We start from the raw sequence: 57,352 nt of genomic DNA on the forward strand, positions 1-57,352 counted from the left end.
GGATTCCCGCTTGATTGGCGGCAGCCTGTTGTTCGGTATAGGTTGGGGGCTTGCGGGGATCTGCCCTGGGCCAGCGTTAACAATTCTGCTTACAGGGCACGGCCAAATCATCATATTCGTATTGGCCATGTTGGCCGGAATGTACTTGTTTAACCTATTAGAACGTAGCGCACGACCCGATTAGGCTGAAACCGTGGACACGATACTGGGAGCACAGTCAGACTCTCAAACCTGCTGACCAGATCGATAACACGTATTTCCGGCCAATGAATATTTGATGTCCGAGCTGAGCGATTCACAAGTCTTCATTTTCGCTGAGCGATTCTTGCTGGCCTGGAACCGAATAAAATTTTAGCTGATGGCGTTTAGCTTTTGATTGAACGATCCGGACTATGCTGCAAATTCCAATACCCAACTCGACCCTCGCGCAGAATCTGACTGCCAAAGCTGACCGATTGAAAAACCAAACAAGCACGCCTTCGTGACCGCTTTGCTGCTGATCTGGGCTGTCAGTCCCGCGCGATGTCAACGCCACAACTGGTTGTGACTGACCACAACTGCGGCGTGGTTTATTGCGCCCATAGAGCCCAACTTGACCGAGCTCGTGCAAGACGAATCGTCGGCGACCATGGGCTGATCGCCCTGAAAACCTACCCAGGAAGTATCGGCAAGTAAAAAAAGGAGTGATCGAATCAACATGTTTTGGATGTGCTATCTTTAGTTTTAAACCGTTTAGTTGATCTAACCAAACAAAGCGCTATAAGGAGCTTGCCCCTTAAGTCTCAGTCTATAGTTCGGGTTTTTGTACTATGATTGCTCTAGGCTAAAGGGTTGGTGGTTGTAGTAAGTCTATTATATTGCTCTGTTTTTAAGGTCTAGTCAGATGCTTTGATTAGCTGATGATCAGGTGTCTAGGTATGTTGAATTATGTCACTAATCTGAATAGTTATCTTAATGGCTGTTGGTCAGTAATGGAGGTTCAGATTGTACCAGCATCGTGCTACCAAAACGAAAGCGGGCTTAGCAGCCATCGCGTTTCTATTGATCACGCTCGTGCCTATGTGGGGCACGCTCCATGCTTGGCTTGATCAAGAGAACGTTTTGGTAGAAAAAGCTGCGGGTAGTGATGCTATGAATCTTGCCGTTGCATTCGATGTGCACGTTCAAAGCGTGGTTCGTTTTATAGATACTTTAACTCAAGATTTGCGTGAGCATGCTGTTAAAGATCGAAATGATTTTGGGCGCATAGTTAAAGAGGAACTTGTACTTTATGGGAGCATGGTTGCTCAAGTTGCGCTGATTTCTCCGGAGGGGATGCTAGTTTATTCGTCGCTAGCCCCAGCCTTGGGTGCGGTAGATCTTAGTGGTCGCGATCATTTTCGCGTGCATCGTGATAATCCATCAATAGATAAGTTGTTTATTAGTAAGCCCGTGTTTGGCCGGGTTTCTGGTGTTTGGTCTATACAGTTCACTCGGCCAATAATTGAAGGTGATAGTTTCTCTGGGGTCGTGGTAGTGTCAATTCCTATGTATTTCTTTTCAGATTTCTATAAAAAAATTAATGTCGGGGCTCATGGTTTGATTGCTCTTGTAGGTATGGATCGTGTTCCTCGTGCAGTAGCGTCAAAGGATAGCGGTACTATTAATGTTGACGAGTTATTGCTTTCGGAAAGTGCGCCATATTTTGGTAAGGAAGCGGTGCCTGAAGGGCTGTATAGAGGAGTTAGTGCATTCGATGGGTCTGAGAGCTTGACCGCATACCGTCGCTTAGAAGACGCTGGTTTGGTTGTTCTTGTTCAGCTTTCACCTGAAGATTATTTGATGTCATCTGGTAAGCGTTATAGAGTGCTAATTTTTTGTGCAAGTGCTGTCACGATATTGCTACTGTCTTTTGCTTTGTTGATATATTCCACCGTGTGGCAGCATTTGAAGGATGCAAAAGCCCTCAAGCAGGCTCACAAAACTCTTCGGGAACTTGTAAATGTTGATATTTTAACTGGCGCACTGAGCAGGAGCCATTTTTTAGAAGTCCTTGAGAAGGAGTTCAGGGATTCAGAATCCTGCGGTACGAAGTTAAGCTTGATATTGATTGATATTGATCATTTCAAGCAGGTAAATGATACGTATGGGCATCCGATTGGAGATATTGTTCTGAAACAGGTGGTTGCTGTGTGTTGCGCCGAACTTCGAGCACATGATAGTTTTGGGCGGTTAGGGGGGGAGGAGTTTGGTGTGATCCTCCCATGTACGGATGGGGCAAGCGCCGTCGGTGTTGCAGAGAAGTTACGGCTGGCGATTGAATGTGCAAAGATTTCAACAAGTAAAGATCTAGTTCGGGTGACTGTTAGCATGGGTGTAGCATTCGCGCTGCCCTCGGGAGATACCCCAAGTAAGTTAGTTGTTAGAGCGGATGATGCGCTTTACTGTGCAAAACAAGCTGGTCGTAATAGGGTCTGTTCTGCTTGTGGTAATGATGACGCTTCGCAGGTTACGACGCTGTCGACAAATGACTCGTAGTGTTTGGCGGTAAGGTAAAGTGGCTTGAATAAAGTAAGCGAAGATTTTATTTATCAAGGAAAGTTTTAGCCTATACGGAACGGCTATTTATTGGAGCTGTTTTATACCTTGGTCGTGTTGAAACGATGGGGCACTCATAGAGTTTGGTGGCAGCTTGTTCGTTGTTGCCAATGGGTCGCATTCCGAGCGCAGACGGATTACTAGGTGCAAAATACCCTATGGTAATACTTATTAAGCTTTTCATATTAGCTGCCGATACCCTTTACACAGGGCAAGGGATCTATCTAAATGAGAAACAATCAACCGGTCACGCAGCGCGAGATTGCCTTGGGAGCGCAACAAAAACTTATTTCTACAACTGATGCACGAGGTGTCATTACGTATTGCAATGATGCTTTTGTCGAGATCAGCGGTTTCAATAAGTCAGATCTTATAGGCGCGCCCCAAAATATCGTCCGACATCCCGATGTCCCCTCTGCCATATTTGCTCATATGTGGGGCGCTCTCAAACAGGGCCAACCTTGGATGGGGATCGTAAAGAACCGAACTAGCAGTGGCGACCATTACTGGGTGAATGCTTATGTCACTCCAATTTTCGAGGGCAGCCAGGTAATTGGTTATGAATCAGTCAGGGTTAAGCCTACGACCGATCAAATTCGACGCGCAGAGAACCTTTACAATCGCCTAAACCTAGGCAAGTCGGCTATCCCCAGCAGTGACAAATGGCAACCTGTCCTCATGGACTGGCTACCACTTTTGGCTATGGGGCTAGTGGGCTCCTTAGGGGGAGTATTTTTCAGTACTTCTCTGGCATTAACCTTGGCGGTATTAATATCTGTTCTCTTCGGGGTGATTGTTTCGCGTCAGAAAAATCAAGGGGCGCTGCATCTGTTGAAAATGGCTGACCCCACAACCTCGGATCAGTTAATTGCACAGATGTATAGCGATGAGCGCGGCCCACAGGCGCGGCTTGAAACCGCATTTGTGAGCCAGACATCGAGGCTCAAGACTTGCCTTACTCGTTTGCAAGACACCGCAGAGCAGCTCACTGGTCTGGCTGAAAGGTCGGATAACCTCGCCTCAGATAGCTCGCGCGGACTTGAACGTCAGCGAGTCGAGACTGAGCAAGTGTCAGCTGCAGTTAGTCAGATGGCTGCGACCACGCAAGAGGTCGCAACCCACGTTCAGAGAACCGCTAGCGCTACTCAAGAAGCCAATGAGCTAACAGGACGGGGCCGTGATGTAGCTCGAGATACCCGAGAGGCCATCCAACGCCTCTCGATCGTTGTCGGAGAGACTGGTCAAGCGGTTGCACAGTTAGCTAAAGACAGCAATGAAATCGGAACGGTTGTCGATGTCATCAAAGGTATTGCCGATCAAACCAACTTGCTTGCTTTGAATGCCGCGATCGAAGCTGCACGTGCTGGAGACATGGGCCGGGGCTTCGCTGTTGTTGCTGACGAGGTGCGTCAGTTGGCACAACGCACCACTCAGTCAACCATCCAAATTCATAGCCTGATCTCCAAGCTTCAAACCTCGTCAAATAGTGCTGTTAAAACCATGGAGAATGGACATCGCCAAGCTGAAGAAGGAGTCGCCTGGGTACTAGAAGCTGACAAGGCACTGGTCGGTATTAGTGATGCGGTAGCTCACATTACTGATATGACCACCCAGATCGCCGCAGCGACTGAAGAGCAAACTGCCGTTGCAGAGGAGATTAGTCGCAACATTACGACCATCGCAAATCTTGCAGATCAAACATCTGAACAAGCAAGAAGCTCGGCAGAGCTCAGCAAAGAATTAACTCAAACAGCGACGACCCAGTACTCATTGGTCGAACGATTCAACCGTTAACAAACGAACCTTCTCGACAAAAGCCCGCTCTGCGCGGGCTCTCAATTGCGCTCTTAGCCTGGCTCTGATCTCAAGGTTTTGCGAGAGCAAATCCAAGGTTTAGAGGGGCTTGTTGATAGCGGTGCCAATCAGCTAACCCTCTCCCATGCTGAGCGCAAAGTGTCCCGGTTTCTGTCAGAAGCATTCGCCCAGTTACCGACGTGACTCGTGCTTACGTGTGGTAAATACCGCGAGCTGACTGGCAGGTTACTGCGCAAGGAAGCATGCAAGTGACCGATAACTGTCTTTGGCCAGCGACAGCTCTGGGTCGAGGCTGACTGTCAGTGGGCAACCGCTATACTGATTTGACTACTGAGAGGGCGGGTATTGATGAAGAGGACAATTCTGGGAATGACTGAGGCTGGCGAGCCGTTGATCTTAGAGGCCTTAGAAGCTCTGCGTCTTTATCGTGAGGCTAAAACTTTAGGCCGCCCACAAGAGGAAATTGATCAACTGAAAATATTGGCTGATTCGCTAGTCCAGACAGTAACCGATTATCAGCTTTTAGCGGCTGGTGCTGACTTCATAACGCTTCACTAGAAAGGATTACACTTGAGAAATGCAGCTTGGAGAGTGTCTAGAAAAGCCGGAGCGATTTATTTGCGTACGGGCTTAGAGCGCGGCTAGTAAACGTTCGAGCTGCTCACGTTCCCAAGCACCCAGTAGGTCGACAGGATCAGCTCCTTCCCGCTGCCAGAGCTCAAGTGTCCCGACTCTGCCATCAGGCGATCTGCAGTACTCGCAGTAGTCCAGGGTGTCACAGTCGTTGAAGAGTGTGAGCTGCCAGCCATCAATCTCCACGGGCATGAGGCCGTGATAGATCTCATTCCATGACTGGATAGCGCTTCTCATCATGATGCGTTTGCCGAGCGCTACGTCAGTCAGCACCTGGGAGACCTCGTTGGCGGGGAGAGGAGAGGTTGTGTTCAAATCATTCTGTGTGCGAGTCATCGCTTGCCCATCGCTAGGCTGTGGTATGAAGTCACGTCAACGGGGAGGTCGATCCTTCGGCCCAATGGGCCCGGCTCATCAATTAGCTAAGCATCTCCTTCACGATGGACGCCACATTTCTAGTACCGTCTATCCCTCGGTGATAGGTACCCAGCCAAATCAGGCCCAACGACTCTACCGTTCGCGTCAGTGATTTCGGTCGATAGTCATATAGGCCGGCATGCCATTTCCTGGCATTGAAATGTGGCAAGCCTTCGAGCAGGGAAGGGCACTCAGCTACGCCTGCATCGCGCTCAAAGTCACCCCAAGATGCCCAAGCCGCGTTTGGATAACTCGCAGCAGATGTTCGTAGCTCTTCGCCAACCTTCTGATGGGTTCGGGCACCGTCGACGTCCGCTGGTTGAATGGACGTAAGCTTCGTGCAGAAATCGGTCAGGGTAGGGTTGATCTGAGGTCGGACGAAACGCTGGAATTCGTCGAGGATTTCAAGCGATTCCAAATCGATTACCACTAGGCCAATCTCAATCGTTTCCATCTTATCGGGGATGACCACGAGCGACCTTGGAGATTCGCTTAACCGATATCAAAATCGGTTTAGCACGCGACACTCATGAAATGGAGTATTTAAATTGCAGAGCCATAAGGTCTTCTGCCCAATGGTTTAAGTTTTTTTTGTTGTATTGTAAAGAAAGTATCGCCGAAGGCGATCTCGGCGATACATGATTAACTAGGATTTTACTATATAATGGTCTCGCCCCAGTATTGGGAATTATATAGGCCCTTCATATTTCGCGTTTCAATGTGCCTCTGGTGGATAGTGTGGTCGGGCAATTCGAAGATTTTCGGAGATTCAACAATTTCGCACTCATTTTTTAGTGTTTCGATAAATTGTTGGATTTTTTCTGGTATCTCCGATAGTGAGTTACATTCTGGCAAAACATTTTTGAGGATATTGCAGTTGATAGGTGTGATGTTATTTTGTTTCAAAAGCTGCCAGCCATGTGTGGTACCGAAACCAGAGTTTGTGAGCACTCCACGCAGGTGGGTAACATTTTCGGGGTGTTGAATTTTTGGGAATGCTTTTTTGTAAATTTGGTTTTTGGATTCCAAGGTTAGATTGTCGAAGCGCAGAGTTTGACTAACGGCCTCTTCAATTCTGCCGTCAAGTCTTCTGGCCATTCTGGCAGACTCAGCGTATAGAGTGGCTTTAGCTTGGATTGTAAGAATAGTGTGAGAGTTTTTGCAGTAGACCAACAAGTCAATCTCGCCGCCTTCAAATTTTTTTTCCAAGCATGTACTCAACCCATTACTTTCAAAGTGCCTCGCAGCCCTCTTCAATAGTTCAGGTTCGAAGAGGTTGGAAATCATGCTGTCAAATTTATATTTCTTTTTCTTGGACTGATCATTTTGAATTGCAATTAGGAGGTTTCTTGCGCCAAGTAAAGTGGGGATTGCTGCGGGTAAGAAATATACATCATCCTCGATGCGCCAAAAAGGCGGGAGGAATTTGTTTGATATTTTGGTGTGTTCACCTTCGGAACAGAAAAAGAATTCTGAGAACTTATCAAAGTCTGAATCCGATACGCTGGACAGCTTTTGAATGTGGTGTTTGATTTCAGAGTATTTCATCTTTTCCATTGCCAAGCCTTGCCAAAGCTTTTTGCCAAGCGGCGTATCGTGCAAAGCGTGGGCCGTTAAATATTTGTCGACGACAATAGATACATCTATGTAGGTCTGGCCTATGCACATAAAGGCAGTTCTGATTTTTTTGAACTCTGCTGGGGAGGAAAAGCCAATGTGCGTGTAGAAAGAATCAGGGATTATGTCGGCCTCAACAAAGGCATCCTGGGCGTTGGAATACATTTTTGAGATGTAGTCAAAATAAGCAGTGGGATTTATCGATCTCTTGGAGTCAAGCCTGTAAAAGATTTTGCTAAATAAGGTTTTTGGGCTTCGCTCAAGTTGGGTTACTGTCGGAAGTGAAAGGTTGGTGAGTATGATATCAGTCAGTTCATGGTCTTCCGCGTCCTGGTCGAAGTAATCAACATAAGACTCGTGTTCGTTTTTTCGCGTAAAGCTGTAAATATCATTATGAATAAATGGGAATACAATATTTAGATTTGCGCATGCGAAAAGATTTTTGAAATCTTCTGGTTTGATTTTGTAGCCTGATTCGGTGCAGGATTCCAATGTTTGGTTGTTGAAATCTTTGACTTTTTCAAGGATGAAGGTGTAGGGGATAAGTGTGCTGTAAGGTATTTCCATATTATCTAGCAGATTGCGCGTTGTAATCTGGCAGAAGTGGTTGTATATGTACGGAAAAGGTAGCTTCAAAATTGGGTTTGCATCAAATAGGTTGTCTACTTCTGGCTCTAGATCTTTCATTCTGTCCCTTGAGGTTTATTTGTGTGGCAATGATATGTGGCTTGCAGAAATATTAGACTTCGCTCGTGGTGATTTGAGGTTGTCATGCATCGTGGATGAGAGCAGGCGTTTTGCTCAGCTAAAGTTTGTCGGTATTTTATCAGGTGAGTGTGGTGCGTTCGATAGCTCGATCTTCGCACTAGCCGATTATCTGTCGCCTTTTTTCAGTCATGTACCAATTCACGGTTTCAATGCATAGCGCTGAAGTCATTGTTCGAAGGTGGTGAACACGGTACACGCCAAAGCGGAGTCTAGAGCAGTTTCCCTCGACACAGTCCACACTTTATGTGCAGGCACTATCGGTACTTCGACCAACCAGGTCGGCCATCAAGCTCCTCCAGCATGTCATCGTCATCATGTCTCGCCCGATAGCCGTTCGATACCGGGCGAGGATCGAACTCTTCAAAATTCAGGATCGATTGAGTCTGCCTGGTCGGCGCGTGGTAGGTCGCTTGTTCGTAGCAGGCGAACCGCCGAGCATCATCGCTGTGGCTCCAATCCGCCCCCTCAATGTCGGCCTCATGAAGGCCACTTATACCGGTCTTGTGTGCGTTGGCTGCGGCTGAATTTTGAGGAAGGGGAATTCCTTTGGTGATCCACACCCTCGCTTCGCGCAAGGCCTTCGATCCAATGGAATATTTCACCACGCCGTCCTCCGCGACGACGAATGCCAAGTGACCTTCTGAGGCTTGTGCAAACTTCGAAGCGATACACGAGCGGGATGCCTGAAAGTGATCAGCCAGTTCGGCAAGGTGCTCCAAGGTGAAGTCCTTTTCCTCCGCAAGCGGTTGGATCATTGCCCAGGGAACCAAGCACTCGGCAGCAAAGATGTCGCACGAAATCTCTTCCTGATGACGCCCCGTGAAGCGTTCGAGCTCATCAGCGGGCACCTTCTCACCATGCTTGGACGGGAGCTCAAGGACATGGTGTGCGATCTCATGGAGGATGGTGAAGCGCTGGCGAACCACGCTGTCCTTTTCGTTGACCCAGATGTGTTTCTGTCCGCGCCTTTCAAAAGTATTACCCGCTTCACCATCGGGAAGCTCCACACGCGAAACCTTGAAGCCCAAGTGAAGCGCCAGTGCCTCTACATCAACGGGTGCTGTGTTGATACCTGTGTCCTTCAACAGTTTCCTGGCCCGTGAGATCACAATGTTTTCGTCCATGAAGACCCTCGTCATTACATTTGCTGGATGAGTTCGATCCGTTTGAGCCATGCTTCTTCAGTGTTCGGACGCTCACCTCTGAAGCTCATCGTTGCTACGTCTTCAAAATCCTCCCATGGGATGTCCGTGCGAGAGACCATCAGGTGATAGAGGGAGTCCTCAACAGTGACCGACTTGGCCAGCAGCTTGAAAACATCGCCCTCTCTGTCATCCAGCTCGAGCGCGTGACTCAGACGCGTGACGACATCCTCTGACGGGGCTGCCCGGTCTCCCTTCTCCAATCTCCAGATATACGCATGATCCAGGTCGCCTGCGCGCTTCTCCAAGTCACGAAAGCTCAGCTCTTTTCGTTCACGCATGGTTGCGATGAACTCAGCCAAATCCATTTTTTTCTCCAACCTCTTGCATTGCCCAAACGGGCGGGAGTAGTCTGTTGCCTAGCCAGACAACAGCTCGCGATTCATACCCATGATAAGCGGCTTTTTTTTGAAGTCCACTGTTGTCTGTCCGGACAACGACCCTCGGGTCGTTTTTTAAGATCGATGGTGTTGTCTGTTCAGGCAACAGTTCGCATACGAGGTTTTTCCCATGACACAGTTGAACGAGTTAGAAATTGAAGACGTGGCAGCCGCCGTCTTGGCGGGCCGCGAAGTACGTGAACATGGCCCTTACAAAATTCAGCTCGGTAACGAGGAGCTGAAGTACCGGCCACTGGTAATCGCTGATCCTGTTCCAACCGGCCAGCAGGTGCTGGAGGTTGCGGAACTCCGCCCGGTCGACGAGTACCTCTTGTTCCAGGTTCTCAGCAACGGCCATTTGGAGCTGCTCAGCCCCAGTGAAACGACTGACCTGCGCCAGGCTGGTATCGAGAAATTCCTGGTGTTTAAGAGCGACCGCTCGTTTCGGTTCTTCATCGACGGGCGCGCCCAGGACTGGGGCGGCCAGCTCATCTCTGGTCGCACTCTGAAGCAGTTGGCCGGCGTGGATGTGCAGAAATACGACATCTTCCTGGTCATCCCGGGTGAGGACGATGAGCTGATCGAAGATCGTGACTTGTTCGACTTGGCGCGCCCTGGTGTCGAGCACTTTGCGGCGGTGGAGATCAACATCAAGGTCTTCGTCAACACGCTGCCCGTGTTCGTCCACGCTCGCAACCTGAGCTACTGGGATGTAGCGCGACTCGCATTTCCCGATGCGGAACCAGGCCCTAACTCTCACTTCACCGTGACTTATGCGAAAGGTCACGAAGGCAACTCGCTCATTAACCTGGTCGCTGGCCAGCACGTTCGTATCAAGAAGGGGATGCACTTCAATGTCACAGCCACTGATAAGTCGTAGTCCCCACCTCCTGCGCTTGCGCAACGAAGGATACAACTTGGACACCAGGGAAAGTTACCTCCTGGTTCGGGACGTGCCCTACGTAAACGCTCAGCGTCAGGTGTGCAAAGGCGTGTTGGTTATGGCGCTCAATCTAACTGCTGATGTTGCGGTCAGTCCGGGCGACCATACGGCACATTTCATCGGTGACTGCCCTTGCGATTCGCAAGGGCGTCCCCTCGAGCAGATCATCAACAGCAGCGGTACGAATCAGTTGATGTCGGATTTGGTCGTGAACCACTTTTTCTCGGCCAAGCCCAAGAGTGGCAACTATGCCGATTACTACGAGAAGGTCTCGATCTACGTTTCGATTTTGAGCGGCCAGGCCGAAGCGGTGGAGAAGGGTGTCACTGCCAAGACCTTCGCGCCGTTCCGGTCTGATGTTGAGGAGACAGTCTTCACTTATACCGACACGGCGTCGACGCGCGCCGGCATCGGAATGTCCACCGAGAAGTTCAAGGGATTGAAGGTGGCAGTGGTGGGCCTTGGCGGTACTGGCGCCTACATCTTGGATCAGGTCGCTAAGACCCCGGTGTCGGAGATCCACCTGTTCGACGGCGACATGCTCCAGCAGCACAATGCTTTTCGCTACCCAGGTGCTGTCTCCTTCACCGACTTGCAGCGGGGAATGAAGAAAGTTGAGTACCTCAAGGAAAAGTACGGCGAGATGCACCGCAACATCACTGCGCATCCTTGCATGATCACTACGGAGAATGTCGCTGATCTGAGTGCCTACGACTACGTGTTCCTCAGTGTCGATAACACTACGGTACGGGACTTGGTGGTCAAAGCGCTTCGGGGTACCCGCACCTCGCTGCTCGATGTCGGCATGGGGGTGCATCTGGTCGGCGATACACAGCAGATCTGGGGAACATGCCGAGTCACGACGCTCACGCCGGAGCATCACGACCACTCTGATCGCACTATGCCGCTGACTGAAAACCCTGCAGAGGACGCCTACCGTTCGAACATTCAGATCGCTGATCTGAATGCGCTCAACGCGGTACTGGCGGTCGGCACCTGGAAGCGGCTCTGTGGTTTCTACGTCGACAACGTCCAGGCCGACCACTTCACCTACTCGACCAACCTCAATGAGATGGGCAATAGCGAGGAGCGTCCATGACTATCAAAGGTCTTACGCCGCAATTCGTTGAGCACTTCCCGGAGAAGTTGGAGCCCGGTCAGCTCTACCTGGCCATGGAGTTCGCAACTGCAGCACACCTGTGTGCCTGTGGTTGCGGCAACAAGGTGATCACACCTTTTTCTCCAACCGACTGGCAGATGTCATTCGATGGTGAAACGGTGTCACTCAAACCGTCCATTGGCAATTGGACATTCCGGTGTCGCTCGCACTATTGGGTACGGTCAGGGCGCATCGAGTGGGCAGGTGATATGTCTCAGGAGGCGATCGACACCGGACGCAAATGGGATGCCCAAGCGAAAGTACGGCAGCAAGCAAACAAACCTAACGGCGATGAGGTACGCCAACCGACTCCAATCGCTCATGAAAAAACCCAAGCACCGTCGTTGCTTGAAAAGCTGAAAAAGTGGTTAGGCTTCTGATGACTAGGCCAAGGATCGGCTCGGCTTACCCCTCAAACGGAGGTTAGATATTGGACATGCAGTCACGTCACAATTTCGTTGTGTTTGGTGCTCCGATTTCTTCCATGAATCCGTCTAGGAAAGTATTCAGACGTGCATGCCTATCCGCTGCTAGCCGAGCACCTTCGACAGTCTGGAATCCAGAGGCGAGCTTGAGCAGTTTTGTGTGGAAGTGCTCAATGGCGAAACGTTTATCTTGAAAGTCCCTGCCCGCGGCAGTGGGGTTAGTAAAGTCGTGCAGTGCCGAGCCCATTCGGCCAGAAACGTAGAACGAGCGCGCGACTCCTACCATTCCTATGGCATCTAGTCGATCACTGTCCTGAAGAATCTTGGCTTCGAGGGTGAGTGGTTCGATGCCTGCTGAGAAGCTGTGCGTTTTCACCGCGTGAGCGACTAGCTCAATGCGCAATGCAGACCAACCCATCCGTTCCAGTATAGAAGAGGCTTTATCTGCCGAAAGCGTTGATGCTTTCGCCCGTAATGGAGAGTCTTTTTCGACTGCAACACAGTCATGCAAAATGGTAGCTGCAAGCAATGCCTCTAAGTCCCCACCTTCTTTTTCCTGTATCCGCCGAACATTCGTCCATACCCGGTGAATATGAGACAGGTCGTGAGAGCCGTCCGTACTGTCCTCGGGTAGAAAAGCGAATAAATCGGACGCTAGCCTTTGGTAAGGAAAGAATGGCTCATTAATCATTGAAAAATCTCCTGAGGAGGACGCGAGTGCGCCGGAGCCACGCGATAAATCAATGGATCGGCCCTCCTCGACAGATGCAAATCAAGGCACACCTTGGCTAAACAAATGGTGAGCATCACAAAGCCAAAATAAAAAATAGACGAGGTTTTGCTCGGAGCCCGCTCTCGCTTAGGGGAAGAGCATGAATGGGCTGCCGTCGTGGCGCTGAGCTGGATCGATATCCGATGTGTCCAGTCCGTATGTGCGGAGAAACCAGCGTGTCTGCCCGCCATACTCTTTTCCCACCTCGCTGCGCCCGTGCAGTGCGATGCGGTTGTTAACCAAGGCAATATCGCCCGGTTCCAGTGGCAAGGGGATGACGCAACCTGCGCATGCCTCTTTCAGAGCGACCATTGCTTCATGAGCAGAGGCTTGGGCGCCTGTAGCGATCTGGGTAGTTCTATGGCTGAACCGAATCCACCATTTGTCCTGAATCGCATACAGAAGCTGGGCGTAATCGACTTCCAATTCATCTCCGAGAATATCGATCATCCCGTCGCGGAAGGTCAGTTGCGAGCCAATAAGGTACTGAGGCTTCTGCAGATCCTCGATGTGCTCATTTGTCAGTGACGTCATGAGCTGGTCAAGCGGCATAACTGTGGTTGGCACATCATTCGGATTGCGCAAAGAGGATAAGCAGACAAAATCCGGCGAAGGTGCAATACGTGGATTGAGCGGGTCGCGGTAGCCGCGCATTGGAAACGTGACTGCGTCAGTGTGGCCGCTCATTTTGTCAGCCGACTTGTCGGTAAATTTGCCTCGTCCAGGAGGGAACACCACCAAGTTGACGAACAGATCGCCATTGTTTTCTGAGCCATAAGAGACCGTATCGGAACCGATGGCTGCAAGACACGCGATCGCCGAGACCATGGCCATTGCCGCTCCTTCAGCCGAAGGCACCGGGCAGAAATCCTCCGGAGTATCCGGTAGCTCCCCGGTTTCGAACACAGCTTGCAGTCGTAGGTAGGGTTGGGCCCAAGCGTAGTCTTTCACTGCTGCACAGCTGCAGTTGTGACTATTCAGCTCTTGCTCAATTGCGGGAACCAGCATCAGCCCTAGGTTTACTGGATTAGCCAGACTTTCAATGACCTGCTCAAGGGTCAGTTGAGCCCGCCAATGGGTGACAGCTGCCCGCACGGCTTGTGAAAAGATTACGTCGATCAATTGTGTCCCTACATGCGCTAGTGATATAAAAGTGATGTACGCCAGCGTGACCGTCACGCACTATCCTACCAGCGACCAATCCTGATTATGAAAATGCCAACACTTAAGCCTGCTGATTATCTCGAAGGGTGCGCTAGTTTCCTAGCCTGCCTCAAGCCATTCATGCGCTTGCGAGAGACCTCCGAAGGCCTTGTGTGCGAAATGACGCTGGCGGATGGTCAACCGGTGAAAGTGACTGGTATCGATCAGCCGCATCTGCTGCTTAATCTAATGTCGGCTCTGGTGAATCTGATTCCTCAGTCACGTTCTGGCGAACAGCACGTGGTGCCCAATGTCTCACGCACAGCGCCTGCAAGACCGCAGGCTTTGGAGACGATCATGCAACCTACGGTAAATACCAAGCACATGGACGAGCAAACACGCGCTGCCCGAGAAGTGATTGGGTTAACCACCAAAGTTTCGATGCACACCTTGGTAAAGTCAGTCGCAGATGAGCGTGGAGTCTCCGTGGCTACCGCTGCCCGTGATCTTTTGCAGGACGGACTGACAAGGTTTGACCAGGAGTCGAGGACGATCAGCCCTTCTCAGTTGCTGACTGACTACGAGCGTAAAGCCAACGACTTCGAAGGTGGCGAGTCAGAACACTGGGTGATCCGAGCAGATCGAAAAATTGTGAACAGAACTCGTTTACGAGCAGGTGAGTACGAGCGATCGTTATCTTCTTTCACCAATTTTGTGATCGCTCAGGCCTTGAGTCATTGCCCTGTTGCGAAAGCACTGCGATCAGAAGCTCATGGGCCGATCATTACAGACGAAGCAGTGGTTGAGGCCGTAAAGGTAGTTGAGCAAGCGTGCGGCCCTAAAGCTCGCTTACTGGCGACACAGATTGATCTGGGTGAGCACCGTCAGCTGACCAACATGATTCTTGGTGGCACCGTGACTGCGCCTGCGCGGGTATTGGCAAAAATGGCTACGGCCTTGACGGTGCCTCTAGAAGTGCTGTCAGTGGCGTTGGAGCGTCGATTTGTTACTCAGACGGTACCAGCTTATAAGGCTACTGAGGCCAAGCCCACGGTTCAGGTCGAGCGCAAGGCCTGGAGTGTTGCGGTGAAGGAACTCCAGTTGCCCGCCGATGAGGAAGAGCGTCTTCTCAAGTTGGAGGGCTAGGCGTGAATCCATTTGACAGGGCTCGTAGGCAAGCATTTGAAACCCGAGAAGCCCTGGTGGGTTTGTCTGACTCCCTGTCGGGAGTAGCGTCCGGTGCACTTTTGGCAGGTGTGGAAGACGCACTGAATATCGCGATTGAGCGTCTGCCCTTCGGACACCCTGAGCTGGGAGGGGGGAGCGGCGTCCTCAAGCGGGAAATCAGCACCGTCTACATCCGAAACGATGTTTCACCCGCTGAGTCCGCCTACCTGATTGCTCATGAGCTGGGACACTGGTTTCTGGATGGCGACCGTCCTGCCCAGACCATCGCTCACCTCAGTGCAATGACGGCTTCTTATGGTAGCCAGGCCACGGTTGCTGTTGAAGCCTACGGTGCCCGTGAACGGTTGGAGCTACAAGCTAACGTATTTGCTCGCGAGTTGCTGCTACCCCGTGCAGTGGCCAGCCAGATGTTTCACGGAGGTATGGGTGCAAGCGCAATTGCTGCCAGTTTGCAGGTGCCCTTGGAGATTGTGCGGCTCCAGCTATTCGACGGTGTACTGCTTCCGATCCTGCCTCCATCTCCGCCGCCACCGTTGCCGCCCATGACGTCAGGGCAACATGTCGCTGCCACTGCTTCTGAGACCTTCGTCAATGTGGTTGCTGGGCCGGGTACGGGTAAAACCACCACATTGATTCACCGGATTAAGCACCTAGTCGAACAGGGTGTGCCGCCAAGCCGAATCCTCGTCCTGACCTTCACCAATAAGGCAGCGCACGAGTTAGTGGAGCGCCTGAAGGCATCCGCTATCACCGGAGCATCTGAAGTTTGGGCTGGTACCTTTCATGCGTTCGGCCTCGAATTCCTAAGAAAGTACCATCAGCTATTCAACCTCGATCCAGATGTCCTAATAGCTGACACGTTGATGCAGGTGCGGCTAATGGTGCGCACGCTTCCCAAGGTACAGTTGAAGTACTACTTAAGACTTCAGAACCCATATGACTGGCTTCCAGGCGTCATGGGTCAGATCAAGCGACTCAAGGAAGAGTGCCTCACCGTTGCCGACTATCGGGCGCGACTTACGGCTTTGCAGCCCTCCGATCCTGACATTGCGAACGAGCGGGAGGACATTGCCACACTGTTCGAAGCCTATGAGGCCGCGATGCGGGCGGAGCAACTGGTCGATTACGTCGATTTGATAGCGCTTCCTTCTACCCAGGCCAAGCGCGACCGAACTTCGGTCGTCCAGTACATCGATCATTTTGAGCACGTGCTCGTCGATGAGTATCAAGACGTCACCGAGGTGATGGTCGATCTTTTGCGGCAGTTGGCTTTGAATGCGCGCTCCGTTTGGGTAGTCGGTGATGTACGCCAAGCGATTCATCACTGGCGAGGCGCCTCGATCAGAAGCCTGATCGATTTCGATGCCACCTTCAGAAGCAATATTTCTGGCGCAAATGTCCAGCGGTATGCATTGGATCTGAATCGGCGGAGTACCCCGCAGATTCTAGAGCTATTCTCCTGCGCAGGCATCAACCATGCCCTAAGCAGCCGGATGCCGCTGGAACATGTAAGTGCCTATCGTCATTCAATCGGGATCATTCCGACCCTGTATGAGTGTGGTTCCAAAGACTCTCAGGCAGCAACGATCGCCCAGCGCATTGGTGGATTGGTTCAGCAGGGCATCCCATACAGAGATCAAGTGGTCATCAGTCGCAAATCTGCAGATGTCGAGCAGGTGGTGGAGGCTCTCGCTGCTTTAAATGTGCCGGTGCTACACATTGGCGATGTTTGCCAGCGGCCAGTGATCAAGCGGTTGCTCTGTCTGATGGAATTGCTTTGCATGCGTCAGCCCCGCTCGCTGGTAGGGCTTGTTTCTGAGCCTGCTTTCAGCATGAGCTCTCAGGATATCGAGCACCTCAATTTCCTTACCTCAAAGGGCTCAGGCTCTGGCATGCAACGCGGTCGTTGGTTATGGCAAACCGTTCCTGGCTTGTCACCAGCGGGTCAACAAGCCAAGTCGAACCTCGCGCAGTTGTTGAATGGGCTTAAGCGCAACAGCCGGCCGTGGGACTTCGTGTCGAAGGTGCTTCTGGATCAGCGCTATGGAATGCCCAACCCCGCTGATCAATCTATTCAGGCGCATACCGAACGGCTTGCTCTATGGTTGTTCGTTTACGCTGTCCGAAACGGTGATGGTGATGCCAGCCAAGCTCGACTGTCGCAATTTTTACTTCGCGAAGAACTACGTCGACGAATCGGTGAGAGGTTGGGAGATCGTGGTTTGCCTCCGGAGGCGAGAGCCTTGGACGCAGTGAGCGTAATGACTGTTCATTCGAGTAAAGGGTTGGAATACCCAGCAGTCCATGTGACGGACATCAGTGATTCGTCTTATGGCGCCGATCGTCCTTATGCATATGATGTGCGTGGTTTGGAGTTGCTGCCTCCAGAGGTTCTGAACAGCACCGCTGCCGAGTTTATGTTTGAGGAGCGGGTCGAGCGGAACAACCTGCTGTATGTCGCCCTGTCCCGAGCACGCGACTACCTGTACCTTTATGAAATCAGCGGCTGGCCTCGTCCAACACCATTGAATCTGGCCCAACCGACCAGTTTGATCAAGCGCCCTGGGGTCGCAGTGCCGGGAGCGGTTGCAGCACCGATGCCTGTTATCAGCAACTCGGTTGTGCCGACGGTCAGCTATGAGGCTTTCCAGACGTATCTCAGTTGTCCACTGCAGTTTCACTACCGGTACGAGCTTGCTCTCACTGCCGAGCAAGATATCGACGTATCGATTCGAGCTCGCTGGGCAATCACCGATATGCTTTTGGCTTTTGCCAGAGATGGAGTCTCACCTTCGGAAGCGTTCACGACCGCTTGGGCATCACACCGCTTGCCAAGTAAGTTAGAAGATCCCGGCTTAATGGTGGACGCAGTCGCTGCGGCGAAACGAGGCATCGCAGTAGTGCGCAGTGTAGGGGGTGTCGTAATTGAGGGTATGGTGTCGCAGGTTAACGGATTGCACATCGAGCTCCCCTGGATGCTAACCCTGAATAACCAGCTTCACTGGATCCGGACTCAAACAGGCATTCAGTACACCCTAGGGCACCTGAGGCCAATGATGCTGAACATTAACGGCAAGCGAGTGGCAAGCGCCAAGGTCTACTCGATGATCACCGATCAGCATGTCGTGGACGTGGCATCTAAAAAGGCTGAAAGCACTACGGTCTACAAGATGGCCGCTCGATTCGCGGCAGGGGATCGATCTGCGGTCAAGGGCAGGCACTGTGGTCGCTGTGCATACCTCAGCATCTGCGCAAATACTCCATAGTTTGTCTTACCCCTAAAGCTTGTCATAGTTACCAAGCTAATCACCGACAAAACGGGCCACTCGCTGAGTAGCCCGTCATACATCGCGCAGCTTTATTTCTTTCTAGGTTTTCCGGCATCGTCCCGCTTATCTCGGACTTGGCCGTCTTGATTTCGGGAACGGGGTTGTACACCTCCGCCTGGCTTTGGAACCGTTACGTGAGGGTTCAAAGGTCGTCTGTCGGTCAGGCTGTCATACTTGTATGACCTGTGGTGATGGAAAGGCTCAGTCATGAGCACCCGCTACTCAAACAGTTCCGATGCTCATCGCGCCGACGCTGAGCTTAGCAGACGATTTTCTTCGAGCGCAGCACTAAGCCGAGAACACTCCACCGACTCTGCTTAAAGCACGCGCTAAAGAAGTGATACCAATTGCGAGGCCGGTTTAACGATCTGACATGTACTATTTACGGGGTGCTGATCAAAGCATCATCGCCTTGAGAACCCTTGCACCTGTGTAAAGGACAGTGCCAATTACGTTGATCTTTCTGTACGTAGCATTCGGAGAAGTGACGAGGTGGTAGCGATCAGGCAGCCGGGTAAGGTTTCGCTGCAAGCGAACACGCTCTTTTGAGGACAGGTCACCACGAGCGAGCTGGGAGGTCAAAAACGCCAGTTTCTCGTCGTACTCGTTGCCCCAGTCGGCACGAAAGAAGTCCTGGATCCACCTCAGGTTTGCATAGAAAAGCGCATTAACGGTAAGCGCGAGCGACGCAGTCTGGAGGTTGAGGTCTCCTTGTTTCCATAGGCCGGAGAGGATCAGGCACGGCGTCAAAACGATCAGGAAGAGATAGGTCATACGGGAGGGTGGATCTTTACGTTTGAGCATTTTGGCTCCGTTTGAGCGATGGGGCAGGACGTAACAAATATAGCAGTATCAGTTGCAACGACTCAGTAGGAGCTATGCGGTGCAACGCCACGCACTGCCAACTGCCTTGGATGTTCAGCATTTAATGTCGAGCAAACAGCGTCTGCTTCTGTCCAAGCTTTGAAGACACCATGCTTGCTGGCTGAGCCTCCTTCTACAAGATCAACGACCCTGTATCGCTTGCTGCCATCGTCCAGCGTGGTGGTTTCGATCACTCTGAATCTTTCGTGCATGGTTGCTTTCCGTGCATGACATTGGTGGTCTAGAACTACCGGCTAAACTAGACGATTTCAAAACCGAGGCAGGTTTGAGCTGAGACAATTTATGACAGTGCAATGCGCTCGCCTTTGCGGGGAGGCCGGCTCAGCAGTGGGCGGTGTGTGTTGCATTTTTCTAAAAGTCGCTGCTTCGGGACGACGGGCCCGACTGAGTCGGTTTGAATGAGGTCGGGGGCACTGATCAGAGACGGTAGTATGGTGCTGTCATCGGTCAAACCGACCCAACCTAATGAGCAACTGCTCGTTATATCTCGCAAAACCAAACACCAATCAAGAGTCTGCTGAAGCGAAGGATTAGAGATGGTATGTTCTTTCACCCTGGACGACTACACTCAGAAGCTCGTCGCGGTCTTTCAGGCCGAGGAAGATATGGCTTAGTCACGTCGTGGGGCGGCGGGTGAAAAGTAGGAGGGATGAATGCCAAAGCTGAGCAATGACTCCCAAGGTATCGGCGTGGGATGTGATTTGATAAATGCCTAGCCTAGCTGCCGAGCTTCATGCTAATGAAGCTCGGACGAGCCTACAAAATCCTATTTCTTTGGTTTCTTCCTCAAACCCGATATGTAATCAAGCGTCGTTTTAGGTGAGGAATATCCCATTATGTCCGACACCGATATATCCGACACCGATGATGAACTCGCCTTCATGATGTGGACGATCACCGATTGCCGGATCCTGTGTATAGATCTTTGTGCAGGATCATTTAACGCTACACGCAGATAGGAACCGATGATTCTGCTCATCTGCTGCGAACTCATGGGAACCCTTGCGTCTGTTTCGGATGGAAACAGAAAGTCATTCACTGAAAGGCCTGCTTCCTGGATATACCTGCCTACCACGCGTCCAAAGCTACCGGGTAAAAGGGCAAAACCTTCTTTTGAGCGGGATTTAGCGTAATGCACGCGCATTAGGACTCCCGAGTCGACGTACGAGAAGTCCTGCGGCTTGGCAGGCATGAGATCATGAGGACGTAGTCCCTGCAGCAACATGGCAATACAGCTTTGATCCCGAAGACTACCTCTGCACTGCACCACCTCCCACAGAGCCTTCAGGCCTTTCTCATCAATTAGGTATGAGGCTGGAACTGAATGCCTACGTTTCAAACCTACGTCAGTTGGCTGACAAGCATGGTCAATGCTGGTTTCATTTGATGGGTCTGAACACTCTGGTGCAGCATCTAAAGGGAGAGCGAGCACAGTCGGTGCTGAGGAATCAGCCTGGTGCCCATGGTTGAAGTCTTGGAATGCACGTAGCTCTTGAAGGGGAAGTAATTTCACCAAGCGGTCGAGAACGGTCTCCTCAATACCGATGATTTTGCTCGCCTGGCAAAATGCAAAAATAGATGTGCTGATGCCATCCCGAACATCATTATGGGTGGGCTGGGGAGCCTTTGAACCGTCTGCTTCAGCCGACTGCTGGATATCATGGACGTCGCGATAGCCTAAGCCCCGTGACAGGATTGCTTGGGCAGAGGCAAGACTTATAGGAGTGCCACTGGGCCAATTTTTCTGTAGTTTTTTTGCGATACGTTTGAAGCCGCGCTTGTCGACAAGATCGGCGCTATAGATGGGTACACGCATGACATTCTCCATGTCAGGGTGTCGGCTGCCCTCTGACGATTGTCGAATAGGCATGCTAAGCAAAAAGTTAAATCAACCTGTGGCAACCCACCTTTGCGAACCGACCGCACGATCCAGGAACCGATCAATCAACGCTAGCACAGCAATTGCACCTGTCTAGAAAATCGGTTCTCGAGGAGCCCCGCTGTTTTCTCTCCACATCCGCTATCGACGATGAATGACATCTGGCTGCTTCAGGAGGTCAGCCAAGCTACATGTGAAAGGAATGATCGCGTTATCCAGGTTGTCTGTACCAACATTAGCGTCACTTTCTCCGTGCCGGATTAGTCGGACATGCTTCATTCATCAGATTCCTGCACAGCTGCCATAGCGATCATGCAGGGCACATAAGTCATCGTCTGGCAGAGGTGAGCCAGCGGCACGAAGGGTGGCCTCCTAATGGGCATGGTGGCAGGCATATTTGCATGTTTGCGGGATTGGCTATTGATACATATGGAAAATCATAAGATTAAGAATCTGAGTTTTATTATTCTTTTAATAATATTTAGAATGATGTTTTAAGTGGGGGTTTATATTGATTCGAATCATTTTGTGTTTTGTCGTTGATTGTATTTTTTTGATGATTTATTGATTTTTGGTGAGTTATTAAGCTTCATGAATTTTTGTTTTTTGAACTCCGATTGCCGTGTCAATATATAGCTAATCATTGATTTTAAAGAGAAAAATTGTTTTTTTTTTGTAAAAAAACTTGCCCTGATTGCGGGCTTGGACTAGCTTTTTTGTTGTCGGTAGTGCCTCTGTGGTTAGGCCTTAATAAACCTTTTCTCATAGGGGCGGGCAGGTTTGCTTTTGAATAATTGGAGAGTGAGATGCCAGATCAAAACGATGCCCGTCAAGCCCCTCGAATTGCTCATTATTTTCGAGATGTTGATTTGTCTAGCAATTCGTGTCCGCGATTCATACCAGAACTTTTTTCCACAAATTGCTGGGCTGAGGATTGGCCTGCACGTTTCCTTCTCAGGGTCGCCATACGCTTTCATCATATTTGGGCCACTTTTGGCATCAGGGACGGACAAGAGACGATCCATGGGGCTCAGCCAGCCGTTTGCTTCTCAAACTTTAGCGTTGCCGATCTGATTGCGGTACGAGAAGGTGTAGAAGGAGTCAACAAGGCCGTCACTCAGTATGCGATCACCTTTCCCACGTGCTCAGCGGAGCGAGCGGGAGCAGAGCAGGTAGTGCAAGGAGGCGACCTGCGAGCATTCTTACAGAAGAGCAATCCTGTAGTTGCTGTGACTCCGGAAGACGTCCTCCGGAATGAGTATCGCTACGTCGTCTGTCAGTTGGATATGTTTAACGACCAGGCAATGCCCTCGGAGTGGCGATGGCCATACCCCCGGAATTATCACCGCGCGATAGCTAAGATGGAAGATAACGGCTGCCTCGGGGATAAGCTGCCAGGATTCGAACTCACGCAGAAGAGGTGGTCAGGGATCGGGATAGTCGTAGCCACTCAAGCGGACGCCCGCAGGCTCCAATATGACATCTTGTCCCTCATCGACCAGCAAATATTATCGGAAAGCCACTTTGATCACCTTCTGGTCTGCGAGCGTTTGCCAACGGCTTTGGAGGGGCTCTCTGAGGTCGGCAAGCAATCTGCGGTTCAGGCAGCCTACTTTGACTTCAAATCCTGCATGGTCGTCTCCGATGAAGCTGCTGTCGAAGCTCTTCAGGACTTCTCGGCTCGAATATCTGAACTTGAGTTATGTACCTTGAAAACCGTGACACGTGAACGCGGTGGCTGCTGGGTTTACTTTGAAGACAATACCCACCCATACGTTCGAGCTCTCATCAAGGCTGGCCGAGTGCTGGTCAATAAGCTGGGGCGATATATCGGTACCTTAGATGAGCTAGATCGTCGGCGGGATCTACGAGAGCGCCAGGAGATCGTCAAAGTCCTCTGTGAGCAACTACAGCTGAAACATGGTGTGGCCTGCAGCTATTTCAGTGTGCTCAACTCTTGGCGTCCCGACGACTTGCCAAACTTTTGCGGCCGGCCCTGGAGCGGTTTTTATCGAATTACAGATGAGCCCGACGATGAGGATGATGAAGAAAATGAGGGCGAGATCAGCTGAAAATAAGCTGCGTTATCGCTAGGCGACGAAGCTCAGCACTCTGCCCCTCCTTCTTGAGTGAGCTGCTCCTGAGGCTTGGTGTAGTGTTTAATCCAGGCATAGAAGCTGTACACGGACACGCCCAACAGCGCTGCCCCTCCCCGAGATAGGAAGCTGATTTCCGGTCACCTGGTTGTCCACCTAGATTTGAATTCTTAGGGAAAAGCCCGGTTACTCGTTAAGCGTCCGGTTTTTCATTAAATGGGCGGAAGTAACATTCAGTTATCCGATGATTGGTATGCCCCATCATGGAAGCTACAGATGCCAAGGCCATCGAGCTGAACTGATCGGGAGCTGCGGGCTGGGAGGTAGAGGACTGGCGGATATCCACATGAAGTGAGTGAGACTCCAGATCATCTCCGTAGAGTATCTCTTCTGAACAGTCATGGAGAACAGGTATCTGGTATGGCTCAATCCCCAAAGTATTCGATTCAAGGACTTCTTTAACGGCCGACTGAAACGAGTAATCGGAGCGGCCTGAATACACTTCATTTTCGCTCGCGAAATCTACTTCCAATCGCTGATTGAGATCCAGTTCCTTGATGGGTTCCCACAAGGACTCAATGGTAGGGAAGGTTTTGCCTGCCACATCGTCGCTCAAAAACAGATAGAGCAGGTTTTTGTGAGCGGCTACCACCTTTACCCCAGACATAGCGCCTTGGATGTGCGCTTGCTCAAGGGCCTCTATAACGAAGCTGTGCTCTAAAGGTTGGTTGTACAAGACGGCGAAGCGCTGCTTTCCTGCCTGCGCCATCACATCAAGATTAGGGGTTTTCCACTGCAGCGTGCTGAACACAACGCAGTGGAGACTCTTGTCGAGTACTTCAGGAGTGCTCTCGAGGTGAAACAGGTGTGAAAGCGTCATGTCGGCTTTTCTCCTGAGTGTTAATAGTCAATGAAGTCAACAGGAGGTACTTAGTCAAGGTGAAAGGGCAAGATATGAGTGGTTTCCGACGGAATATCAGTATGTTAAAGGTATACTCATTGATTCTGACCCGCTGCCGAATAACCTTTTGGCGGGTCAAAATGGGCAACGTCTGACTACCCCAGCCCTTCAACCGTTCGTCCGGTTGGAAGAGGCGAAATTTTGTCAACGAGGTGCTCCGTTGCTGTCGTTTATCTCATCCAGACAGGGAGGAAAAGACCCTATACAATCACGGCCTTACCTCGTTTGGTTTACATTTTTGGCGCCGAAGGACGTCGGATTCGACGCTTCTTGCTTTCAAATAGCCGGTTTGGTTTACATTTGGGGGCCAAAAGTGACCCTTTCAGGGCTTAGTTGACGCTAGTGGCGTTTCTGGTGTTTTTTCACTATTTTCAGGATTATCTAACTCATTGAAAATTATCGGTTCAATGAAATTTTTCGTGATTTTATTTGGGATTGACGTTTGGTTTACGTCTCTTCCAAAGAAAATATTTGGAACAGGAAAAAGCACCAACCGCGAGTATCTGGCAGAGCGCTTGCGCGCCGAAGGTATCGACGTAGTGCTGACCCGCGAACCTGGCGGAACACCCTTGGCAGAACGTATCCGCGAACTGTTGCTCACGCCCAGCGATGATGCGATGTGTGCCGACACCGAGCTGTTGCTGGTGTTCGCCGCCCGGGCCCAGCATCTGGCCGAAGTCATTCGCCCAGCTTTGGTACGTGGTGCGGTGGTGCTGTGTGATCGCTTTACCGATGCCACTTATGCCTATCAGGGCGGCGGTCGAGGTTTGTCCCATGAGCGTATCGCGACCCTTGAAACCTTTGTTCAGGGGGCGTTGCGTCCTGACCTGACCCTGGTGTTCGATCTACCGATTGAAGTCGGCATGGCCCGGGCCAGTGCCCGTGGTCGTCTTGATCGCTTTGAGCAGGAAGGTCGTACGTTCTTTGATGCGGTGCGCAGCACCTATCTTGAGCGCGCCAAGGCAGAGCCTGCGCGTTATCGCCTGATCGATGCCGCGCAGACGCTGGAGCAGGTGCAAGGGCAGCTGGACGCCCTGTTGCCAGAATTGCTGAGCTTGCACCGTGGCTGAGGCCTATCCGTGGCAAGACAGCCTGTGGCAGCAAATGGCAGGGCGCGCGCAGCATGCCCACGCCTATTTGCTGCACGGGCCAGCAGGCATCGGCAAACGGGCGCTGGCAGAGCGGCTGATGGCCAGCCTGTTGTGCAAGCAACCGGTCGGGCTTGATGCCTGTGGCGCATGTAAATCCTGCTCGTTGCTGGCTGCCGGGAGTCATCCCGACAACTACATTCTTGAGCCTGAAGAGGCTGACAAGGCGATCAAGGTAGACCAGGTGCGCGATCTGGTCAGCTTTGTGGTGCAGACCGCCCAACTGGGCGGGCGCAAGGTGGTACTGGTCGAGCCGGTAGAGTCGATGAATATCAACGCCGCCAACGCCTTGCTCAAAAGCCTTGAAGAGCCCTCCGGCAACACCATCCTGCTGCTGGTCAGCCATCAGTCCAGTCGATTGTTGCCGACCATTCGCAGTCGTTGCGTGCAGCAGGCTTGTCCGTTGCCGAGCCAGGCATCGAGCCTTGAATGGCTGGCCAAGGCCTTGCCTGATATCAGCGAAGCAGAGCGGGGCGAGTTATTGACCCTTGCCGCCGGTTCGCCCCTGGTGGCCGTCAAGTTGCAGGCACAGGGTGTTCGCGAGCAGCGTGCTGCCGTGGTGGACGGGGTTAAAAAGCTGCTCAAGCGCGAGCTTTCTGCCAGCCAATTGGTTGAAAGCTGGAAAACCATTCCGTTGCTGTTGTTGTTTGACTGGTTTTGCGACTGGTCGAGCCTGGTTTTGCGTTATCAACTGACTCAGGACGAAGACGGTCTGGGGCTTGAGGACATGCGCAAAGTATTGCAGTACCTGGCGCAGAAGACCCCGCAGGACAAAGTGCTGAACATTCAGGACTGGATTCTGGCTCAGCGCCAAAAAGTGCTGAGCAAGGCCAACCTCAATCGCGATTTGTTGCTGGAAGCGTTACTGGTGCAGTGGGCAAGCCTGCCCGGCCAGCGCTGATTTGATTGAATTGATAAGCAGGTAAATTTTGTATGTTGGTTGACTCTCATTGCCATCTCGATCGTCTTGATCTGAGCGCCCATGACGGCTCGCTGGACGCGGCTCTCGAGGCAGCACGTCAACGCGGTGTAGGGCATTTTCTGTGTATCGGCGTAAGTGCCGACAACGCGGCGGATGTCAAAGCCCTGACCGATCGCTATGCCGATGTGGATTGCTCGGTGGGCGTCCACCCCCTGGACGTACAGCCGGGAGCGGCACCCGCTCTGGACTGGCTGTTGAACGAGCTGAACCACCCTCGGGTGGTGGCTATCGGTGAAACCGGTCTGGACTACCACTACGAGCCTGAAGCTGCCGACTTGCAGCAACTGTCGTTTCGGGTGCATCTGGAAGCGGCTCAGCAGACGGGTAAGCCGGTGGTTATCCACACCCGTGGCGCCCGTGCCGATACCCTGAACTTACTGCGTGAGGCGGCACTGCCTCAGGCAGGCGTGCTGCACTGCTTCACTGAAGACTGGGACATGGCCAAGACGGCGCTGGACATGGGTTACTACATCTCGCTGTCGGGCATCGTCACCTTTCGCAATGCAGACGCGCTGCGGGATGTGGCTCGCCAGGTGCCTGCAGATCGTTTGCTGGTCGAGACCGACTCGCCATACCTTGCTCCGATTCCCTATCGGGGCAAACCGAATCTGCCGCAGTACGTACGTGAAGTTGCTGAGTTTCTGGCCATGTTGCGCGGCGAGTCCTACGAGCGCTTTGCAGAGCAGACCACCGAAAACTTCAAGCGTCTGTTCCCGCTGGCTCGGGTTGCGCAGTCAATCTGACGTGGGAGCGGGCTTGCTCGCGATAGCATCACCGCGCGCATCCATTCAGGCCGCAGCGCCTGCATCGCGAGCAAGCCCGCTCCCACAGTTTTTAAAGTAAACAGGCAGGCAAAAAAAACCCGGGCTCTGGGGAATCCGGGTTAAGACCATTAGGAGTAAAACAAAGGCACACATTCCGTTGCTGCCTATATCGGCGAGACACTTTGGGGGGGATGTCACGCCGACAGGTTAAGTATTGGCCAGCTTTGTCGAACGTCCAGCCGGGATTGATCGTTTTTTAAACAGATTTGGAATACCCGAGCTTCGCTTGAGTGCTCATTGGGCCGCGGGTAAATCGTTTGAACACATCGATATGCAGGATGATCCGTGCAATTTTGCGTGACTAATGCATAATACTTCGCTTCGATTTTGACCCCAACAGACCTTTTCTTATGCACAAAGAACCCCGTAAGGTCCGTGAGTTTCGTCGCCGCGAGCAAGAAATTCTCGATACCGCGCTCAAGCTGTTCCTCGACCTGGGTGAAGACAGTGTCACCGTCGAGATGATTGCTGATGCCGTGGGTATCGGCAAAGGCACGATCTACAAGCACTTCAAGTCCAAGGCCGAGATCTACCTGCGCCTGATGCTCGACTACGAGCGCGATTTGAACGAGCTGCTGCATTCCGCCGACGTGGATAAAGACAAAGAGGCGCTGTCCCGTGCCTACTTTGAGTTTCGCATGCGTGATCCGCAGCGTTACCGGTTGTTCGATCGCCTTGAAGAAAAGGTCGTGAAGGGCAATCAGGTGCCTGAACTGGTCGAAGAACTGCACAAGATCCGTGCATCGAACTTTGAGCGCCTGACCCTGCTGATCAAGGGGCGTATCAGTGAAGGCAAGCTCGAAGACGTACCGCCATACTTCCATTACTGCGCAGCGTGGGCTCTGGTGCACGGCGCCGTGGCGCTGTATCACTCGCCGTTCTGGAGCAATGTGCTGGAAGACCAGGAAGGCTTTTTTCAGTTCCTGATGGACATTGGCGTACGCATGGGCAACAAGCGCAAGCGTGACACCGATACCCCGGCTGTAGAGTAACCCCGGCCAGTATTTGCCTTCATGGCTTATGGCCTTGAGGCTTATAATCAGGCTTGGGTCTTGCCAAAACCTGATTTATGAGTCAGGTTTTGCGGCGGCCCATTTCCCCCGCGCCGGAGTCATCCATGATCGTTGATCGCCAAGGCAGACGTTTTCGCAACTTGCGTATCAGTCTGACCTCCGCTTGCAACTATGCCTGCACCTACTGTGTGCCTAACGGCAAGCGGTTGGTTGCCGCGCAGGATGAGCTGTCGGCCGAAGCGATGGTGCGCGGGGTGGCCTACCTGATCGAGGCGGCGGGCATCGAGCGCTTGCGCATCACGGGCGGCGAGCCGCTGGTGAGCCCCAAGCTTGAGACGTTTATGCGTGAAGTGGGGCAATTGGGGTTGAGCGACATCAGCCTGACCACTAACGGCCAATTGCTTGCGCGCAAGTTGCCATTGCTGCTGGACGCGGGCATTCGCCGTCTCAATGTCTCCCTGGACACCCTTGATCCAGCAGCCTTTCGCAGCATTGCCCGTGGCGGCGATCTGCCGACCGTGCTCGACGGCATGCAGCAGGCCCGGGAAGCGGGGATCAAGATCAAGGTCAATATGGTGCCCTTGCGCGGACAGAACCTGGATCAGGTCATGCCGTTGCTGGAGTACTGCCTTGAGCGCGGCTATGAACTGCGTTTTATCGAGCTGATGCGCATGGGGCATCTGGCCAGTGATGGCAATGCCTTCCTGCAGCAGTTCGTCAGCCTTCAACAGCTGTTATCGCTGATTGGCGAGCGCTACGAGTACTTGCAGGCCGATGCGCCAATCGATGCCACGGCTGTGCGCTACCAGATTCCGGATCACGGTTATTTCGGGGTGATTGCCAACGAAAGCGTGCCGTTTTGCCGAACGTGTTCGCGGCTGCGGTTGTCTTCCACGGGGTGGCTGCATGGTTGCCTGTCGTCGAGCAATCGCCACTATGTGGGTGATCTGCTCAACAAGCCTCGCCATCAGGCGCTGCCTGCGCTGCAAGGCCTGCTGATGAAAGCCTTGGGCGACAAGCAGGACGTTGCGTTCTCCGGTGGCGCCACCGTGATGAAGATCATCGGCGGCTGAACTGTAGACCCCGTCCTAGTGGGAGCCAGCCTGCTGGCGATGCAGGCGACACGGCCTGCCTGGCTCACCGAAGTGATGCTTTCGCCAGCAGGCTGGCTCCCACAGTAACCAAGTTTTTTCCCACAAAAACTGAACTCTGCGAACTGGCGCGCAATCTGCATCACGCGACTATTCGCCGGTTTTCTGTCACCGGCCATCGGGAGAGCAGGATGCGTGGTCTGATTGTTTGGCTGGCTTTATTGGCGCTGGGCGGCTGCATGAAGCTCAGCGATCTGGGCGAGGGCGCGCGTTATCAGTTGAGTGACGCGGGCATGCTTGATCACAGCAACACCCGTCGCAGCAACTCGCTGCGCATTCAGCCGGATTCCTTTATCTACATCGCCCAAGGGCCGTTTGCGCCGATCGGCGATCCGTACGTGCGCCCCAACGTGGTGGCCGAAGAAGCCTTTAACGGTTTCGTCGAATACTTTCCCATGGTGCGTCGCGCCAAAGAACCGGTCGGCCTCGATCAGGCGATGACCGAAGCCCGGGGCTTTGGCGCTCACTACTTGCTGTTCACCCGCTTTGCTCGGGCCGATGACCGCATCAGCAACAGCGACGAATGGCTCGACCAGGAAGAGATCAGCCGGTTGGGGATCGACAGCGGCGTGATCCAGGTGATGTTGATCGAGACCAGCACCCAGTATTTGATCGATACCGCCACCATCCGCAGTCGCGGCGGTTTGCTGACGTTCCATGACAACAAGCCCGCTGACCTGATAGGCCCGCCGCTCGCCAAGTACGCTCGCAGCTTGATAGGCTTGAGCGATCAATAAGTCGAGGAGAGCAACATGAGCGAGCCGGTAGACGTCAGTAACCTGTTGGCGCAAATCCCCAGGGCCGACAAGGGCCTGCCGCCCGTTCACTTGTGGGACACCGCGTTTTGCGGTGACATAGACATGCGCATTGCCCGGGACGGCACCTGGTACTACATGGGCACGCCAATTGGCCGCAAGCCCATGGTCAAGCTGTTCTCGACGATCATTCGCCGCGACGGCGATGACTACTTTCTGATCACTCCGGTAGAAAAAGTCGGCATCAAGGTGGATGACGCGCCTTTTGTCGCGATCGCTTTGCAAGTGGTAGGGACGGGCGAGCAGCAAGTCCTGCGTTTTACCACCCATGTCGACGAGTTGATCGATGCCGGCACCGAGCACCCACTGCGCTTCGTCATCGATCCTCAGACCCAGGAGCCCGCGCCCTACCTTCATGTACGGCGCAATCTCGAAGCCCTGATCCACCGCAATGTGTTCTACCAACTGGTCGAACTGGCGGTGGTTCGTCAGGTCGACGGGCAGAACTGGCTGGGTGTCTGGAGCGGGGGGACGTTTTTCCCCATGGGTCTTGAGCCTTAAATTGCGTGCCTGACCCCTAACAATAAAAATCAGGAGCACCTATGCCGTGGACAGCCGTTACTGCGCATCGCGCAACGCTTGGGGAGGCGCCGTTCTGGGATGCTCCCGAGCAAACCTTGTACTGGGTCGATATTGCCGCCAGGCAGGCTTTGCGCTTGCAGGGCGACAACGTACAGATCTGGCAAATGCCCGAGCACGTTTCAGCCTTTATCCCCTGTGCCAGCGGTGATGCGCTGGTGACCTTGAGCAGCGGTGTCTATCGCCTTGATCTGGATTCGCCGGGCCTTGATCCGCGGCTCACACTGCTCTGTGTTGTCGATCCGCAGCCAGGCAATCGCCCCAATGAGGCCCGGTGCGACGCCTTGGGTCAGCTGTGGCTGGGGACCATGCAGAACAACATTGGCGAGCAGGGCCAAGACTTGCCTGTCGAGCGCCGCAGTGGCGGGCTCTTTCGGGTTCAGGCCGATGGCCGTGTCACGCCGTTGCTCAACGGCCTGGGCATTCCCAACACCCTGCTGTGGAGCGCTGATGCCACCACCCTGTATTTCGGCGACAGCCTGGATGCCACGATTTATCAGTACTCGGTGGCGGCAGATGGCTTCTTGAGCCCGCCTGAAGTCTGGCGTGGCCCTCACCCTCGGGGCGGTCCGGATGGTTCGGCGATGGACGCCGACGGGTTCGTCTGGAATGCACGCTGGGACGGCAGTTGCTTGCTGCGCCTGGCCCCCGACGGGCAAGTCGACCGGGTGATCGAGTTGCCGGTCAGCCGTCCTACCAGTTGCGTATTTGGCGGTGCAGACCTGCGCACGCTGTTTATCACCAGTGCAGCCAGCCCGGCCAACCACCCTTTGGATGGAGCGTTGCTGTCGATCAGGGTCGATGTTCCTGGCGTTGTTTGCACACGATTTGCGGGTTAAATCCCTTAATGTGGGACGATAAATTATATATTGAGATTCTGTTGCCCCTGGGTTTATAGTCGGCCTCAGCTCCACGCACTCACACTTAAAAAAACAAAACAGGTGAAGTGATGCCGAACTACTCCAGGGTGCTCCTGCGCACTAGCGCGTCTGCACGTCACCCCCAATCCCCCCTGCTTTTTAACCGGTCATCGACAGATGCCCGGTTTTTGTCGTGTTTAGGAGTCCTGATCAATGGCTGAACCACTTGCACTGCCCCCCGTGGCTGATCCCCCCCGCGGCGAGCGCCTGAAGAACAAGGTCGTGCTGTTGACCGGTGCCGCTCAAGGTATTGGTGAAGCCATCGTCGCCAGCTTTGTGGCGCAACAGGCGAAAATGGTCATCAGCGATATCCAGGCCGAGAAGGTGGAGAAGGTCGCCGCCCATTGGCGTGAGCAAGGCGCGGATGTGCAGGCGATCAAGGCCGACGTGTCCAGCCAGCCAGACCTGCATGCTCAGGTTGCACTGGCGCTGAAACTCCACGGTCGGGTTGATGTGCTGGTCAATTGCGCCGGGGTCAACGTGTTCCGTGACCCTCTGGAAATGACCGAAGAAGACTGGCGCCGCTGTTTCGCCATCGATCTGGATGGCGCCTGGTACGGTTGCAAGGCGGTTTTGCCGCACATGATCGAGCAGGGCCTCGGCAGCATCATCAACATTGCCTCGACCCATTCGAGCCACATCATTCCCGGTTGCTTCCCGTACCCGGTGGCCAAGCACGGCCTGCTGGGCCTGACCCGTGCACTGGGCATCGAGTACGCACCCAAAGGCATCCGGGTCAACGCCATTGCCCCAGGCTATATCGAGACGCAACTCAACATCGACTACTGGAACGGTTTCGCCGACCCCTATGCCGAGCGTCAGCGTGCACTCGATCTGCATCCGCCGCGGCGCATCGGCCAGCCGCTGGAAGTCGCCATGACGGCCGTGTTCCTGGCCAGCGATGAAGCACCTTTTATCAACGCCTCGTGCATCACCATCGATGGCGGGCGATCGGTGATGTACCACGATTGATTGCGTGTCTGGACGCAACAGGTTCTGCAGACCGTTAACAATAAAAACAAGGAGTCATCCATGAAACGTCGTCTCGGTATCCGTTCCCTGTGTTGTGCGGCCCTGGCCGCGACCGCCTTGAGTCTCAGCAGTGGGCTGCAGGCGGGCGACCCGGTGAAGATCGGCTTTTTGGTCAAGCAGGCGGAGGAGCCCTGGTTCCAGACCGAATGGGCCTTCGCTGAAAAAGCCGCCAAAGACAAAGGCTTTACCTTGATCAAAATCGCCGTGCCCGATGGCGAGAAGACCTTATCTGCCATCGACAGCCTGGCTGCCAACGGCGCTCAGGGCTTTGTGATCTGCCCGCCGGATGTGGGCCTTGGCCCTGCGATCATGGCGAAGGCCAAGCTTAACGGCTTGAAAGTGATCGCCGTGGATGACCGCTTTGTCGATGCCAGCGGCACGTTTATGGAAGAGGTGCCGTACCTGGGCATGGCAGCGTTCGAAGTTGGCCAGAAGCAGGGCAGTGCGATGGTCACTGAAGCCAAAAACCGCAACTGGGACTGGAAAGACACCTATGCGGTTATCAACACGTTCAATGAGCTGGACACGGCTAAAAAGCGGACTGATGGCTCGGTCAAATCCTTGAAAGACGCGGGTTTGCCAGACGATCACATCCTGTACTCGGCGCTAAAAACCCTCGACGTACCCGGCAGCATGGACGCCACCAACTCGGCGCTGGTCAAACTGCCCGGTGGTGCGAAAAACCTGATCATCGGCGGGATGAACGACAGCACAGTGCTCGGCGGAGTGCGTGCCACGGAAAGTGCCGGGTTTGCGCCCGCCAATGTCATCGGCATCGGCATCAATGGCACCGACGCCATTGGCGAGTTGAAAAAGGCCAACAGCGGCTTTTTCGGTTCGATGCTCCCCAGCCCGCATATCGAAGGCTACAAGACGGCGACCATGATGTTTGAGTGGATCACCGAGGGCAAAGAACCGCCCCTGTACACCGCGATGGATGAGGTGACGTTGATTACCCGTGACAACTTCCAGGAAGAGCTGACCAAGATCGGTCTATGGAATTGAACGCGCTCACGGATGCTGGCGCCTGCCTGCGGTTCAGCGCAATCGGCAAGCAGTTTCCTGGCGTGCAGGCGCTTGCCAATATCAGCTTTGTCGCTCATCCGGGGCAGGTTCATGCGCTGATGGGCGAGAACGGTGCCGGTAAATCAACCCTGTTAAAGATTCTGGGTGGCGCCTTTCAGCCCAGCAGCGGTCATTTGCAGATCGGCGAGCAGGAACTGACCTTTAAATCCACGGCTGAAAGTATCGCCAGCGGGGTCGCTGTGATCCATCAGGAGCTGCATTTGGTGCCGGAAATGACCGTGGCCGAGAACCTGTTTCTGGGGCATTTGCCTGCGCGTTTTGGCCTGATCAATCGCCGCTTGTTGCGCCAGCAGGCGCTGGAGTTGCTCAAGGGCCTGGCGGATGAAATTGATCCGCAGGAGAAAGTCGCACGCCTTTCACTGGGGCAGCGTCAATTGGTGGAAATCGCCAAGGCACTGTCCCGTGGCGCCCATGTGATTGCCTTCGACGAGCCCACCAGCAGCCTTTCGGCCCGCGAGATCGATCGGTTGATGACAATCATCACCCGCCTGCGGGACGAAGGAAAAGTGGTGCTCTACGTCTCCCATCGCATGGAGGAAGTGTTCCGGATCTGTGATGCGGTCACGGTGTTCAAGGACGGACGCTACGTGCGCACCTTCGAGCAGATGAGCGACTTGAGCCACGACCAGTTAGTGACGTGCATGGTCGGTCGCGATATTCAGGATATCTATGACTATCGACCTCGGGAGCATGGCGAGGTGGCACTTAAAGTCGAGGGTTTACTCGGCCCGGGCCTGCGTGAGCCGGTGAGTTTCGAGGTGCGCAAAGGCGAGATACTCGGCCTGTTCGGGCTGGTGGGGGCGGGGCGTACCGAGTTGTTGCGCCTGCTTGGCGGGTTGACCCGCTGCAGCGCCGGTCGCCTTGAGTTGCAGGGCACTGAGCTTAAGTTGCAGTCGCCCCGTGATGCGATTGGCGCCGGGGTGTTGCTGTGCCCGGAAGACCGCAAGAAAGAGGGCATCATCCCGCTCGCCAGCGTCGCCGAGAACATCAACATCAGTGCCCGTGGTACCCATTCGACCCTGGGTTTTCTGTTGCGTGGCAAGTGGGAGCGCGCCAATGCCGACAAGCAGATCAAGGCGCTGAAAGTGAAGACCCCCGGTGCGTCGCAAAAAATGATGTACCTGTCCGGCGGCAATCAGCAAAAGGCCATTCTTGGGCGTTGGTTGTCGATGCCCATGAAGGTGCTGCTGCTCGACGAGCCGACGCGAGGCATCGATATCGGCGCCAAGGCCGAGATCTACCAGATCATCCATACCCTGGCGGCCAGTGGCATTGCGGTCATCGTGGTGTCCAGCGACCTGATGGAAGTGCTGGGTATCAGCGATCGCATTCTGGTGCTGTGTGAAGGTGCGGTATGTGGCGAGCTGCCCCGTGACCGGGCCAATGAATCCAATCTGTTGCAGATGGCCTTACCCCGCCAGCGCGGCTGAAGGCGTGATCTATTGAGAGGTATCCATGACAATTCAAAACACGTCACTGCCACCTGGGCGTAAACCTCTGGACATGCGCCGCTTTCTCGACGACTGGGTCATGTTGCTGGCGGCGCTGGCGATCTTCCTGCTCTGTACTTTGCTGATCGACAACTTCTTGTCGCCATTGAACATGCGGGGGCTGGGGCTGGCGATTTCCACGACGGGGATTGCCGCCTGCACCATGCTTTATTGCCTGGCATCGGGTCATTTCGACTTGTCCGTGGGATCGGTCATCGCCTGTTCCGGAGTTGTGGCTGCGGTGGTCATGCGTGACACCGACAGCGTTTTTCTGGGTGTGAGTGCTGCGTTGGGGATGGGGCTGTTAGTTGGCCTGATCAACGGGATAGTCATCGCCAAGCTGCGGGTCAATGCGTTGATTACCACGCTGGCGACCATGCAAATTGTGCGTGGCCTGGCCTATATCTTTGCCAACGGCAAGGCGGTGGGGGTGTCTCAGGAGCCCTTCTTCGTGTTTGGCAACGGCCAATTGTTCGGCGTACCTGTGCCGATCCTGATCACCATTGTGTGCTTCCTGTTTTTCGGCTGGTTGCTCAACTACACCACCTATGGGCGCAACACCATGGCCATTGGTGGCAACCCGGAAGCGGCACTGCTGGCGGGGGTCAATGTTGATCGCACCAAAATCATCATCTTCGCTGTCCACGGGCTGATCGGTGCATTGGCCGGGGTGATCCTCGCGTCACGGATGACTTCAGGCCAGCCGATGATTGGCCAGGGGTTTGAGCTGACCGTGATCTCGGCCTGCGTATTGGGCGGTGTGTCGCTGAGCGGCGGGGTGGGAATGATCCGCCACGTGATCGCCGGGGTGTTGATTCTGGCCATTATCGAGAATGCGATGAACTTGAAGAACATCGACACGTTTTACCAGTACGTCATTCGCGGCTCGATCCTGTTGCTGGCGGTGGTGATCGATCGCTTGAAGCAACGCTGAATCCGTAGCAGCTGCCGAAGGAACGAGGCTGCGTCCGGCGGCGCAGCCGTCGTAAAACCTGGGTGCGCGAATTAACTGAAACACCGCGTTGCCTGACTCTACAGCAGCTTCGTCGGGGTGCCGCATCACGCCGGACGCTGCCTCGTTCCTTCGGTAGCTGCTACCTATAGCTACTCATTTAATCCCTATATATGAGATGCATATTTATATATTGAGATTTGTGGCGCTTGCGGTTTATAGTCGCCTGCACTGATTCACAGCATTCACTGCTAAAAACAAAACAGGTGAAGCGATGCAGGCGCAATTGATCGCGCTCGATTGGGGTACAACCTCCCTTCGTGCTTATTTACTCGGTCCCGCCGGGCAGGTGCTGAAAATGCGCTCGCTGGCCTGCGGGATCATGCAGCTACCCAACACGCCCCGGTTGATTGCAGATCACTGGTGCGCTGACGGTTTTGAGCTGGCGTTCGACGAGGCTTGCGCTGACTGGCTGCAAGACAATCCCGGTATTGCGGTCATTGCCTGCGGCATGGTCGGCAGCGCCCAAGGGTGGCACGAAGCGGCTTACCGCGAGACACCGGCCAGCCTCGGCGCCTTGAGCACAGCCTTGCAGACGGTGCGCAGCGTGCGCGGTGTTGAGGTCCATATCGTGCCGGGCGTGATCCAGCACTCAACGCTGCCCAACGTGATGCGCGGCGAAGAAACCCAGGTACTGGGCGTCCTGCAAACCCATCCCCATCTCAATGATTGTTTGATCGGCCTGCCAGGCAGCCATTCCAAATGGGTGCAAGTGCAGGACGGCTGTCTGGTGCATTTCGATACGTTCATGACCGGCGAGTTGTACGCCGCCGTCTGCGAACACACGATTCTGGGTCGTACCCAGCAGCAGGCCGAACAGTTCGACGCGGCCGCATTCGACCGTGGCGTACAGGTGGCACTGTCGCCGGACGGCGAACGTGGCCCGCTGTCGACGCTGTTCAGCGCACGCACCCTGAGCCTTACCGGACAACTGAGCCCAGTGCAGCAACCCGACTACGTGTCCGGTCTGCTGATCGGCCATGAGCTGGTCGCGCTGGGCAATGTGCTGCGTCGACGCCGCGGCGGGCAACCGCTGCCAGCGATCATTTTGATTGGCAACTCGCAACTCTGTGAACGCTACCGACGTGCACTGGGTGCTTGCGGGTTCGCCGATGTGAGCCTGGCAGAGCAGGCGACCGAGCAAGGTTTATGGCACTTGGCCCAGGCGGCCGGGTTGCTCCAACACACTCATCTGGAGGCCTGAGATGCTCAAGCAAGCACTGGCAAAAAACGGGTTGATCGCCATCCTGCGGGGGCTGCGGCCACAAGAGGCGCAGGCCATTGGCAAGGTGCTGTATGACGAAGGCTTTCGCACCCTGGAAGTCCCGTTGAACTCCCCTGAGCCCTATCAAAGCATCCGCATTTTGCGCGACAGCCTGCCTGCCGATTGCCTGGTGGGCGCAGGCACGGTGCTGACGCCCGAACAGGTCGAACAGGTCAAGGCTGCGGGCGGGCAGGTGATTGTCATGCCCCACAGTGACCCTGACGTGCTGCGTGCGGCCAAGGCGGCCGGCTTGTACCTGTCGCCGGGTGTCGCCACGCCCACCGAAGCTTTTGCTGCGCTGGCCGAAGGTGCCGATGTGCTGAAAATGTTTCCTGCCGAGCAAATGGGGCCGGCGGTGGTCAAGGCCTGGCTGGCCGTGTTGCCAGCAGGTACGTTGCTGATCCCGGTTGGCGGGATAACCCCGGACAACATGCAAGTGTTTGTCGATGCCGGGGTGTCCGGTTTTGGGTTGGGCTCCGGCCTGTTCAAGCCCGGGATGAGCCCTGCTCAAGTGGCGGTTAACGCCAAGGCCTACGTGCACGCCTGGAATGCCCGGCGTCAGGCTAACTGACTGGCGCCGTAGCGCCCCATCGAACAAGAGAGAGAACACGATGAAAATTACCAAACTCACCACTTACCTGGTTCCGCCGCGCTGGTTGTTCCTGAAGATCGAAACCGATGAAGGCGTGACCGGCTGGGGTGAGCCCGTGGTCGAAGGTCGCGCCCACACCGTGGCCACTGCGGTGGATGAATTGTCGGACTACTTGATCGGCAAAGACCCGCGCAACATCGAAGACATCTGGACCGTGCTCTACCGCGGCGGTTTTTACCGTGGCGGGGCGGTACACATGAGCGCCCTGGCCGGTATCGACCAGGCCCTGTGGGACATCAAGGGCAAGGCGCTGGGGGTGTCGGTCAGCGACCTGCTGGGTGGCCAGGTGCGGGACAAGATCCGGGTCTATTCGTGGATCGGTGGCGATCGCCCGGCCGACACCGCCCGAGCAGCCAAAGAAGCCGTCAGCCGGGGTTTTACCGCGATAAAAATGAACGGCACCGAAGAGCTGCAATTTGTCGACAGCTTTGAAAAGGTCGATCTGGCACTGGCCAACGTGGCAGCGGTGCGTGATGCGGTGGGCCCCAATGTCGGTATCGGTGTGGATTTCCATGGCCGTGTCCATAAGCCAATGGCCAAGATCCTGATGAAGGAGCTGGACGCGTACAAGCTGATGTTTATCGAAGAGCCGGTACTGAGCGAAAACTACGAAGCGCTCAAGGAGCTGGCGCCGCTGACCAGTACACCGATTGCCCTGGGCGAGCGGCTGTTTTCACGTTGGGATTTCAAGCGGGTGCTGAGCGAAGGTTATGTCGACATCATCCAGCCGGATGCGTCACATGCGGGCGGGATCACTGAAACCCGCAAAATTGCCAACATGGCCGAGGCGTATGACGTGGCCCTGGCCTTGCACTGCCCGCTGGGGCCGATTGCACTGGCGGCGTGCCTGCAGCTGGATGCCGTCTGCTACAACGCCTTTATCCAGGAACAAAGCCTGGGCATCCATTACAACGAAAGCAACGACCTGCTGGACTACGTCAAAGACCCGGCGGTATTCGATTACGACAAAGGCTTTGTAAAAATCCCCAACGGTCCGGGCCTGGGCATCGAGATCAATGAAGAGTACGTGCAGGAGCGTGCATTGATCGGCCACCGCTGGCGCAACCCGATCTGGCGTCATGCCGACGGCAGTTTTGCCGAGTGGTGAGTGGTGGGAGCGAGCCTGCTCGCGAATTTGCCAACCCGGTATGACTGCAATACCGGGATGAGGCAATCGCGAGCAGGCTCGCTCCCACGTTGTAAACGACCTCAATAAACATAAGAAAGAGGCATGCCCATGTCATCTGCAAGCACTGTCGCGCCCGCGATTTTAGTGGCGCCTAGCCGTAAGCGTTTTTTCATCATGGTGCTGTTGTTCATCACCGTGGTGATCAACTACCTGGACCGTAGCAACCTGTCGATTGCCGCCCCCGCACTGACCACCGACCTGGGGCTGGACCCGGTGCATGTGGGGCTGATTTTCTCGGCGTTCGGCTGGACCTACGCCGCCATGCAAATCCCCGGCGGCTGGCTGGTGGATCGGGTACCACCGCGCATTCTCTACAGCGTCGCCTTGCTGCTGTGGTCGGTGGCCACGGTGATGCTCGGCTTTGCCGCGAGCTTTATCGCCCTGTTCGTTTTGCGCATGGCAGTGGGTGCGTTGGAAGCCCCCGCGTACCCGATCAACAGCCGGGTGGTAACCACCTGGTTTCCTGAGCGTGAGCGCGCCACGGCGATCGGCTTTTACACCTCAGGGCAGTTTGTCGGCCTGGCGTTTCTGACTCCGGTACTGGCCTGGTTGCAGCATCACTGGGGCTGGCACATGGTGTTTGTCAGCACCGGTGTAGTGGGGATTATCTGGGCGGCTATCTGGTACGCGGTGTACCGCGAGCCCCGGGACTTCAAGGGCGTCAATCAGGCGGAAATCGACTTGATCGCCGAGGGGGGCGGGCTGGTGGATATCCAGAGCCAAACCGCCAAGCGCAAGGCTGCGTTCAGTTGGCTGGACCTGGGCATCGTGCTCACCAAACGCAAGTTGTGGGGCATTTATCTGGGGCAGTTCTGCCTGAACTCGACGCTGTGGTTTTTCCTGACATGGTTCCCCACGTACCTGGTGAAATACCGCGGCATGGACTTTATCAAGTCCGGTTTGCTGGCTTCGTTGCCGTTTCTGGCGGCGTTTGTGGGTGTGCTGTGTTCCGGGTTCTTTTCTGACTGGTTGATTCGTCGCGGTTACTCGGTGGGCTTTGCCCGCAAGTTGCCGATCATTGGCGGGTTGCTCATTTCGACCTCGATCATCGGCGCCAACTTTGTCGACTCCACGCCGTTGGTAATTGCGTTTCTGGCGCTGGCGTTTTTCGGCAACGGGCTGGCGTCGATTACCTGGTCCCTGGTGTCCACCCTGGCACCGGCGCGGCTGCTGGGGCTTACCGGCGGGGTATTTAATTTGATCGGTAACCTGTCGGCGATTACCACGCCCATCGTGATTGGCTTTTTGGCCACCGGCGATTCGTTTGCCCCGGCAATCACCTATATTTCGGTGCTGGCGCTGCTGGGAGCACTGTCCTACATCTTGCTGGTGGGCAAGGTCGAGCGGATCGAACTGTAGCCGTCAGTCAGCCGGGCGACCATAATGCTGCCCGGTTCTCACCTATCAATGGAAAGGCTGGCTATGCAGGACGACTCCACGAAAATCGCTCCGACCGGTACTCAAACCTTGCTCCGCGGCCTGGCGGTGGTTCAGGCCGTGGCCAATGGTGCGCGTGACCTAAAGGACATCGCCCGGGTGATCGGGACCACGCGCAGCACCACCCATCGTCTGGCCAGTTGCCTGGTGGATGAGCGTTATTTGCGGGTGTTGCCCAAGGTGGGGTATTTGCTGGGGCCCAAGCTGATCGAGCTGGGCTTTCAGGCGCGGGAAGAGTTGCCGTTGGTGACGCTGGCCGAGCCGTATCTGGATCAATTGTCAGCGTTGACCGGCGATACCATTCATTTGGCGGTGCGTGAGGGTGATGAGGTGCTGTACCTGCACAAGAATCCGGGGCGAAATGGCCCGGAGATGCGTTCGCGGGTAGGGCATCGGATGGTGATGGCACGCACGGGCATCGGCAAGGCCATGTTGCTGGATGCATCTGTGGACGAATGGCGGCGGCTGTATGAAGCCGGTCAGGGGGCGGGCGGCAAAAATCCGTTGTGGCCCGATCATCAGGAGCCGTCGTGGGAGCAGTTCGAGGAGCGTATGCGCAACTATGTGGCGGGTGGGTACGCGTTTGATCTGGAAGACAACGAACCGTCGATTCGTTGTGTGGCTGCGCCCATACGTGATGCCAGCGGCCAGATCGTCGCAGCTATCAGTATCGCCAGCACTGTGCCGTATATGCCCCACGAGAAAATGTCCGGGTTGATCCCGGTTATTACCCATGCTGCGCAACAGATATCGGCTGAGTTGGGCGGGTAAGTGGACTGCACACAACGGTGGGAGCGAGCCAGCTCGCTCCCACAAAAAGCCGGTGCTTAGGCTTTCAGCGTTTTCATGTCGATCACAAAACGGTATTTCACGTCGCCTTTAACGACGCGTTCAAAGGCTTCGTTGATGTTTTTGATGTCGAGCATTTCGATGTCGCACGTAATCCCGTGCTCGGCGCTGAAATTGAGCATTTCCTGAGTTTCGGCAATGCCACCGATCAGCGAACCGGCCAGTACGCGGCGCTTGAATACCAGGTTGAAGGCGTTCAGGGCTGGCTCAACGGGTTCGATCAGACCCACCAGGATATGCACACCGTCATACGCCAGGGTCTCGAGGTACGGGTTCAGGTCGTGCGGCACCGGAATGGTGTCCAGCAGGAAGTTGAAGGTGCCCGCAGCGGCTTTCATCTGTTCGGCATCGGTGGACACGATCACGTGGTCGGCACCTTGACGGTAAGCTTCTTCAGCCTTGGCCTGGGAGCGGGTGAACAGCGTCACTTCAGCGCCCATGGCCTTGGCGAACTTGATGCCCATGTGGCCCAGGCCACCCATGCCGAGGATCCCGACCTTGTCGCCCGGCTCAACACCGTAATGAACCAGTGGCGAGTAGGTGGTGATGCCGGCGCACAGCAGCGGTGCGGCGCTGGCCGGGTCGAGGTTTTTCGGGATGCTCAGCACGAAATGCTCGCTGACCACCATATTGCTCGAGTAACCGCCCATGGTCAGCGTGCCGTCAATGCGGTCCGGGCTGGCGTAGGTTTGGGTCATGCCTTCCAGGCAGTATTGCTCCAGATCTTCCTTGCAGGCCGAGCAGGTGCGACACGAATCGACCATGCAGCCCACGCCGACCAGATCGCCGACCTTGTGCTTGGTAACTTTGTCGCCAATGGCCGTCACCTTGCCGACGATTTCATGGCCGGGCATCAGGGGGTAAGTCGCGAAGCCCCAATCATTGCGTGCCTGGTGGATGTCGGAGTGGCAAACGCCGCAGTACAGCACTTCGATAGCGACGTCGTCCGGGCGGGGCGCGCGACGGTTGAACTGCATAGGCGCCAGAGGGGCCTTGGCGTTCTGAGCGGCGTAACCGATAGCGTTATAAGTGACAGTGGACATGAGAACCTCGCGAAACGTTGACTGTGTAGAGGGGGCGATTTTGCGCCTGGATGCTTTGCAGGACTATGACGATTCCTCCGTCTGTCATGCCTAATACTCCGGAGTAACGGGTCTTCTGTCGCTTTATTGACCAATTCTGCGAAGATGCGGCTGTCTATTCCTCTTGTGAAAATTTCTCCATGCTTTTGACCCGTCATCGGGATGAGAACGCCATGCTGGTGTCTCTGATCGAACCGCTGGCGACACAAACCGGTTTTGTGTCCACCTTGTTGCCTGAAGTCCGGGTCGTTTCTGCGTGCCGGGAAGTGGCCCGGATGCCGCAGATTTATGAGCCTAGCCTAATGGTGATTGCCCAAGGCAGTAAGTTGGCCTATCTGGGGCAGCGCACGATGGAATACGGTGCGGGGCATTATCTGGTGCAGGCGCTATCGGTGCCTTTTGAGTGTGAAACTTTCGCCTGTGAGGAGATGCCGCTATTGGGCGTGGCGATCAGTATTGATCGCGCGGTGCTGGGGGAGTTGGTGCTGGCGATGGGCCTGGCCCCTGACCGCAATGCCGTGGCGCAGACGCCGGAGTCGATGACTTCGGCGGTGCTGGATGATGATATGCGCCATGCCGTCGAGCGCCTGCTGCGTTGCCTGCATGACCCGCTGGAGTGTCGGATCATGGGCCAGGCGCGGCTGCGCGAAGTGCTGTTCGCAGCATTGCGCGGACCGCAGGCGGGAGTGCTACGGGCATTGGTCGAACAGCAAGGGCAGTTTGCACGGGTGGCGGCATCGTTGAGTTATTTGCATGAACACTTTGCGCAGCCGCTCAATGTCGAAACCCTGGCCCGTTGCGCGAACATGAGTGCATCCACCTTTCACGAACACTTCAAACGCAGCACCTTGCTGTCGCCAGTGCAGTACCTCAAGCGGTTGCGTCTGTTACGGGCACAGCAGTTGTTATTGAGTGAGGGGCTGGGTGTAGCGCAGGTGGCGGAGCGTGTGGGCTATCAAAGTACCTCGCAGTTCAGTCGCGAGTACAAACGCTACTTTGAGCGCAGTCCGGGGCATGAAGGGGTGGGGTGCTAGCCAGCCGGTGTGACGGGCGTGTTGTGGGAGCGGGCTTGCTCGCGATGCGCGCAGCGCAGTCTGTCAGGCAAACCTGGGCGATCCCATCGCGAGCAAGCCCGCTCCCACAAATCCTGGGGCAATAAAAAAGGCTCCCGAAGGAGCCTTTTTGACTTACATGTTCGGGTAAGTCGGGCCGCCGCCACCTTCCGGGGTCACCCAGGTGATGTTCTGCGACGGGTCTTTGATGTCGCAGGTTTTGCAGTGAACGCAGTTTTGCGAGTTGATCTGGAAGCGCTTTTCGCCGCTTTCCTGAGTGATCACTTCGTACACGCCCGCCGGGCAGTAGCGCTGTGCCGGCTCGTCGTAGAGCGGCAAGTTAACGCTGATCGGAATGCTCGGGTCGCGCAGCTTGAGGTGGCACGGCTGCTCTTCTTCATGGTTAGTGCTGGAGATGAACACCGAGCTGAGCTTGTCGAAGCTCAGCTTGCCGTCGGGTTTCGGGTAGTCGATCTTCTTGCAGTCCTTGGCCTGCTTCAAGCACGCATAGTCTGGCTTGGTGTCGTGCAGGGTGAACGGCAGTTTGCCGCCGAAGATGTTCTGATCCATCCAGTTGAAACCCGCGCCCATGATCGGGCCGAACTTGTGCATCGCCGGGCCGAAGTTACGGCTGGCGAACAGTTCGTCGAACAGCCAGCTGGCTTTGAAGGCTTCAACGTAGGTGTTGAGTGCGTCGCCGCCTTCGGAGTCCGCCAGCAATGAATCGGCCACGGCGTCTGCTGCGAGCATGCCGGATTTCATTGCAGTGTGGCTGCCCTTGATCTTGGCCACGTTCATGGTGCCCAGATCGCAACCGATCAGTGCACCGCCGTTGAAGACCATTTTTGGCAGGGAGTTCAAACCGCCTTTGGCCAGGGCGCGGGCGCCGTAGCTGATGCGTTTGCCACCTTCGAGGTATTGCTTGAGCACCGGGTGATGCTTGAGGCGCTGGAACTCGTCGAACGGCGACAGGAAGGTGTTGCTGTAAGACAGGTCAACGATCAGGCCGACCACTACCTGGTTGTTTTCCAGGTGATACAGGAAAGAACCGCCGGTGTTTTCGCTGCTGATGATGTCCAGCGGCCAGCCAGCAGTGTGAACTACCAGGCCTGGCTGATGTTTGGCGGGGTCGATTTCCCAGATTTCTTTCAGGCCGATGCCGTAGTGCTGGCTATCGGCGTCGCTGTCGAGTTTGAAGCGCTCGATCAGTTGTTTGCCAAGGTGGCCGCGGCAGCCTTCAGCGAACAGGGTGTACTTGCCGCGCAGTTCCATCCCCGGGGTGTACAGGCCTTCTTTGGGGTTGCCTTCACGGTCAACGCCCAGATCACCAGTGATGATCCCGCGAACCACATTGTTTTCGTCGAACAGGACTTCTTGAGCCGCAAAGCCGGGGTAGATTTCTACGCCCAGGTTCTCGGCCTGTTGCGCCAGCCAGCGGCACAGGTTGCCCAGCGAGATGATGTAGTTGCCTTCGTTGTGCATGGTTTTAGGCACAAACAGGTCAGGCACCTTGGTCGCGGTGCTGTCGCTGCGCAGTACATAGATATCGTCGCGGGTTACTGGAGTATTGAGCGGTGCGCCCAGTTCTTTCCAGTCCGGGAACAATTCGTTCAAGGCGCGAGGTTCGAAAACAGCACCAGACAGAATGTGAGCACCGACTTCGGAGCCTTTTTCAACCACGCAGACGCTGATTTCTTTACCGGCTTCGGCGGCCTTCTGCTTTAAGCGGCAGGCGGCGGACAAACCGGCAGGGCCGGCGCCGACGATGACCACGTCGAATTCCATGTACTCGCGTTCCACAGGCTATCTCCTACTCAAGGCTCAACGGTATTTTTCTAATTGGAGGTTTGGCACTTCATCCATTATTCCCTCTACCTCGAGGTTGAAGACGCAATGGATGATGCACCGCTCTCTCTGATGGGCGGGCATTATATCTACACCACTAGCAGCGTCCAATACAAACGTTTGTTTGAATCCGCTGCAAGCCAGATAAATCAAAGACGCGCGGCTCAAAACTGGCCAATTTGCTGTATTGACCGCAAATGGCGTTCCGGTCAAGATACGGGCGGTTTTGCGCTCGCCGTAGGCTGATTGTTGGTTTCAAGAGCACCTCTAAAGACAGGGCATAGGCACAAGCCTGTAGGAGCCTGCCATTTTTTGAGCGGAGTTTACACGTCCTTTCGGTGTATGACTTGTTAGTCACATCGGACAAACGGTCGCAAGAGAAGGACTGGCACTCGTCTCTTCTAATAATGAAGGCAACGATCTTTGGAGGTGCCCTTGTGCCAATGAGCATCAACCGCCAGGTTCGCCTAGGCGACTTTCTTTTCACCGGAGAGTAACGAGGAATCCATGAAGGTTCTTGTAGCTGTCAAACGAGTGGTCGATTACAACGTTAAAGTTCGCGTCAAAGCGGACAACTCCGGCGTTGACCTCGCCAACGTCAAGATGTCGATGAACCCCTTCTGCGAAATCGCTGTGGAAGAAGCCGTACGCCTGAAAGAAAAAGGTGTTGCGACTGAAATCGTCGTCGTCTCCATCGGCCCGACCACTGCTCAGGAACAGCTGCGTACCGCGCTGGCACTGGGTGCAGATCGCGCCATTCTCGTCGAGTCCGCCGAAGATCTGACCTCGCTGGCCGTGGCCAAGCTGCTCAAGGCCGTTGTCGACAAGGAACAGCCTCAGCTGGTGATCCTGGGCAAACAGGCCATCGACAGCGACAACAACCAGACTGGCCAGATGCTGGCCGCGCTGACCGGTTTCGGTCAGGGCACCTTCGCTTCCAAAGTTGAAGTGGCAGGCGACAAGGTTGCAGTGACCCGTGAAGTAGACGGCGGTGCGCAAACTGTTTCGCTGAGCTTGCCGGCGATCATCACCACCGACCTGCGTTTGAACGAGCCGCGTTATGCGTCCCTGCCAAACATCATGAAGGCCAAAAAGAAGCCGCTTGAAGTGCTGACGCCAGATGCGTTGGGCGTTTCGACAGCTTCGACCAACAAGACCCTGAAAGTTGAAGCACCGGCTGCTCGCAGCGCGGGTATCAAGGTCAAGTCGGTGGCTGAACTGGTCGAGAAACTGAAAAACGAAGCGAAGGTAATCTAAACATGACTATCTTGGTAATCGCAGAACACGACGGCAAAGCACTGGCCCCGGCCACGCTGAATACCGTGGCTGCTGCCGCTAAAATCGGTGGCGACATCCACGTTCTGGTTGCAGGCCAGGGCATTGGCGCAGTAGCCGAAGCCGCCGCTAAAATCGCTGGCGTGGCTAAAGTACTGGTCGCCGACAACGCGGCTTACGCCCATCAGTTGCCTGAAAACGTGGCGCCTCTTGTCGCTGAGCTGGGTGCCGGTTACAGCCACATCCTGGCGGCTGCTACCTCCAACGGCAAAAACATCCTGCCGCGCGTTGCTGCGCAGTTGGACGTGGATCAGATCTCCGAGATCGTTTCGGTCATCAGCGCTGACACCTTCACGCGCCCGATCTATGCCGGTAACGCCATTGCTACCGTGCAGTCCACTGCGCCGGTAAAAGTGATCACCGTACGTGCGACCGGTTTCGACCCGGTGGCTGCAGAAGGTGGTTCGGCAGCGGTTGAAGCGGTTGCAGCGGTTCACGATGCAGGGACTTCGTCGTTCGTGGGTGAAGAACTGGCCAAGTCGGACCGTCCTGAGCTGACCGCAGCCAAAATCGTCGTTTCGGGCGGTCGCGGCATGCAGAACGGCGACAATTTCAAACTGCTTTACACCCTGGCTGACAAGCTGGGCGCTGCTGTTGGCGCTTCTCGCGCAGCCGTTGACGCAGGTTTTGTGCCTAACGACATGCAGGTCGGTCAGACCGGCAAGATCGTTGCGCCACAGCTGTACATCGCGGTGGGGATTTCCGGCGCGATCCAGCATCTGGCCGGCATGAAAGACTCCAAGGTGATCGTTGCGATCAACAAGGACGAAGAAGCACCGATCTTCCAGGTGGCTGATTACGGCCTGGTAGCGGACTTGTTCGAAGCCGTACCTGAGCTGGAGAAGCTGGTTTAATCCAGTTGCTTCACTTATAAAGAGCCCGGTCATCCGGGCTGTGGAGAAGGGCGGGGCACTCAGTGCCTGGCATCGTCTTCATGGCCTGAGTGACCGGGTTTTTTTGTGGGTCTCAATAGTGTGTGTGGAGCGTAGGGCTATGGATGTGCGTCAGCTGAGCAGGTTGCTGGTGGGGTTGGCGTTATTGCCGCTGTTGTCAGAAGCTGCGGGCAAGTGTGAGCGCCTGATCGTTACTGGCAGTCCCGATGCACCACCTTACCTGTGGCGCGATCCAGCCGACCCTGCGCACTTGATCGGCACCAGTGCCGACCTCATACAGCAGGCGGGCCAGGAACTAGGGATCAAGGTTGAAGTGCTCTACGGTGGCAAGCGCGCCCAGGCTCAGGACGAAGTGCGCGCCGGGCGCATGGACATGCTGCTGGATGCCCCGCTAACGGTCAGCGGGCTCTCGTCGTTCGACTACATCCACCCGCCCTTAGTGCGTAACGACTATCTGGTGTGGACCCGCAAGGACTCAACCCTGGTCTACGAAACACCTGCCGACTTGCATGGGTATACGGGCGCCTTCTCCGAAAAATCCCGATTAAGCGAAACGTTCAATGAGTTCGCTCAGCATCAGCTCACTCTGGAACGTCTGCCCGGCCTGACCCAGGCCTTCCAGAAATTGCTGCTCGGCCAGGCCGAATACGTACTGGCCGGTCGCTATTCCGGTACGGCCACTGCGCAAACCCTGGGCATTGCCGATGATCTGCTGGCGCATCCACAGCCGATTGATCAGCCTGGGCTGTTTTTGGCGATTTCCCATGACTCGGCCTGCAATGAGCCGTGGTTGCGCGGACAGCTCGCCAAAAAGATGACAGAATTGCCCGCGTCCGGCCTGACCGAGGCGGCATTGCAACGCAATCTAGAGCGGTGGAAAGCCCAGTTGCTACAACCGCTCAGCGCCCCAAAACAGTAGGAATCCCTAGTGACAATTCGACCTATTTTCGCTGCCCTGGCCGTTCTGGCTCTGGCGGGGTGTGCAGCCGATCCTGCGCCGAATGAACAATTGCGTTTGACCGAACAGGCTCTGGAGCAAGCCAGGGCTGTGGGTGCCACAGCCGATGATATGGCTGAACTGAAACAAGCCGAAGACAAGCTGGCCCAAGCGCTGGCTGATATGGCAGATGAATCCTTTAAAGACGCGCGCATGCAAGCCGAACAAGCCGAGCTTGATGCCCGATTAGCTGAAGCTCGCGTGCTGACGCAAAAAAGCCAGGAACAACTGAACGTGCTCAATACCCGTATTTCGCGCTTGCGCAAACAACTGGCGGAGGCGCAATGAGCCTCAAGTCCAGAGCTTTCATGGGTGTGCTAGTAGCGGGTTGCGTCGGCCTGACCGGGTGCGCAGGGCATCACAACAGCGAGCAGGCCTTGCAACAGGCCAGCACTGATTTTCAGACCGTCAAGGAAGACACTAATGTGCTGCGCATCGCCCCCAAGGACGTGATTCGCGCCGGTGAGTCCCTGGCCCGCGCTGACCGTTTGTCCAGCTATTGGGGCAGTGGCGAAGACGTTGCGCATTACGCCTATTTGAGCCAGCGTTACAGTGAAATTGCCCGCGAGCACACGCAGCAGGTGCTCAACGAAGAGCGTGCGGCCAAGCTCGAACTGGAACGTCAGCGCCTGCAACTGGCCTTGCGTGAAGCCAAGTTGTTGAGCGTTCAGCAACAGGGCCAATGGCTGGAAGAGCAAATTATCAGCCTGGCCACCACTCAGACTGACCGTGGTTTGGTCATGACCCTGGGGGACGTGTTGTTCGATACGGGCGAAGCCGATTTGAAAAACTCGGCCAATCGTACGGTGCTCAAGCTGGTGCAGTTCCTGCAACTGAACCCCAAGCGCGTTGTGCGAATCGAGGGCTACACCGACAGCACCGGGGGTAAGGAAGACAACCTCAAGCTGTCCCGTGATCGCGCGCAGGCCGTGGCGGATGTGCTGGTCGATCTGGGTATCGACGAGAAGCGAATCCTGGTGGAAGGTTATGGCGATCAATACCCGGTTGACGTAAATGCCACAGAGCGCGGTCGTGCGCAGAACCGCCGTGTTGAAATCGTCTTTTCTGACGAAAAAGGCCAACTGGGCGCCGCGCGCTAACAAACAGGGATGACTTGACTGATGTGGGAGCGAGCCTGCTCGCTCCCATAACGGCACTATCCGCACCCATACAGTTCTCCCCGCACACGGCCTGTACGGCTTTGTTAAGTGACAACTGTGCCCGTACACTTCTAAACTGTTCCGGTATTGTTCTCCACAATAATAAAGCTTGAACATCGAGAGCGGCGCCATGACCAACCTTTTGCTCTATCAACGTATCGCTCAGCAGTTGGCTGAGGATATCCGGCGTGGCGTTTATCAGCCGGGCGAGCGTGTGCCCTCGGTGCGCAAGATGAGCTCTCAGCTGAACGTCAGCCATGCCACGGTGTTGCAGGCTTACGCCAACCTTGAAGATCAGGGTTTGATCCGGGCACGGCCGCAGTCTGGTTATTACGTGCACCAGACCCCGGCATTGACCGCACCCACTCCTGATATCGCCCGTGTAGAGCGTCCGGGGCTGGTCACTCGCAGCAGCATCATCCAGCAGGTATTGGTTGAGTCTCGTCGCGAAGGCGTATTCCCGCTGGGCGCGGCCGTGCCCAGTGTCGATTACTTGCCTGTGCGGGCTTTGCATCAACAACTGGCCAAGGTCACGCGTTTTCATAGCCCACGGGCGTTCAGCTACATGTTCAGTCCGGGGTTTGAGCCACTACGTCGGCAAGTGGCAATCCGCATGCGTGACGCCGGGGTGGTGATCGATCCTTCCGAAGTCATCATCACCCACGGCTGTGTCGATGCCCTGCAAATGTCGTTGCGCGTACTGACTCGCCCAGGAGACCTCATCGCGGCCGAGTCGCCCACCTACTACGGGCTGCTGCAACTGGCGGACCTGCTGGGCTTGAAAGTCATCGAGATCCCCAGCGATCCGGCGACCGGCATGAGCCTTGAGGCCTTGCAACTCGCGGCCAATCAATGGTCGATCAAGGCATTGGTACTGACCACTCGCCTGAGTAATCCGCTCGGAGGGACCATGCCTGAGGAACGGCAAAAGCAGCTGCTGCGTCTGGCTTCCGACTTTGATATCCAGATTGTCGAAGACGATATCTATGGCGAGTTGATGTTCGAGGTCGGGCGTACCAAGGCGTTGAAAGCCTATGACCGCCTGGATCGGGTGATTTACTGCTCGAGTTTTTCCAAAACCTTGTCACCTGGCGTGCGTATCGGCTGGATGATCGCTGGCAAGTTTCAGCAGGAAATCCAGCGTCTGCAAACCTTCACCACCCATTCGGCGTGCAGTGTTACGCAGATGGGGGTAGCGGCTTACCTTGAAAACGGTGGTTACGATCGCCATTTACGTTACATCCGCCAGGAATACCGAAAAAACCTGAGTGCGTTCCAGTTGGCCGTTCAGCAGCACTTTCCGGAAGGTACTCAGATGTCCCGTCCAAGCGGAGGTTTTATCTTGTGGGTCAGTTTGCCGGGCCGGGTCAACACCCAGGAGTTGCATGTCCGGGCGCTGCAGCAAGGTATCAGCATCGCGCCGGGGCTGATTTTCAGTAATACCGAGCAGTTCAATCACTGCATACGGCTTAACTGTGCCACACCCTGGAACCGGGAAGCCGAGCGGGCGCTGATGACCCTTGGCATGCTTGCCAATCAGCTCTGCCAGGAAGCCGCAGGCCAGTACGGTGGAAGTTCGGCAGTAGCGGGGATGGCATTTTGACCATAATCACCTTGTCACCCTGTGCGTAAAGCGCGAGCATACGCACCTGAATCGTTAAAACTGTGGGAGTTATGAGAGCGACATATTGTGTTGGCCTTTTATTGGTGGGCGTGTTGAGTACGCTCAATACTGTGGTTGCGACAGCGGCCCCGGTACAACCGCTGTCAACCTCCAGTGAGGCGCAATCTGTCCACTCGCCTGCCAAGCCTGCTGCCAGTGTGAAAAAGGCACCGGTCAAAAAGCGTGCTCCCATTGCATCCAAATCCAAGTCGGCCCATGAAATCGCCAAGAAGCGTTTACCTGCGGCGAACCTCGATTTGCGCTTGCCTCCCGAGATGGTCAAGCAACTGCATCCTTTGGGCACTATTCCTATGCCTGCTCACAAACCCCTGCTGCCGAATATGTTTGGCGAGAAGCCCGCCGAAGAGAGCCCTTTTCAGCTCAACGGGCGCTTGCTCAGCAATGAGATGAACCTGCAATTGCGCAACGAAGCCCGTCACAACGAAATCGAAGGCGCTGCGCTGGATTTCGAATTCAAGCAATAAGTGCCGAGTGCTCAAAAACAGGCTTCTAAACTGACTATTCAGTCACTGTCATTTATCAGCACATTCTGCTGAACGGTCAATTTCAAACACCTGTTCCAGCGAGTACTATCCCTTGTCATCAACACACTTTGCCCCGAATGAGGTGCTAACGTCATGAATTGCCGTGAAGGCTGTGGCGCTTGCTGCATTGCCCCTTCCATCAGTACACCGCTGCCGGGCATGCCCAACGGCAAGCCGGCCGGGGAACGCTGCCTGCATCTTTCAGTCGACTACTTGTGTGGTTTGTTCGGCCAGCCGCAACGCCCTGCAGTCTGTGGCGAGTTCAAGGCCGACATCGAGGTGTGCGGCACTGACCGGGAAGAAGCCATTAACCTGATCGGTTGGTGGGAGCAGATGACCGCGGCATAGTGCGTTTATGACCAGTGAACAGACCTTCAACAATAAGGAATAAGACAATGGGTTCGTTGCATCGAGTGGCATTGGTATGTGGTTTGAGTGTTTTGCTGGTGGGCGTGGCCCAGGCCGAAGACTGGAAAGTCGCCAAGGATCAGGACGGCATCAAGGTGTCGCTGAGTGAAGTCGCCGGCTCCCAGTACAAGGCTTACCAGGGGGTAACGACCATCAAGGCGCCGCTGGCCAAGGTCAGCAAATTGCAGGAAGACGTGGCGGGCGCTTGCGCCTGGATTCATGAATGCCAATCGCAAAAATTGCTCAAGCACGAAGGCGATCAGAGCTGGACCTACACCCAGTTCAAAACACCCTGGCCGGTCACCCCGCGTGATTCGGTGCTGCTGGTGACCACTGCCCAAGGTGCGGACGGCAGTTTGACCCGCACCCTGAAAGGCGTGCCGACCTACCTCCCGGAAGAAAAGGGCTTTGTGCGGGTTGCTCAGGTCAATGGTTTCTGGAAGCTGGTGCCTAAAGGCGACAACTTGACCGAGGTGACGTACCAGGTGCATACCGAGCCTGGCGGCAGCGTGCCTTCCTGGCTGGCCAACAAGTTTGTGGTCGATGCCCCGTTCAATACCCTCAAGGGGCTTAAAGAGCGCGCTGAAAAGCCATAACGCTTAACCGGGCATGCCTGGTCCTGGACAGCGCATCTGTCCAGGCGCCGGGTGCAGGTTTCAGTGGTACGCATAAAACCTGTTGAAATTCATGGATTACCCCCTTGGCAGACGCGGCACCGTGGAGCTACTCTGCATCCAGACCAGCGAAGTAATCGACTGGCTCTGATCTTGTTCGCTACATGCTTATTACTCCCCTTGTCACGGCATACCTGCTGCCGATAGGGGAGCGCTGAATGTCTATCCATTGCGAGGAGGACGTTTCATGAGCACAGCCCATCAAGAAGACCTCAGCAGCTATGTGCTGCGCCGCATGAAAGAAGGCGGTTTTGATTTTTCACGCATCCACCCAATCGAGTTTTACGCGATCTTCCCGGACGAGGAGCGTGCGCGCAGAGCTGCAGGCAAATTTTGTGGTGAATCCCTGAACGCACAAATCAATGTACGTGATGACGGGGCGTGGTACCTGGAACTCAGTAAAGTGATGTACGCCACCTATGGTGGCATCGGTGATTTCGAGCAGGACTTTGAAGCTGTCGTGGTGCCGCTAGGTGGCATTATTGAAGGTTGGGGTGTTAAGCAGGAGGTGCGCGGCCTGTTGAATTGATATGAGTTCGATCGGTTAGCGGCCGGCCTCAGGGCTGGCCGTTCTTGTTTTTGCGCCAGGCAATTAAAGCCCCCGCAACGTATAGCGGACGAAGACGCGCAGGAGGTGCGCGTCTTCGGTATTTGGGCGAGTCTTTAGCCGATGACCTTGGTCAAGTTCGGCAAGATCAGCAGCAAGGTGGTAGCAAAGAGGATGAGTCCGGCCTGACGTACTTTCGTATGTTTAAACATGGCTATCTGCCTTTTTTTGTTATTCCTGAACGACAATGCCCGCGACAAGATCACTACGCCTTGAATACAAAGCGGCCTTGGCGACAGGCTTAACCTTAGAGCCCCCATAAGATATGGCTTAGAACCCTTTCACATCATTCAAGTGCAGTAGGTTTCTAAAACGCTATTAGGTTTGTCGGGCTCGCCCTGTCAGCCCGTTGCTAGACGCAATGGGCTCTTTGACCGTCAATTTTCTTAGCGCCCTACCGTTCGTCCGGGAGCTTTGTACAGTCACGTTTTACCCTGCATAAGCCTGCAGCCTTCAGGCTCAAGGGATGACCACTACGTTCAGTACTTGCCATGAATTACTCTTTCAAGGCAGGCTCTATGGAGCTCCCATCACTACTTTCGCCTTTATCGTGCCAGGTACTTTTATGTCGCTACGCATCTGCATTCTGGAAACCGACATTCTGCGTCCAGAGTTTGTTGATCAATATCAGGGCTACGGGCAAATGTTCGTGCGCCTGTTCTCCACGCAGCCTATCGCGGCACACTTCAGTGTTTTTAACGTGATGCACGGCGAGTACCCGTCTGAGGACCAGGTCTTTGATGCTTATCTGGTAACCGGCAGCAAAGCTGACTCGTTTGGCACCGATCCATGGATCCAGCCCCTGAAAACCTATTTGCTGACCCGCTACGAACGTGGCGACAAGTTGATCGGCGTGTGTTTTGGTCATCAATTGCTGGCGCTTCTGCTGGGCGGTAAGAGCGAGCGCGCTACGCAGGGCTGGGGCGTCGGAACCCATCAGTACAAATTGGCCGCCAAGGCACCGTGGATGAGCCCTGTGGTTGAAGAGTTGACACTGTTGATCAGTCACCAGGACCAGGTGACGGCCTTGCCGGAGAACGCCACGGTAATAGCCTCCAGCGATTTCTGTCCGTATGCCGCTTATCATATCAACGACCAGGTGCTGTGCTTCCAGGGGCATCCCGAGTTTATCCACGACTATTCACGCGCCCTGCTTGACCTTCGCCAAGAGCATTTGGGCGAACAGATCTACAGCTCCGGCATCGCCAGCCTGGATCAAGACCATCATGGGCGCACGGTTGCCGAGTGGATGATGCGTTTTGTTTCACACAAGCCGCAAACCGCCTGACTCCCGGTTTTGCTTTTATGGGGAGGCGGGCTGGCTCGCGAAGGTTTCTACTCGGTAAGTGATGCACCGAATTGTTTGAATCGCGAGCAAGCCAGCTCTCCCAAGGAGCGGTGCAGGTTACAGCCAGCCAGAGCGCTTGAAGCTCGCCCACAGGCCGGTAACGCCTAGCGCAATAAACCCCAGGACCCCGAAGTAGCCGTAATGCCAGGTCAGTTCAGGCATGTTCTGGAAGTTCATCCCGTAAATGCCCGCCACGGCAGTGGGGAAGGCCAAAATGGCCGCCCAGGCTGCGAATTTACGCTGCACGATGCTCTGGCGTGAGGACTCCAGCAACACGACGATCTCAATCGTCTGAGTGGCGATGTCGCGCAGGTTGGCGAGGTCTTCCATCTGACGGGTGACGTGAATCTGCACGTCGCGAAAATACGGGCGCATATTCTTGTCGATAAAGGGAAACGTCAGACGCTGCAACTCTTCGCTGATTTCCACCATGGGCGCCACATAACGGCGCAGTCGCAGCACGTCGCGGCGCAGGCCATGCAAGTGCACGATGTCAGCCTCATTGAGGGCATTGCCCATGATGCTTTGTTCAAGTTGTTCGATTTCGGCGTGGATGGCCTGGCTGACGGGTTGATAGCTCTCCGTCACGAAGTCGAGCAGGGCGTACAGGACAAAGTCTTCGCCATGCTCCAGCAGTAGCGGGCGCGCCTCGCAGCGCTGGCGCACGGACTTGTACGAGGCCGAATGGCCATTACGACTGGTGATGATGTAGCCGTTGCCGGCAAAAATATGGGTTTCGACAAACTCCAGTTGGCCTTCGTGGCGAATGGGCGAATAGATCACGATAAACAGTGCATCGCCGAAGGTTTCGAGTTTGGGCCGGCTGTGTTGCTCAAGAGCGTCTTCGATGGCCAGTTCATGCAGATTGAACTGGCGCTGCAGGTTGCTCAGCTCTTGCGCGTCGGGTTGCTCCAGACCAATCCAGACGAAGTGGCCGGGCTTTTTGGCCCACTCAATCCCTTCGTCCAGAGTGATATTGGTGACTTTCTTGCCTGCGCTGTAAACCGCAGCAGCAACAACTCTCCCCATAGTTCTAATCGCTTCTTCTTCAAAGGGTTATGGCACGAAGATGCAGCTTAGCGTGCAATCCACCACTTTGAGTCTACAAACGTTCAGAGGTTCGGGTTGGACGCCGTAGTGTTGCCCCCCGCCACGGGTGGCAAGTGACGGTTTTTCTGGCTCAGCAACTCTCGGTCCATGGCTTCGATGCATTCGCGCATTTGCTTGTGGCACTGCTCCATCAGCTGCGGGATGTCATCCAGAGTCAGGCCGGCAGTCGGGATTGCGGGCAAGGAGCGGATCAGGATATCGGCACTGTGCCAGCGGTTGAGCTTCAGGTGCTGGCTATAGGTGCTCACACACACCGGCACAATCGGCACGCCGGCAGTAATTGCCATCTGGAAGGCGCCTTTTTTGAACGGCAGCAGGGTTTTGCCAAAATTGCGCGTACCTTCCGCAAAGACCCAGATAGACGTGTCTTTCTCTTGCAGGGTGCGAGTGGTAGTCAGCATCGATTTGCGAGCTTTCTGCGCGTTACCCCGATCAATCAGCACGTTGCCCGCCAACCAGAACAACTGGCCGAACAAGGGCACCCATTTCAGGCTTTTTTACCGATGCAGACGGTGCGGTGCGGCACTACGTTGCCGAACACAAACAGGTCGTAGTTGGATTGATGGTTGGCAATGACCACGCAGCTTTGTGGCTTGTCCATCAGCGGCCCAACTTCGGTCTTGAGCTTGTAGCCCAGGATCCATCTGGATGGCCAGGCATACAGGCGCGCGCACAGGCGACTGTTGTCCGGGTTGAAAGGACGGCATAAGCCCAGCAGTACACCCAGTACCCCTGCGATCATAAAATGCAGACACATCAACAACATACGTATCGAAAGTAGCATTTACAGGCTCGCGAAAACAAAAGTCGGCGCAGTGTACGGATGTGCACTGTATTCAGCAATTACCCCGATACAACTAGGAGATGACTGAAGTTTAAGCAGTTGTTTCAACGAGCGTGTGGAGGGGCGGGCTAGAGATGTTGACGAAGATATGGCTAAAGGCCGGTGGAGGGGGAATCCCGACCGCAGGCGGCGATCGGGACCGGTTTTCAGGGGAGAA

53 protein-coding genes and 1 pseudogene (1 of these 54 only partly in view) are annotated in these 57,352 nt (G+C 55.0%); 40 read left to right on the forward strand and 14 right to left on the reverse strand.

The window, feature by feature from the left end; all coding sequences use genetic code 11:
• From RGV06_RS20950 to RGV06_RS20965, 4 genes are all read left to right on the forward strand, one after another.
• On the forward strand, window positions 1-184 hold the 3' end of the coding sequence (locus tag RGV06_RS20950; protein ID WP_095023402.1) for a DUF6691 family protein. Its footprint begins 239 nt before the window's first position; 184 of the gene's 423 nt are visible here — the last part of the coding sequence; its start codon lies beyond the left edge, outside the window; the stop codon is at window positions 182-184.
• Window positions 185-984: 800 nt separating this feature from the next.
• Window positions 985-2,517 carry a diguanylate cyclase gene (locus RGV06_RS20955; RefSeq protein WP_322151159.1) on the forward strand — a complete coding sequence of 511 codons (1,533 nt, stop codon included), beginning with the start codon at window positions 985-987 and terminating at the stop codon, window positions 2,515-2,517.
• A gap of 288 nt (window positions 2,518-2,805) precedes the next feature.
• The gene (locus RGV06_RS20960; RefSeq protein ID WP_095023400.1) at window positions 2,806-4,371 is read left to right on the forward strand and encodes a methyl-accepting chemotaxis protein; all 1,566 of its coding nucleotides are present in this window, start codon (window positions 2,806-2,808) and stop codon (window positions 4,369-4,371) included.
• Window positions 4,372-4,740: 369 nt separating this feature from the next.
• Window positions 4,741-4,950 carry a hypothetical protein gene (locus tag RGV06_RS20965; RefSeq protein ID WP_048350899.1) on the forward strand — a complete coding sequence of 70 codons (210 nt, stop codon included), beginning with the start codon at window positions 4,741-4,743 and terminating at the stop codon, window positions 4,948-4,950.
• A gap of 72 nt (window positions 4,951-5,022) precedes the next feature.
• Here the strand turns inward: RGV06_RS20965 and RGV06_RS20970 are convergent, their stop codons facing one another.
• The 5 genes from RGV06_RS20970 to RGV06_RS20990 form a co-directional block, all read right to left on the reverse strand.
• Window positions 5,023-5,361 (reverse strand): hypothetical protein, encoded by a 339-nt coding sequence (locus RGV06_RS20970; protein WP_322151161.1) that lies wholly within the window; start codon window positions 5,359-5,361, stop codon window positions 5,023-5,025.
• A gap of 82 nt (window positions 5,362-5,443) precedes the next feature.
• The gene (locus tag RGV06_RS20975) at window positions 5,444-5,896 is read right to left on the reverse strand and encodes a 3'-5' exonuclease (RefSeq protein ID WP_322151937.1); all 453 of its coding nucleotides are present in this window, start codon (window positions 5,894-5,896) and stop codon (window positions 5,444-5,446) included.
• A gap of 203 nt (window positions 5,897-6,099) precedes the next feature.
• Window positions 6,100-7,746: a hypothetical protein gene (locus RGV06_RS20980; protein WP_322151162.1), complete on the reverse strand. Its 1,647-nt coding sequence runs from the start codon at window positions 7,744-7,746 to the stop codon at window positions 6,100-6,102.
• Between the two features lie 335 nt (window positions 7,747-8,081).
• A complete protein-coding gene (locus tag RGV06_RS20985) occupies window positions 8,082-8,951 on the reverse strand; it encodes an ImmA/IrrE family metallo-endopeptidase (protein ID WP_322151164.1) in 870 nt (289 codons plus the stop codon).
• Window positions 8,952-8,965: 14 nt separating this feature from the next.
• On the reverse strand, window positions 8,966-9,337 hold the full coding sequence (locus tag RGV06_RS20990) for a helix-turn-helix domain-containing protein (protein WP_322151165.1): 372 nt from the start codon (window positions 9,335-9,337) through the stop codon (window positions 8,966-8,968).
• Window positions 9,338-9,539: 202 nt separating this feature from the next.
• Here RGV06_RS20990 and RGV06_RS20995 point away from each other — a divergent pair, with 202 nt between their 5' ends.
• The 3 genes from RGV06_RS20995 to RGV06_RS21005 are packed head-to-tail and all read left to right on the forward strand — an operon-like array spanning window position 9,540 to window position 11,891.
• Window positions 9,540-10,289 carry a multiubiquitin domain-containing protein gene (locus RGV06_RS20995; protein WP_322151167.1) on the forward strand — a complete coding sequence of 250 codons (750 nt, stop codon included), beginning with the start codon at window positions 9,540-9,542 and terminating at the stop codon, window positions 10,287-10,289.
• The gene (locus RGV06_RS21000) at window positions 10,264-11,451 is read left to right on the forward strand and encodes a ThiF family adenylyltransferase (protein WP_322151169.1); all 1,188 of its coding nucleotides are present in this window, start codon (window positions 10,264-10,266) and stop codon (window positions 11,449-11,451) included. Before RGV06_RS20995 ends, RGV06_RS21000 begins: the two co-directional genes overlap by 26 nt.
• On the forward strand, window positions 11,448-11,891 hold the full coding sequence (locus RGV06_RS21005) for a DUF6527 family protein (protein WP_322151171.1): 444 nt from the start codon (window positions 11,448-11,450) through the stop codon (window positions 11,889-11,891). Before RGV06_RS21000 ends, RGV06_RS21005 begins: the two co-directional genes overlap by 4 nt.
• A 67-nt stretch (window positions 11,892-11,958) precedes the next feature.
• On the opposite strand, the gene RGV06_RS21010 is transcribed toward RGV06_RS21005, so the two are convergent.
• On the reverse strand, window positions 11,959-12,627 hold the full coding sequence (locus RGV06_RS21010; RefSeq protein WP_322151173.1) for an HD domain-containing protein: 669 nt from the start codon (window positions 12,625-12,627) through the stop codon (window positions 11,959-11,961).
• Window positions 12,628-12,795: 168 nt separating this feature from the next.
• Entirely contained in the window at window positions 12,796-13,887 is a 1,092-nt protein-coding gene (locus RGV06_RS21015) for a TauD/TfdA family dioxygenase (RefSeq protein WP_322151175.1), read from the reverse strand.
• A 144-nt stretch (window positions 13,888-14,031) separates the two neighbouring features.
• Between RGV06_RS21015 and RGV06_RS21020 the strand changes: the two genes are divergently transcribed.
• The gene (locus RGV06_RS21020; RefSeq protein ID WP_322151177.1) at window positions 14,032-14,997 is read left to right on the forward strand and encodes a hypothetical protein; all 966 of its coding nucleotides are present in this window, start codon (window positions 14,032-14,034) and stop codon (window positions 14,995-14,997) included.
• Window positions 14,998-14,999: 2 nt separating this feature from the next.
• Complete coding sequence (locus RGV06_RS21025; RefSeq protein ID WP_322151178.1) at window positions 15,000-18,305, forward strand: UvrD-helicase domain-containing protein; 3,306 nt, start codon at window positions 15,000-15,002, stop codon at window positions 18,303-18,305.
• Window positions 18,306-18,764: 459 nt separating this feature from the next.
• On the opposite strand, the gene RGV06_RS21030 is transcribed toward RGV06_RS21025, so the two are convergent.
• Window positions 18,765-19,172 carry a hypothetical protein gene (locus RGV06_RS21030; RefSeq protein WP_322151180.1) on the reverse strand — a complete coding sequence of 136 codons (408 nt, stop codon included), beginning with the start codon at window positions 19,170-19,172 and terminating at the stop codon, window positions 18,765-18,767.
• Window positions 19,173-20,019: 847 nt separating this feature from the next.
• Window positions 20,020-21,069 carry a hypothetical protein gene (locus RGV06_RS21035; RefSeq protein WP_322151182.1) on the reverse strand — a complete coding sequence of 350 codons (1,050 nt, stop codon included), beginning with the start codon at window positions 21,067-21,069 and terminating at the stop codon, window positions 20,020-20,022.
• 869 nt (window positions 21,070-21,938) lie between these two features.
• On the opposite strand from RGV06_RS21035, the gene RGV06_RS21040 reads away from it, so the two are divergent.
• Window positions 21,939-23,204 carry a DUF4427 domain-containing protein gene (locus RGV06_RS21040; protein WP_322151184.1) on the forward strand — a complete coding sequence of 422 codons (1,266 nt, stop codon included), beginning with the start codon at window positions 21,939-21,941 and terminating at the stop codon, window positions 23,202-23,204.
• A gap of 217 nt (window positions 23,205-23,421) precedes the next feature.
• On the opposite strand, the gene RGV06_RS21045 is transcribed toward RGV06_RS21040, so the two are convergent.
• Window positions 23,422-24,108: a hypothetical protein gene (locus RGV06_RS21045; RefSeq protein ID WP_106117498.1), complete on the reverse strand. Its 687-nt coding sequence runs from the start codon at window positions 24,106-24,108 to the stop codon at window positions 23,422-23,424.
• Window positions 24,109-24,656: 548 nt separating this feature from the next.
• On the opposite strand from RGV06_RS21045, the gene tmk reads away from it, so the two are divergent.
• From tmk to RGV06_RS21130, 17 genes are all read left to right on the forward strand, one after another.
• Window positions 24,657-25,259 (forward strand): dTMP kinase, encoded by a 603-nt coding sequence (tmk, locus tag RGV06_RS21050; protein WP_322151938.1) that lies wholly within the window; start codon window positions 24,657-24,659, stop codon window positions 25,257-25,259.
• A complete protein-coding gene (locus RGV06_RS21055; RefSeq protein WP_019827945.1) occupies window positions 25,252-26,238 on the forward strand; it encodes a DNA polymerase III subunit delta' in 987 nt (328 codons plus the stop codon). The genes tmk and RGV06_RS21055 overlap by 8 nt, the downstream gene beginning before the upstream one ends.
• Before the next feature lie 32 nt (window positions 26,239-26,270).
• The gene (locus RGV06_RS21060) at window positions 26,271-27,062 is read left to right on the forward strand and encodes a TatD family hydrolase (protein WP_019827946.1); all 792 of its coding nucleotides are present in this window, start codon (window positions 26,271-26,273) and stop codon (window positions 27,060-27,062) included.
• A gap of 431 nt (window positions 27,063-27,493) precedes the next feature.
• Window positions 27,494-28,135: a TetR/AcrR family transcriptional regulator gene (locus RGV06_RS21065; protein WP_019827947.1), complete on the forward strand. Its 642-nt coding sequence runs from the start codon at window positions 27,494-27,496 to the stop codon at window positions 28,133-28,135.
• Between the two features lie 125 nt (window positions 28,136-28,260).
• Window positions 28,261-29,229, forward strand: coding sequence for a GTP 3',8-cyclase MoaA (locus tag RGV06_RS21070; RefSeq protein ID WP_019827948.1), 969 nt, complete (start codon window positions 28,261-28,263; stop codon window positions 29,227-29,229).
• A gap of 209 nt (window positions 29,230-29,438) precedes the next feature.
• Window positions 29,439-30,044 carry a DUF4823 domain-containing protein gene (locus RGV06_RS21075; RefSeq protein ID WP_019827949.1) on the forward strand — a complete coding sequence of 202 codons (606 nt, stop codon included), beginning with the start codon at window positions 29,439-29,441 and terminating at the stop codon, window positions 30,042-30,044.
• Between the two features lie 15 nt (window positions 30,045-30,059).
• The gene (locus RGV06_RS21080) at window positions 30,060-30,623 is read left to right on the forward strand and encodes a DUF1285 domain-containing protein (protein WP_019827950.1); all 564 of its coding nucleotides are present in this window, start codon (window positions 30,060-30,062) and stop codon (window positions 30,621-30,623) included.
• A gap of 41 nt (window positions 30,624-30,664) precedes the next feature.
• The gene (locus RGV06_RS21085; protein WP_019827951.1) at window positions 30,665-31,540 is read left to right on the forward strand and encodes an SMP-30/gluconolactonase/LRE family protein; all 876 of its coding nucleotides are present in this window, start codon (window positions 30,665-30,667) and stop codon (window positions 31,538-31,540) included.
• Between the two features lie 234 nt (window positions 31,541-31,774).
• Window positions 31,775-32,593: an SDR family oxidoreductase gene (locus RGV06_RS21090; protein ID WP_046808541.1), complete on the forward strand. Its 819-nt coding sequence runs from the start codon at window positions 31,775-31,777 to the stop codon at window positions 32,591-32,593.
• Window positions 32,594-32,653: 60 nt separating this feature from the next.
• The gene (locus tag RGV06_RS21095) at window positions 32,654-33,658 is read left to right on the forward strand and encodes a substrate-binding domain-containing protein (protein ID WP_019827953.1); all 1,005 of its coding nucleotides are present in this window, start codon (window positions 32,654-32,656) and stop codon (window positions 33,656-33,658) included.
• Entirely contained in the window at window positions 33,649-35,169 is a 1,521-nt protein-coding gene (gene araG / locus RGV06_RS21100) for an L-arabinose ABC transporter ATP-binding protein AraG (protein WP_322151191.1), read from the forward strand. The genes RGV06_RS21095 and araG overlap by 10 nt, the downstream gene beginning before the upstream one ends.
• Window positions 35,170-35,194: 25 nt before the next feature.
• A complete protein-coding gene (gene araH / locus RGV06_RS21105) occupies window positions 35,195-36,163 on the forward strand; it encodes an L-arabinose ABC transporter permease AraH (RefSeq protein ID WP_322151193.1) in 969 nt (322 codons plus the stop codon).
• Window positions 36,164-36,455: 292 nt separating this feature from the next.
• Window positions 36,456-37,445: a 2-dehydro-3-deoxygalactonokinase gene (locus tag RGV06_RS21110; protein WP_019827956.1), complete on the forward strand. Its 990-nt coding sequence runs from the start codon at window positions 36,456-36,458 to the stop codon at window positions 37,443-37,445.
• Window position 37,446: 1 nt separating this feature from the next.
• Window positions 37,447-38,076: a 2-dehydro-3-deoxy-6-phosphogalactonate aldolase gene (locus RGV06_RS21115; RefSeq protein WP_046809633.1), complete on the forward strand. Its 630-nt coding sequence runs from the start codon at window positions 37,447-37,449 to the stop codon at window positions 38,074-38,076.
• Window positions 38,077-38,116: 40 nt separating this feature from the next.
• The gene (dgoD, locus tag RGV06_RS21120) at window positions 38,117-39,265 is read left to right on the forward strand and encodes a galactonate dehydratase (protein ID WP_019827958.1); all 1,149 of its coding nucleotides are present in this window, start codon (window positions 38,117-38,119) and stop codon (window positions 39,263-39,265) included.
• A 129-nt stretch (window positions 39,266-39,394) separates the two neighbouring features.
• Window positions 39,395-40,705 (forward strand): MFS transporter, encoded by a 1,311-nt coding sequence (locus tag RGV06_RS21125; RefSeq protein ID WP_019827959.1) that lies wholly within the window; start codon window positions 39,395-39,397, stop codon window positions 40,703-40,705.
• A gap of 63 nt (window positions 40,706-40,768) precedes the next feature.
• Entirely contained in the window at window positions 40,769-41,554 is a 786-nt protein-coding gene (locus RGV06_RS21130; RefSeq protein WP_019827960.1) for an IclR family transcriptional regulator, read from the forward strand.
• A gap of 56 nt (window positions 41,555-41,610) precedes the next feature.
• Here RGV06_RS21130 and RGV06_RS21135 read toward each other — a convergent pair whose 3' ends face one another.
• On the reverse strand, window positions 41,611-42,675 hold the full coding sequence (locus tag RGV06_RS21135; protein WP_019827961.1) for an NAD(P)-dependent alcohol dehydrogenase: 1,065 nt from the start codon (window positions 42,673-42,675) through the stop codon (window positions 41,611-41,613).
• A 179-nt stretch (window positions 42,676-42,854) separates the two neighbouring features.
• Between RGV06_RS21135 and RGV06_RS21140 the strand changes: the two genes are divergently transcribed.
• Window positions 42,855-43,748, forward strand: a complete 894-nt coding sequence (locus tag RGV06_RS21140; protein WP_037032660.1) for an AraC family transcriptional regulator — start codon at window positions 42,855-42,857, stop codon at window positions 43,746-43,748.
• 153 nt (window positions 43,749-43,901) lie between these two features.
• Here RGV06_RS21140 and RGV06_RS21145 read toward each other — a convergent pair whose 3' ends face one another.
• On the reverse strand, window positions 43,902-45,566 hold the full coding sequence (locus tag RGV06_RS21145) for an electron transfer flavoprotein-ubiquinone oxidoreductase (RefSeq protein ID WP_019827963.1): 1,665 nt from the start codon (window positions 45,564-45,566) through the stop codon (window positions 43,902-43,904).
• Between the two features lie 93 nt (window positions 45,567-45,659).
• Here RGV06_RS21145 and RGV06_RS21150 point away from each other — a divergent pair, with 93 nt between their 5' ends.
• The 12 genes from RGV06_RS21150 to RGV06_RS21205 all read left to right on the forward strand — a co-directional run bounded on the left by RGV06_RS21150 (window position 45,660) and on the right by RGV06_RS21205 (window position 55,181).
• Window positions 45,660-45,857 (forward strand): hypothetical protein, encoded by a 198-nt coding sequence (locus RGV06_RS21150; protein ID WP_131690213.1) that lies wholly within the window; start codon window positions 45,660-45,662, stop codon window positions 45,855-45,857.
• A 261-nt stretch (window positions 45,858-46,118) separates the two neighbouring features.
• Complete coding sequence (locus RGV06_RS21155) at window positions 46,119-46,868, forward strand: electron transfer flavoprotein subunit beta/FixA family protein (RefSeq protein WP_046809636.1); 750 nt, start codon at window positions 46,119-46,121, stop codon at window positions 46,866-46,868.
• Between the two features lie 2 nt (window positions 46,869-46,870).
• Window positions 46,871-47,800: an electron transfer flavoprotein subunit alpha/FixB family protein gene (locus RGV06_RS21160; RefSeq protein ID WP_048350891.1), complete on the forward strand. Its 930-nt coding sequence runs from the start codon at window positions 46,871-46,873 to the stop codon at window positions 47,798-47,800.
• Between the two features lie 139 nt (window positions 47,801-47,939).
• Window positions 47,940-48,758: a substrate-binding periplasmic protein gene (locus tag RGV06_RS21165; RefSeq protein WP_322151201.1), complete on the forward strand. Its 819-nt coding sequence runs from the start codon at window positions 47,940-47,942 to the stop codon at window positions 48,756-48,758.
• A gap of 9 nt (window positions 48,759-48,767) precedes the next feature.
• Window positions 48,768-49,124 carry a DUF4398 domain-containing protein gene (locus RGV06_RS21170; protein WP_019827419.1) on the forward strand — a complete coding sequence of 119 codons (357 nt, stop codon included), beginning with the start codon at window positions 48,768-48,770 and terminating at the stop codon, window positions 49,122-49,124.
• A complete protein-coding gene (locus tag RGV06_RS21175; RefSeq protein ID WP_019827420.1) occupies window positions 49,121-49,936 on the forward strand; it encodes an OmpA family protein in 816 nt (271 codons plus the stop codon). The genes RGV06_RS21170 and RGV06_RS21175 overlap by 4 nt, the downstream gene beginning before the upstream one ends.
• Before the next feature lie 190 nt (window positions 49,937-50,126).
• The gene (locus RGV06_RS21180; protein WP_019827421.1) at window positions 50,127-51,599 is read left to right on the forward strand and encodes a PLP-dependent aminotransferase family protein; all 1,473 of its coding nucleotides are present in this window, start codon (window positions 50,127-50,129) and stop codon (window positions 51,597-51,599) included.
• Between the two features lie 71 nt (window positions 51,600-51,670).
• A complete protein-coding gene (locus tag RGV06_RS21185) occupies window positions 51,671-52,144 on the forward strand; it encodes a hypothetical protein (RefSeq protein ID WP_037032642.1) in 474 nt (157 codons plus the stop codon).
• Window positions 52,145-52,297: 153 nt separating this feature from the next.
• Window positions 52,298-52,552, forward strand: a complete 255-nt coding sequence (locus RGV06_RS21190; protein ID WP_019827423.1) for a YkgJ family cysteine cluster protein — start codon at window positions 52,298-52,300, stop codon at window positions 52,550-52,552.
• A 47-nt stretch (window positions 52,553-52,599) separates the two neighbouring features.
• On the forward strand, window positions 52,600-53,208 hold the full coding sequence (locus tag RGV06_RS21195; protein ID WP_019827424.1) for an START domain-containing protein: 609 nt from the start codon (window positions 52,600-52,602) through the stop codon (window positions 53,206-53,208).
• 265 nt (window positions 53,209-53,473) lie between these two features.
• Window positions 53,474-53,815 carry a ribonuclease E inhibitor RraB gene (locus tag RGV06_RS21200; RefSeq protein ID WP_019827425.1) on the forward strand — a complete coding sequence of 114 codons (342 nt, stop codon included), beginning with the start codon at window positions 53,474-53,476 and terminating at the stop codon, window positions 53,813-53,815.
• A gap of 643 nt (window positions 53,816-54,458) precedes the next feature.
• Window positions 54,459-55,181: an amidotransferase gene (locus tag RGV06_RS21205; RefSeq protein WP_322151204.1), complete on the forward strand. Its 723-nt coding sequence runs from the start codon at window positions 54,459-54,461 to the stop codon at window positions 55,179-55,181.
• Window positions 55,182-55,298: 117 nt separating this feature from the next.
• Here the strand turns inward: RGV06_RS21205 and RGV06_RS21210 are convergent, their stop codons facing one another.
• Window positions 55,299-56,270: a magnesium and cobalt transport protein CorA gene (locus RGV06_RS21210; RefSeq protein ID WP_019827427.1), complete on the reverse strand. Its 972-nt coding sequence runs from the start codon at window positions 56,268-56,270 to the stop codon at window positions 55,299-55,301.
• A gap of 83 nt (window positions 56,271-56,353) precedes the next feature.
• Window positions 56,354-57,135: pseudogene (locus tag RGV06_RS21215) on the reverse strand (lysophospholipid acyltransferase family protein).
• Between the last annotated feature and the right edge of the window lie 217 nt (window positions 57,136-57,352).

Source organism: Pseudomonas sp. CCI3.1, assembly GCF_034313985.1.
Taxonomy (GTDB): domain Bacteria; phylum Pseudomonadota; class Gammaproteobacteria; order Pseudomonadales; family Pseudomonadaceae; genus Aquipseudomonas; species Aquipseudomonas psychrophila.

Excerpts from the sequence above, each read along its gene's own strand:
- RGV06_RS20960 (WP_095023400.1), top strand. The coding sequence starts at position 2,806 with ATGAGAAACAATCAACCGGTCACGCAGCGCGAGATTGCCTTGGGAGCG.
- RGV06_RS20965 (WP_048350899.1), top strand. The coding sequence starts at position 4,741 with ATGAAGAGGACAATTCTGGGAATGACTGAGGCTGGCGAGCCGTTGATC.
- RGV06_RS20970 (WP_322151161.1), bottom strand. The coding sequence starts at position 5,361 with ATGACTCGCACACAGAATGATTTGAACACAACCTCTCCTCTCCCCGCC.
- RGV06_RS20975 (WP_322151937.1), bottom strand. The coding sequence starts at position 5,896 with ATGGAAACGATTGAGATTGGCCTAGTGGTAATCGATTTGGAATCGCTT.
- RGV06_RS20980 (WP_322151162.1), bottom strand. The coding sequence starts at position 7,746 with ATGAAAGATCTAGAGCCAGAAGTAGACAACCTATTTGATGCAAACCCA.
- RGV06_RS20985 (WP_322151164.1), bottom strand. The coding sequence starts at position 8,951 with ATGGACGAAAACATTGTGATCTCACGGGCCAGGAAACTGTTGAAGGAC.
- RGV06_RS20990 (WP_322151165.1), bottom strand. The coding sequence starts at position 9,337 with ATGGATTTGGCTGAGTTCATCGCAACCATGCGTGAACGAAAAGAGCTG.
- RGV06_RS20995 (WP_322151167.1), top strand. The coding sequence starts at position 9,540 with ATGACACAGTTGAACGAGTTAGAAATTGAAGACGTGGCAGCCGCCGTC.
- RGV06_RS21000 (WP_322151169.1), top strand. The coding sequence starts at position 10,264 with ATGTCACAGCCACTGATAAGTCGTAGTCCCCACCTCCTGCGCTTGCGC.
- RGV06_RS21005 (WP_322151171.1), top strand. The coding sequence starts at position 11,448 with ATGACTATCAAAGGTCTTACGCCGCAATTCGTTGAGCACTTCCCGGAG.
- RGV06_RS21010 (WP_322151173.1), bottom strand. The coding sequence starts at position 12,627 with ATGATTAATGAGCCATTCTTTCCTTACCAAAGGCTAGCGTCCGATTTA.
- RGV06_RS21020 (WP_322151177.1), top strand. The coding sequence starts at position 14,032 with ATGACGCTGGCGGATGGTCAACCGGTGAAAGTGACTGGTATCGATCAG.
- RGV06_RS21030 (WP_322151180.1), bottom strand. The coding sequence starts at position 19,172 with ATGCTCAAACGTAAAGATCCACCCTCCCGTATGACCTATCTCTTCCTG.
- RGV06_RS21035 (WP_322151182.1), bottom strand. The coding sequence starts at position 21,069 with ATGCGTGTACCCATCTATAGCGCCGATCTTGTCGACAAGCGCGGCTTC.
- RGV06_RS21040 (WP_322151184.1), top strand. The coding sequence starts at position 21,939 with ATGCCAGATCAAAACGATGCCCGTCAAGCCCCTCGAATTGCTCATTAT.
- RGV06_RS21045 (WP_106117498.1), bottom strand. The coding sequence starts at position 24,108 with ATGACGCTTTCACACCTGTTTCACCTCGAGAGCACTCCTGAAGTACTC.
- RGV06_RS21060 (WP_019827946.1), top strand. The coding sequence starts at position 26,271 with ATGTTGGTTGACTCTCATTGCCATCTCGATCGTCTTGATCTGAGCGCC.
- RGV06_RS21065 (WP_019827947.1), top strand. The coding sequence starts at position 27,494 with ATGCACAAAGAACCCCGTAAGGTCCGTGAGTTTCGTCGCCGCGAGCAA.
- RGV06_RS21070 (WP_019827948.1), top strand. The coding sequence starts at position 28,261 with ATGATCGTTGATCGCCAAGGCAGACGTTTTCGCAACTTGCGTATCAGT.
- RGV06_RS21075 (WP_019827949.1), top strand. The coding sequence starts at position 29,439 with ATGCGTGGTCTGATTGTTTGGCTGGCTTTATTGGCGCTGGGCGGCTGC.
- RGV06_RS21080 (WP_019827950.1), top strand. The coding sequence starts at position 30,060 with ATGAGCGAGCCGGTAGACGTCAGTAACCTGTTGGCGCAAATCCCCAGG.
- RGV06_RS21085 (WP_019827951.1), top strand. The coding sequence starts at position 30,665 with ATGCCGTGGACAGCCGTTACTGCGCATCGCGCAACGCTTGGGGAGGCG.
- RGV06_RS21090 (WP_046808541.1), top strand. The coding sequence starts at position 31,775 with ATGGCTGAACCACTTGCACTGCCCCCCGTGGCTGATCCCCCCCGCGGC.
- RGV06_RS21095 (WP_019827953.1), top strand. The coding sequence starts at position 32,654 with ATGAAACGTCGTCTCGGTATCCGTTCCCTGTGTTGTGCGGCCCTGGCC.
- araG (WP_322151191.1), top strand. The coding sequence starts at position 33,649 with ATGGAATTGAACGCGCTCACGGATGCTGGCGCCTGCCTGCGGTTCAGC.
- araH (WP_322151193.1), top strand. The coding sequence starts at position 35,195 with ATGACAATTCAAAACACGTCACTGCCACCTGGGCGTAAACCTCTGGAC.
- RGV06_RS21110 (WP_019827956.1), top strand. The coding sequence starts at position 36,456 with ATGCAGGCGCAATTGATCGCGCTCGATTGGGGTACAACCTCCCTTCGT.
- RGV06_RS21115 (WP_046809633.1), top strand. The coding sequence starts at position 37,447 with ATGCTCAAGCAAGCACTGGCAAAAAACGGGTTGATCGCCATCCTGCGG.
- dgoD (WP_019827958.1), top strand. The coding sequence starts at position 38,117 with ATGAAAATTACCAAACTCACCACTTACCTGGTTCCGCCGCGCTGGTTG.
- RGV06_RS21125 (WP_019827959.1), top strand. The coding sequence starts at position 39,395 with ATGTCATCTGCAAGCACTGTCGCGCCCGCGATTTTAGTGGCGCCTAGC.
- RGV06_RS21130 (WP_019827960.1), top strand. The coding sequence starts at position 40,769 with ATGCAGGACGACTCCACGAAAATCGCTCCGACCGGTACTCAAACCTTG.
- RGV06_RS21135 (WP_019827961.1), bottom strand. The coding sequence starts at position 42,675 with ATGTCCACTGTCACTTATAACGCTATCGGTTACGCCGCTCAGAACGCC.
- RGV06_RS21140 (WP_037032660.1), top strand. The coding sequence starts at position 42,855 with ATGCTTTTGACCCGTCATCGGGATGAGAACGCCATGCTGGTGTCTCTG.
- RGV06_RS21150 (WP_131690213.1), top strand. The coding sequence starts at position 45,660 with ATGGATGATGCACCGCTCTCTCTGATGGGCGGGCATTATATCTACACC.
- RGV06_RS21155 (WP_046809636.1), top strand. The coding sequence starts at position 46,119 with ATGAAGGTTCTTGTAGCTGTCAAACGAGTGGTCGATTACAACGTTAAA.
- RGV06_RS21160 (WP_048350891.1), top strand. The coding sequence starts at position 46,871 with ATGACTATCTTGGTAATCGCAGAACACGACGGCAAAGCACTGGCCCCG.
- RGV06_RS21165 (WP_322151201.1), top strand. The coding sequence starts at position 47,940 with ATGGATGTGCGTCAGCTGAGCAGGTTGCTGGTGGGGTTGGCGTTATTG.
- RGV06_RS21175 (WP_019827420.1), top strand. The coding sequence starts at position 49,121 with ATGAGCCTCAAGTCCAGAGCTTTCATGGGTGTGCTAGTAGCGGGTTGC.
- RGV06_RS21180 (WP_019827421.1), top strand. The coding sequence starts at position 50,127 with ATGACCAACCTTTTGCTCTATCAACGTATCGCTCAGCAGTTGGCTGAG.
- RGV06_RS21185 (WP_037032642.1), top strand. The coding sequence starts at position 51,671 with ATGAGAGCGACATATTGTGTTGGCCTTTTATTGGTGGGCGTGTTGAGT.
- RGV06_RS21190 (WP_019827423.1), top strand. The coding sequence starts at position 52,298 with ATGAATTGCCGTGAAGGCTGTGGCGCTTGCTGCATTGCCCCTTCCATC.
- RGV06_RS21195 (WP_019827424.1), top strand. The coding sequence starts at position 52,600 with ATGGGTTCGTTGCATCGAGTGGCATTGGTATGTGGTTTGAGTGTTTTG.
- RGV06_RS21200 (WP_019827425.1), top strand. The coding sequence starts at position 53,474 with ATGAGCACAGCCCATCAAGAAGACCTCAGCAGCTATGTGCTGCGCCGC.
- RGV06_RS21205 (WP_322151204.1), top strand. The coding sequence starts at position 54,459 with ATGTCGCTACGCATCTGCATTCTGGAAACCGACATTCTGCGTCCAGAG.
- RGV06_RS21210 (WP_019827427.1), bottom strand. The coding sequence starts at position 56,270 with ATGGGGAGAGTTGTTGCTGCTGCGGTTTACAGCGCAGGCAAGAAAGTC.